This window comes from Microbacterium sp. F01 (genome assembly GCF_056156365.1).
In genome coordinates this window covers 630,041-687,711 of the sequence record NZ_CM149592.1, presented here as the reverse complement: position 1 = coordinate 687,711, position 57,671 = coordinate 630,041, and the positions used below count along the sequence as shown (strand labels likewise).

Below are 57,671 nucleotides of genomic sequence, written 5' to 3'. Positions count from 1 at the left end.
CGAGCTCGAGGTCGTACTCGAACGCCTCCCACGCGCCCTCCGCGGTCCAGGTGTGCTGGCCGAGCTCCACCGGCTCGCTCTCCGGGTCGGTGAGGTCGTCGAGCACTGTGATCGTCTTGTCGTTGACGTCGGTGATCTCGGCGTCGGCGAAGTCGAAGTCCTTCGAGCCCGATGCCGACCCGCTCGTGCCGAGCAGCTCCTCCTCGTCCCAGGTCACGCTGGCCACGTTGGTTCCGGTGGTGGTCGGCGTCGCGTGCGGCAGGGCGCACGTGTACGACACCTCGATTTCTCCACCCGCCGGAACCTCGAGGTCGGCCGGCAGCTGCAGCGTGCAGGTCGTGTCGCCGATCTTGTCGGTCAGGGTGCCGAGCGGCACATCCACGCTGTTCGGGTTCGTCACCGTGATGACGCCCGACACCGTGAAGTCGCTGTCGGTGGCGGCCTCGTCCGTCACGGTGACGGTGTAGCTCGCCGTGGCCGTGCCGGTCTCCGGGTCGACGATGAGACTCGTCTCTTCGGCGTCCTTCTCGATGCTGAAGGCGTACTCGCGGTCGAAGGCGGGCTCGGCGGTCTTCGTCACCGTGAGGTCGGCGTAGTCGCAGACCGTCACGGTGACTGTGTCGTCCTGACCCGTCTCCTTGATCCATGCCGTGTTCGTGTAGTCGACGCACTCACCCGGCGTGCCGTCGAACGTCACCTCGTAGGTGAACTCCGTCGGCGTGCCGTCCGCGTTCCACGTGGCGGTACCGAGAGTCACCGGGTTGGCCGGGTCGGTCTTGTCGTCGATCACCGTGATGGTCTCGTTGACGAGAGTCTTGTCCCACGAGAGCTCGGTGATCTGCGCGGTGTACTCGGCGCTCGAGTTCGCGCTGTACGCCTCGTCGGCGTCCCACGTGACCGTCGCCTTGTTGGAACCCGTGAGGAAGGGGCCGTCCTCCGAGAAGCTGCAGGTGTACTCGAACGTCTTGATCGAGTTGGCGGGGATCGTCGCGTCGACGCCGCCTGTCACGACGCACGAGACTCCGTCGAACGAGGGCACATCGGTCACCGTCGCCGTCACGTCCCAGTCGTTCGGATTGGCGACGTCGATCTCACCCTCCATCGCCCAATCGGAGTCGGTTGCGGCGCCCGGAGTCACCTCGACGGTGTACTCGAAGGTCGCCTCGCCGTTCTCATCGACGGTCCGGACCGTCTGGTCGACGCTCTTGTCGATGTCCCACGCGTATGTGCGCGTCAGGCTCACCACGACGTTCTTCTCGATCGTCAGGTTCTCACCGGTGCAGACCTCGACTGTCGCACTGTCGGAGAGCTCCGGCTGCGTCCTCGTCGCGGCGATCGTCGCGGTGTTGTCGTACTCCTTGCACGCGCCGGCGGCGACGTCGTCGCCGAGGTCACGCGAGTACTCGAAGACCGTGGGCTTGGTGACGTCGGTGACGGTCTTCGGCCCGTCGAACTCAGCGGCCGTGTCGGACACGGTCACCGAGGCATCCGTCGTCGAACTGGGCGCGACTCCCGCGAACGTGAAGTCCGCGGTCGCGTTCGTCGAACCGGCCGGGATCGCCGACGAGTCCCAGGTGACGGTCGCCGTGTTCGTTCCGGCCGTTCCCGAGGGGAGCGTGCAGCTGTACTCGACCTGCGCGGTGCCGCCGTTCTTCGGCACGGTCGGCAGCTGCTGGGTCGTGATCGTGCACTGCGCACCGGGAATCGAGTCCGTGACGCCGGTGATCGGCACGTCGATCGGGTTGGTGTTGGTGACCGTGATCACGCCCTTGACGGAGTAGCCCGAATCGATCGGCGCCGAGGGTGTGACCGTCACGGTGTAGTCGAACGTCGCGTTCTCACCGGGGCGCACCGTGGCGCTCGCGGGATCGACCGTCTTCTCGATCTGCCAGTTGTAGTCGCGGACGAACGACGGAACCGCGGTCTTGGTCGCCGTCAGCGGCACACAGGTCGACGGCGGGGTGATCGTCAGGGGCTCGATGTAACCCTTGAGGTTCTTCGACGGGTCGGCGAGCTGCCCGGTGAAGCTGCGCATGTAGGCGGTCGCCGCCGACGGTGCGGGGCAACCGGGCTTGACGACGCCGTCCGTGAGGTCGGTGACGTTGATGCCGATCTCGAAGAACTGGCCTGCAGGAAGGACCTCGCCGTGGGGGTTGGTGACGGGTGCGTCGTTCACCACGCTGATGAAGCCGCTGCCGTCGTAGGGCACGCACACACCGGGGTAGTCGCCGACAGAGGTGTAGGTGCAGGTCTCGTAGAGGACGGGTGCGCCACCGCCCTGCGTCGTGATGACGAACAGGACTCCACCGTTCGACCGGTTCGGCTGCGGCGTGCCATCAGGCGCAGTCGTGGCACCGGCGTTCGTCACCTCGATGAGGTAGCCGCCAGTGCCGTTCTCCTGGCTCCGCTCCCACGCGAAGTTCAGGTAGTAGTTGTCGCCCACGGACTGCGCGTAGGAATACACACGCGCGAAGTCGCCCTTGGGAGGCGTGCTGCCCGACGACGTCCAGCCGGCCGGGTCGGAGTCGTCCTTGTTCGACGTCTGGTAGGTGCCACCCTGAGTCGCCTCATCGTGGGCGACGTTCGTCCAGTCATTGCCGCCACACGTGCCCGGCTCGTAGTTCGCGTCGATCTCGAAGGTGCCGTTGAGCGTACAGCTCACGGCGAGCGGCGCGATCACGTCCTCCGCGGGAGCAGCGAGAGCGGCCACCGGAGCATCCGCCACTTCCACGGCCGGCTCCTCGACCGTCGGTTCTTCAGCGGGGGCAGCAGGCTCTTCCGCGGCCGGCTCCTCCGCTGCGGGCTCTTCGACGGCCGGCTCCTCCGCAGGCGGCAGGGGCGCAGCATCCGTCGATGTCGACTCTGTCGGCGTCGCCTCGGTCGTGGCGGCGGGGTCTGTGGTCACCTCCTCCGCCGACGCTGGGGAGATGCCCGAGAAGACGAGCGAACTCGCGACGATCGCGGCGAGCCCTCCCACGTACCAGCGGTTCTGGAGCGCGATCCTGCGCTCTTCGTTCCGCTCCTGACGCATGCGGCGGCGCGGACCCTCAGACTTCGAGGCGCGCACAAAAGTACGACTGAACATCAACTTCACCCTTGGTCGAATCGACACAGGGTGCCCCAGTTAGAGGCCCCTCCCAGCACGTCACGACTCGCTGCGAGTTGATGAACCACAGAACGCGGAGACCCCAAATCCCCGGGTTCGACTATCTCCCCAAACACGAGCCGAAACGTGTTCCCGCTGGCAAAGGTATTGCGGGCATCCGCCCGCGTCAAGCGTCAGCACGAAATCGAGACCGCACGTCCCATGGATCCCGTTGGTGGTCCTGAGGAAACACGAAAACGGCCCGGGTCGCCCCGGGCCGCTCCTCGATGATTCCGCTACTGGTTGCCGACCGCGCCGTCGACGTTCCCGCGGAGGTCGTCGACCGTGTCGTGGTGCTCCTCCGGCACGACCTTCTTGGCGAGCCCCGAGGCGCCGTCGAGCACCTTGTCGCTGATGTCCTCGGCCTGCTCGGACTTCAAGAACTCGCCGATCTTGTCCTTGTTCTGCTCGTACAGGTCCTTGCCCTGGTTGACGAGGTCGTCGAAACCGCCCATGCTCACTCCTTCGCACGCCCCCCGGCGAGGCGCCCAGACCCATCCTGTCGGGACGGATGCTGCGGCGGAACCCCTGGCGCGCCACCCGGTGTCCGAGCCGCAGAGCGGCCCGAGACGCGGAGAAGCCCCCGGGATCACTCCCGGGGGCTTCTCGCAGCAGTTGCGCCGAAGAACCTTACTTGAGGATCTTCGTGACCGTGCCGGCGCCGACGGTGCGGCCACCCTCACGGATGGCGTAGCCGAGGCCCTCCTCCATGGCGATCGGCTGGATCAGCTCGACCGTCATGTCGGTGGTGTCGCCGGGCATGACCATCTCGGTGCCCTCGGGCAGCGTGATGACGCCGGTGACGTCGGTGGTGCGGAAGTAGAACTGCGGGCGGTAGTTCGTGAAGAACGGGTTGTGGCGGCCGCCCTCTTCCTTGGACAGGATGTACGCCGTGCCCTCGAAGTTGGTGTGCGGGGTGACCGAACCGGGCTTCACGACGACCTGGCCGCGCTCGACGTCGTCACGCTTGGTGCCGCGCAGGAGCAGACCACAGTTCTCGCCGGCCCATGCCTCGTCGAGCTGCTTGTGGAACATCTCGATACCGGTGACGATCGTCTTCTGCGTCGGGCGCAGACCCACGATCTCGACCTCGGAGTTGATGGCCAGCGTGCCACGCTCGGCGCGGCCCGTGACGACCGTGCCACGGCCGGTGATGGTGAAGACGTCCTCGATCGGCATGAGGAACGGCTTGTCCTTGTCGCGCACCGGGTCGGGGATCGACGCGTCGACCGCCTCCATGAGCTCGAGGATCTTCGCGGTCCACTCGGCGTCGCCCTCGAGAGCCTTGAGGCCCGAGACGCGAACGACCGGAGCGTTGTCGCCGTCGAAGTCCTGCGACGACAGCAGCTCGCGAACCTCGAGCTCGACGAGCTCCAGGATCTCCTCGTCGTCGACCATGTCCGACTTGTTCAGCGCGACGAGCAGGTAGGGCACGCCGACCTGCTTGGCGAGCAGCACGTGCTCACGCGTCTGAGCCATCGGGCCGTCGGTAGCGGCGACCACGAGGATCGCGCCGTCCATCTGAGCGGCACCGGTGATCATGTTCTTGATGTAGTCGGCGTGACCCGGGGCGTCGACGTGCGCGTAGTGACGCTTCGGGGTCTCGTACTCGACGTGCGAGATGTTGATCGTGATGCCGCGCTGACGCTCCTCGGGAGCCGAGTCGATCGACGCGAAGTCGCGCTGCACGTTGGTGGCCGACGGGTACGTGTCGGCGAGCACCTTCGAGATTGCGGCGGTGAGCGTGGTCTTGCCGTGGTCGACGTGACCGATCGTTCCGATGTTCACGTGCGGCTTGGTGCGCTCGAACTTGGCCTTAGCCACTGGGTCCTCCTCAGGACGTTCGTGTAGAGGTTCCGGGCGCTGGTGTGCGCCGGTCGTCTACGGGGATATCTCCACCTTAGTAGAGACGGTTCTGTTGATTCTGTGTGAAGTTGTGCCGTCGGGATGCCTCGTCACCGAGGCATCCCGACGGAAAAGGGTTACTCGCCCTTGACCTTCTGGACGATCTCGTCGGCCACGTTGCGAGGAACCTCGGCGTAGCTGTCGAACTCCATCGAGTAGACGGCGCGGCCCGAGGTCTTCGAGCGCAGGTCGCCGATGTAGCCGAACATCTCGGAGAGCGGGACCAGCGCGCGGACGACCTTGACGCCCTGGGCGTCCTCCATCGACTGGATCTGGCCACGACGCGAGTTCAGGTCGCCGATGACGTCGCCCATGTACTCCTCGGGAGTACGCACCTCGACCGCCATGAGCGGCTCGAGGATGACGGGGTTCGCCTTGCGGACGGCCTCCTTGAAGCCCATGGAGCCCGCGATCTTGAACGCCATCTCGGACGAGTCGACGTCGTGCGACGCACCGTCCATGAGGATGGCCTTCACGCCCACCATGGGGTAGCCGGCGAGCACGCCGACGTTCATGGCGTCCTGGAAGCCCTGGTTGGTCGGCTCGATGTACTCGCGCGGGATGCGGCCACCGGTGACCTTGTTCTCGAACTCGTACGTCTTGTCGGCCGTGACCTCGAGCGGCTCCAGCGCGAACTGGATCTTCGCGAACTGGCCCGACCCACCGGTCTGCTTCTTGTGGGTGTAGTCGTGACGCTCGACGGACTTCTTGATCGTCTCGCGGTACGCGACCTGCGGCTTTCCGACGTTGGCCTCGACCTTGAACTCGCGCTTCATGCGGTCCACGAGGATGTCGAGGTGCAGCTCGCCCATGCCCTTGATGACCGTCTGGCCGGTCTCGGCGTTCTGCTCGACGCGGAACGTCGGGTCCTCTTCGGCGAGCTTCTGGATCGCGAGACCCAGCTTCTCCTGGTCGGCCTTGGTCTTTGGCTCGATGGCTACCTCGATGACCGGCTCCGGGAACGTCATCGACTCGAGGACGACCTGGTTCTGGCTGTCGGCGAGGGTGTCACCGGTGGTGGTGTCCTTGAGGCCGATGACCGCGTAGATGTGACCGGCGGTGACCGAGTCGACCGGCATCTCCTTGTTGGCGTGCATCTGGAAGATCTTCCCGATGCGCTCCTTCTTGCCCTTGGTCGCGTTGACGACCTGGGCGCCCGAGTCGAGGTGACCCGAGTAGACGCGGATGTAGGTCAGTCGACCGAAGAAGGGGTGCGTCACGATCTTGAACGCGAGCGCCGCGAAGGGCTCGTCGCGGTCTGCGTGACGCTCGATGATGATCTCTTCGTCCTTCGGGTCCTTCGCCTCGATGGCGGGGACGTCGAGGGGCGACGGGAGGTAGTCCACGACGGCGTCGAGCATCGGCTGCACGCCGCGGTTCTTGAACGCCGAGCCGCAGAGCACGGGGTAGAGCTCCGAGGCGATGGTGAGCTTGCGGATCGCGGCCTTGATCTCGGCGACCGTGAGCTCCTCGCCGCCGAAGTGCTTCTCGAGAAGCTCCTCGTCGGACTCGGCGACCGTCTCGAGAAGGATCTCGCGGTACTCCGCGGCCTTGTCGGCGAGGTCGGCCGGGATCTCCTGGATCTCGTACTTGGCGCCCATGGTCACGTCGCCCTTGGCGTCGCCGGGCCACACCAGCGCGCGCATCTCGACGAGGTCGATGACGCCCACGAAGTCGCTCTCCGAGCCGATGGGCAGCTGGAGCACGAGCGGCTTGGCCTTCAGGCGGTTGATGATGGTGTCGACCGTGAAGTAGAAGTCGGCGCCCAGCTTGTCCATCTTGTTGACGAAGCAGATGCGGGGGACGTCGTACTTGTCGGCCTGACGCCAGACGGTCTCGGACTGGGGCTCGACGCCCTCCTTGCCGTCGAAGACGGCGACCGCGCCATCGAGGACGCGCAGCGACCGCTCGACCTCGACCGTGAAGTCGACGTGGCCGGGCGTGTCGATGATGTTGATCTGGTTCTTGTTCCAGAAGCACGTGACGGCGGCCGACGTGATCGTGATGCCGCGCTCCTGCTCCTGCTCCATCCAGTCGGTGGTCGCAGCGCCGTCGTGCGTCTCACCGATCTTGTGGTTGACGCCCGTGTAGAACAGGATGCGCTCGGTCGTCGTCGTCTTGCCGGCATCGATGTGCGCCATGATGCCGATGTTGCGGACCTTGTTGAGGTCGGTGAGCACTTCTTGTGCCACGGGGTGTCCTTAGCTGTTGAAGGTGGTAGCGGGCCCGCCGCTCCCGCGGGTCGCGGGAGCGGCGGGGATGCTGATTACCAGCGGTAGTGCGCGAAGGCGCGGTTCGACTCGGCCATCTTGTGGGTGTCTTCGCGGCGCTTGACCGCGGCACCGAGGCCGTTCGAGGCGTCCAGGATCTCGTTCTGGAGGCGCTCGGTCATCGTCTTCTCACGACGACCCTTCGCGTAGCTCACGAGCCAGCGGAGGGCGAGCGTGTTGGCGCGGTGAGGCTTGACCTCGACCGGCACCTGGTAGGTCGAGCCACCGACGCGGCGCGACTTGACCTCGAGGGTCGGGCGCACGTTGTCGAGCGCCTTCTTGAGCGTGGCGACGGCGTCCTGGCCGTTCTTCGCCTCGACACCCTTGAGGGCGTTGTACACGATCGACTCGGCGAGCGACTTCTTGCCGTCGACGAGGATCTTGTTCACGAGCTGGCTGACGATCGGAGCGCCGTAGACCGGGTCGTTGACGACGGGGCGCTTCGGGGCGGGTCCCTTACGAGGCATCTTTCTCAGCCCTTCTTCGCGCCGTAGCGGCTGCGAGCCTGCTTACGGTTCTTGACTGCCTGGGTGTCGAGCGCACCGCGGACGATCTTGTAGCGGACACCGGGGAGGTCCTTCACACGACCGCCGCGGACCAGCACGAGCGAGTGCTCCTGCAGGTTGTGGCCCTCGCCGGGGATGTACGCGGTGACCTCGGTGCCGTTGCGGAGCTTGACACGGGCGACCTTGCGCATCGCCGAGTTCGGCTTCTTCGGGGTGGTCGTGTACACGCGGGTGCAGACACCCGCCTGCTGCGGGTTCGCCTTGAGCGCCGGCGCCTTGGTCTTCGAGACCTTGGGCGAGCGACCCTTGCGAACCAACTGCTGAATGGTTGGCACGTTCTCTCCTTGTTGTGCTGCACGGTGCCTGTCGGCTCCGCACAGGTGCTGCACGGTGACAGCGTCGTGGTCTCCCCCGCGGCATCCGGATCTTTCGATTCGTGACGCTGCGGGCTCACGCTGACCCACCGACGCGCCAGAATGACTGTCGCGCTCTTGTTGGTGGGTATGCCGTGGGGGTGGCCTGTTCGCAGGCCGTTCCCTGAGATGCGGCGCTCGCACCGGTTCCCGCACCGAGGCACGGTCGACGGCGCGCGTGAGCGCACACCCGATCCATGATACGTGGGTTTCGGGGGCCGGGCAAACGCGGAAGCACGTCGCACGCCCAACCGGGCGACGACACGCCGCAGCACAGCCGAGATCGCCCTCGCCGTACCCGTCAGCCGGTCGTCAGCAGGGCGACGAGTGCCAGCGCGGCGACGATGACGAGGACGGATGCCGCGACCGCGACGGCGATCGTCCGCCGTCGTCGGCGGCGCCTGCGGGCGGCCTCGGCGGCCGCCGTGTCGACGTGGTCCTGAGGGGCCCGACGCGCCGGCTCGGCGCGCACCGCCGTGACCGGCGGGACGGAGCGCGCACGGTAGGCGGCGGCAGCCGATGCGGGCGCGGAGGCGACCCTGCCGGGCGTCGCCGAGCTCGGCGTGGCCGGCTCCGGGGCGGGGCGCGCCGGGGACGCAGCACGCGTCGCGCCCGCACGGGTGTTCGGCGGTTCGGGTGCCGGAGCATGCGCGGTGCGTCGCGGGCCGGCCGGTGCCGACGCGGTCGCCGCCTGCGTGGCCAATTCGGAGTCGGAGGGCGCGGCCGACCTCGCAGAGATCACCGTGTCGTCGACCGCTTCCACCCCCGCCGAGGAACGCCGCGACGGCAGGGTCCTGTCGTCGAGCGCGTCGTCGGCCGGAGCCGCCGCCGGCGCGTTCCGTCGCGAGACGGCGGTGCGCTCGTCGTCGGGATCGATCACCCGTCGCTCCGCCGCAGCCGGACCTCGGCGTCACCCAGCAGGAACCGGTCGCCGGCCTCGACCTCTTCGCCCGGGGGTGCCTCGACCTCGGTGCCCATCACCGTGGCGAACAGCACGCCGTTGGTGGAGTCGAGGTCGGTCACGTACCACTTGTCATCGCGCAGGTTCAGGCGCGCGTGCGTCTTCGACACCGTGCCGTCCTGGATCGAGACCAGCTGCGCGCTCGGGTGGTCCGGATCGGCCGCCGGCCGGCGTCCCAGGATGACGACCTCCGCCGAGAGAGCGACGGGCTCCCCGGTGGGCGGCACGAGCGCCCAGTCGGTGCGCTTGCGGCGGGCGATGATCGTCTCTTCGAAGAGGTCCTGCTCGTCGGGGATCTCGGGCTTGCCGTGGAACGCCGACACCGACGACCGAGCCGAGCGCGGGGAGCCGGCGTCGGGTGCACCGGAGATCGCCGACACCGGACCGGAGGTCTCGGGGAAGGCGTCGGCCTCGCTCATCGGCGAGCGCGCGGGCGCCCACGGCTCGCCTTCGTCGCCCGACGGGGGCGCGGCCGGCACACGCGTGACCGGCGGCCGCGTGATGCCCTCCTCGCTCGTCGTCGCGGCGTCCGGCGCCACGAACGGCTCCGCGGTGCGGCGGGCCGGCCCCGCGGGCGCCGGAGTCGCGGGAGCGGTGGGCGGGACGGGCGCGAGCGGAGTGGCGGGCACCGCGGAGATCGGCGCGGGAGCACCGGGCACGGCGCCGGTGACCTCGGCGCTCAGGTCGACGCCGTCGAGCGCGAATCCCTGCCAGGGATCTGCGTCGCCGGAGCCGTTCCCGCCCACCTCGGCCGGCGTCGCGGAGACGGGGCGAGAGGGCAGGGGCGGTGGCGTCCAGCCCGTCGCGGGCGGCGCGACGTCGTCGCCGGAGGACAAGACGGATGCCTCGGCCCCGGGTGCGGCGGAAGCAACGGGCGCGGCAGGGGCAGGTGGCGCGGCGGGCACGGGCACCGGCACGTGCGTCACGGGCGCGGCAGCGGCCGGCGAGGCGGCGGGTGCAGGGGGAGCAGACGCGGGCGGCGGCGCGAACCCCGCGCCCGCGCTCGTCGGCGCAGGGGGGAAGGCCGTCGGCGCCGGCGGATATGCCGCCGGAGCACCGGTGTGCGCACCCGGAGTGGGGAACGGCGGCAGCGGAGGAAGCTCCGGATCACTCGAGGTACGGCGCACGCCGGCGCCGAAGGAGGCGCGGGCCGCAGCATCCGTCTCCCGTCCGACCCAGCGCGCACTTCCCCAGCCGACGACCGACGCCCAGACCGGGAACACGAGAAAGCCGAGGACTGTCATGCCGGCGCCGAAGCCGAAGGCCACGTTGACGCGGAAGAGCGCGATCGCCCAGACCACGAGGAACGCGATGTTGACGAACGGGATGAACGCGAGGATCACGAGCCACGGCGAGAGCCCGGCGAGGCGGAGCAGCACGATGATGTTGAGGACCGGCACCCAGGCCTGCCACGCCTCGACCCCGGACTTGCGGAACACCGCCGACAGGGCGAGCGCGGTCCAGACGTAGAAACCGGCGAACAGGAGCAGGCTGATCAGGGTGCCGACGACGGCTGCGGTGGCATCTGTGGCGTTCATGGCATGGGACGCACGGGCTCGGCCCGTCGTCTCCCCCTCTCGGCGAATCGCGTGCGGCCGCCCGGTTCGGGCGCCATCGGTCGGAACAACGATCTCAACGATACGGTCGCGAGCGCCCCGCGCCAGAACCCGCGTTCGCGTCGCAGGGCGCGTCGCTCCGCGTCGACGGCCGCCCAGTAGCGCTTCGCCTCGTCGGAGGAGAGGTCCGCGTGCGAGAAGACGGCGCGGTCGGCGTCCCGCGCGAGCGCGGACCCCGCGGGCGTCGCGAAAGCGGCGGCGAGCTCTGAGCGCGTGGCGGTGCGGGATGCCGCGCGGCCGCTGTCGATCGCCGCATCGACGTACTCGTCCCAGCCGCCGGCGATGCGGGTCGAAGGGGTTCCGTTGCGGCGACGGCCCCGCCGGCGCGCGGCCTTCGTCCCGATCACGATGAGGAACGGCCCGAGGGCGAGCACGAGCACCAGGAGGACGATGCCGCCGATCCGCAGCACCGGCCAGAGCCAGGCGAGATCGACTCCAGAGTCTTCGTCGGCGGGGCGGTCGGTGGCCGAGTCCTCCTGCGTGGGGTCGGGCGGCACGACCTCCTCGACCGACTCGGGGCGCACCTCGGTGACGTTCTCGGGGTCGCGCTGCTCGGTCGTGTCGAGGCTCGGCGACTGCGCGTGCTGGGGCGTCACGTCGACGGCGACCCAGTCGCCGGATGCCGACTGCACCTCGGTCCACGCGGCGAGGTCCTGCGCGCGGCAGGCGCCCTCGTCGCACGTCGCGAGGCCCGGCTCCGCCGACGTCAGGCGCGCCCCCAGCACCACCCGGGATGGGAACCCGAGCTCGCGGGCCATGAGCGCCACCGCGACGGCGAACTGCTCGTCGTCGCCGATCGCGGCGACGTAGTTGCCGGATGCGACGGCCTTCAGGTCGGTCTCACGCTCGAGCAGGCGCGCGAACATCGTGTCGACCCGGGCGAGCGAGTGGCCCGAGGCGCTCGGCTGGAACGCGTAGTCGGGCAGGGCGGCGACCCACGCCGGCTCCTGCTCGCCCTCGGCGAGGCCGTGGCTGAGATAGCCGCGCTCGCGCAGCAGCGCTACCGCGCTCTCGAGGGCCGGGCCGCCGGAGCCGACCGCGTGCTCGTCCAGCCACGTGCGGAGGCTGTCGGGCGCGGCGACCCCGCCCGGGCTTCCGGGAGCGTCCAGGTCCGCGAGCGCCGGGGCTCGGGGCTCGACGCCGCGCACGACGAACGCATCGCCCGACTCGAAGCCTCCCCCGGCCGTCTGCACCGCGGCGGACGCCGCGGCGTTGTAGTAGAACTTGTCGGCGAGCGACGCGGCCCGGTCGCCGTCGAACGCGACAGCCTCGAGCCGGCCGGCGGTCGGCATCCAGATGCCGTCCCAGGCGTCGATCTCGATCCGCGCCGCCACCGGCGTACCCTCGCCGCCGTCGAGGGCCGACGGCACGCGGACGAACCGGCCGGCGTCGACGGCACCTTCGCCGCCCGAGCGGAACACTTCGCCGTCGTAGGCGTCGAGGGTCGCGAGCCGCACGCGCTCGGGGAGCGCGTCCACCACGCCGTCGCTCACGACGGGCTCGACCGTGAACAGCACGTCGTCGGCGCGCGCGTCGGCGAACAGCGCGCGGTACTGCGACAGCGGGCTCACCTCGGCCGACAGGTCGATGTCGGGGCCGACGGCCGAACGCAGCACCTCGCGCTCCGCCCCGCGGGCGGCGAAGGGCACGACCGCGACCGCGAGGGCGAGGGCGACGGCAACCATTCCCGCGCCGAGCGCGGTGCGTCGGCGGTCGGCCGCGGAGGGGCGGCGCGAGATGCGGACACCGCTGGATGCTGCGGCCCGCTGGAGCGCGCGGACGCGCTCGTCGTGGGTTCGCCAGGCCAGCCACAGCAGGCACGCCACGAGTCCGGCGACGCCGACCGTGGTCTCGACGGGCGCGTAGAGGAACACCGGGCCGACCTCGAGCGGGGCGCTCACCGTGGTGCGGCCGAAGAAGAGCCCGAACGTCACCATGCCGAGCGCCACCGGCACCGCGGCGTACGCCGCGCGATCCTCCCGCCACGCGAGGAGCAGCACCGCACAGGTGCCGACGAGGAATACGACCAGCGCCGGCACGAGCAGGTTGCGGTACGAGCCGACCGGCAGCTCGACGGTGACGAGGTCCTTCCAGCCGAGCACCAGCCCGCTCGCCAGTTCGCCGAGCCCGCGCAGCAGGTCGTCGGGCGTGCCGAGGCGCGAGGGTACGGCGAGCGGCACGCCGAGGACGAGGATCGCGAGGGCCAGCGCCGCAGCGACGGCCCACCCGCTCCAGCGCCGCCACCATCCCAGGGCCGCGATCCCGCCACCCACCAGCGTGCCGACGCCCACCAGGAGCGCGAAGGTGCCCGACCGATAGATGGGCCAGGCGGCGACGGCCGCGACGAGCGCGATGACCGCGGCGAAGCCCGCCCCGACCCACACGCGGGCGACGAACCGCGGCGCGCGCAGCGCCGGCGTCTCGGCCGCGCCCCGGGGCGCAGCATCCATCCGCTCCCTCACCGGGATCGGCCCGCTCACGATGCCGCTCCCCGCAGCAGCAGGCCCGAGAGGTCTTCGAGGGTTCCGACGGTGAGCACCGTCATGCCCGACAGCGGCTGCATGCGCGGGTGCGCGCGCTCGTCGCAGATGACGCCCACCACCGCGGTGTCTGCCGGGAACGCGAGGGCAGCCTGCTGCAGCCGCGCGAGCGGCACGCGGGAGCCCACCACGACGAACGCGATCGACAGCCGCTCGCCCGACTCGGCCGCGAGCCGGCACACCTCGCCCACGGGCATCGTGCTCTCGAGCAGGTCGACGCCGCTGAAGCCGTCCAGCATGGGGCGCGGCGCCGCCGAGGGGATATGGCGGATCGCGCGCAGGCGCCCGCGCACCACGCGCGGGATCTCGGATCCGGTCACGATCTGCACGTCGCGGGCATCGTGGACGGCGCGCAGCCCCAGCGACGCCGCGCACGACACGGCGAGCTCGAACTCGTCGGCGTCGGAGTACTCGGCCTCCCAGACCCCGAGCACGACGGCCATGCGCGAGCGCCGGGACTCCTCGTACTGGCGCACCATGAGCCGTCCGGTCTTGGCCGTCGACCGCCAGTGGATCTGCCGCCGCGAGTCGCCCGGAGCGTACTCGCGGATCGCGTGGAACGACATGTCGGCGTCGACGAGGCGACGCGTCGGCGCGCCCTCGAGATCGCGGATAAGTCCGGCGCTCGTCGACGGCAGCGCCACCGTGCGCGGGTGGACGTACAGATCGTGCACGTCGTGGAACGAGTGCTCACGGCGCAGCATGCCGATCGGGTCGCTGCGCACCGTCGTCGCGGGCCCGACCGTCACGATGCCCCGTTTGAGGCCCGGGATGTCGATCGGCTGCTCGACCGCGTGGCCCGGACGCAGCAGCGGCACGCCGTACTCGACGAGGCCCGCCCCGACCGGGATGTCGATCCGGCCTGGCAACGCCGTGCGATGGCCGTCGTTGCGCACGTCGATGCGCCCGGTGACGCCCTCGCCCGCCACGATCCGTTCGTGCGTCAGCGACAGGTCGACGTCGTACGCGCGGGCGCCGAACAGGAACGGCACGGCGGCGAGGAGGAGGACGACGGATGCTGCGCCCGCGACCATGAACTCCACCCAGCCGAACACGATCCCGAGCACGAGCCCGACGGTCGCCGCGACGGCGACCAGGGCCCCGGCCGGCCGGATCGTCTGGGCGGCCCACTCCGCCGCGGTGGTGATGCCCGAGCCCGCCGCCCGCCACACGCGCGTCCACCACACGGCCGCGCGCACGAACGCGCGACCGCGGCGCGACTCGCCGACGCTCGTGGCCGTGGCGGTCACGTGCGTGCGACCGGTCGTGCCGGTGGCCTGGACGGTGCGCGTGATGCGCGGCTCCATCGTGCTGGTGGAACCGCCGCGGCGCTCGGGGCTGCTCATACCGCTTCGCGTCTCGAGGGCGGTGCCACGTCGAGCAGCACCTGCCCGACCACGGTCTCGGGGGTGACGCCGTCGAACTCGGCCTCGGGGTGCAGGATCAGCCGGTGCGACAGCACAGGCACGGCGAGCGTCTTGACGTCGTCGGGGGTCGCGTAGGTGCGGCCCTGTGCGGCGGCGCGCGTGCGGACGGCGCGCGTGAGGGCGAGGGCGCCACGGATGCTGACGCCCAGGCGCACCTCGTCGGCCGTGCGCGTGCTGTCGACCAGGCGGGCGATGTAGTCGAGCACGAGCGCGTCGACGTACACCTCGGCCGCGAGGTCGGCCATGCCGACGAGCGCCTGCGGCGTGATGATCGGCGTGAGCTCGGCGGTCGCGACGGCGGCCCCGTCGAGGATGCGGACTGTCGCCGCGTGGTCGGGGTAGCCGAGCGACGTGCGCATCATGAACCGGTCGAGCTGCGCCTCGGGCAGGCGGTAGGTGCCGGCCTGCTCGACGGGGTTCTGCGTCGCGAGCACGAGGAACGGCACGCCGGCTTCGCGTGAGACGCCGTCGATCGTGACGCGCCCCTCCTCCATCACCTCGAGGAGGGCGGACTGCGTCTTCGGGCTCGCGCGGTTGATCTCGTCGGCGAGCACGATGTTCGCGAAGATCGGGCCGGCGTGGAACTCGAACACGCCCTCCTTCTGGTCGTAGACACTGAGCCCCGTGATGTCGCTCGGCAGCAGGTCGGGCGTGAACTGGATGCGGGTGTTCGTGCCCTGCACCGACTGCGCCATCGCGCGCGCGAGCGAGGTCTTGCCCGTTCCGGGCACGTCCTCCAGGAGCACGTGGCCGTCGCTGAGCATCGCGGTGAGCACGAGCTCGACGACGTGGCGCTTGCCGAGCACGGCGCGCTCGACGTTGTCGGCGATCTGCCCGAACGTCTGCGCGAACCAGTCGGCCTGCTCCTGCGTGATCGTCATGCGGTGTCCTTCGTCGTCTGCGGGAAATGGTGGGGAGAACGGATGCTGCCGCTCAGGGTGTGGGCTCGCTGCCGTTGTTCGGCTGGCATACCGCTTCAAAGGTCGTGTTCACGGGCGACAGACCCCAGCCCTGCGCGCTCCAGTCGACCGACACGGCGATGCCCTCCACGCGAACCGCGCCGACCGGCACATCCCACGTGTCAGCGGTGTGCGCGAGCAGCCGGTCCTGCTCGTCGTAGTAGCGCAGCCCCGTGTTGCCGAACGTGAACACGGCGGAGGAGCCGTTCGGGGCGTTCGACGACTGCCCGCGGTAGACCAGCGCGCTGCCCCCGACGCACGAGGTGACCGTCCAGTTCGCCTGCACCTGGTACGGGGCGCTGCCGGCGCGCGGTGTCACCGTCGACCACGCGGTGGCCGTTCCCCAGAAGTCGTGCACGTAGCGCACCTGGATGCCGGGATCCTGACCGAACACCGTGCTGCCGGGGCCCCAGCCCTGGAACTCGGCGTGATTGCGGTTGGGGAGCCGCTCGGTCGTGGTCGGGGTGTCGCGGATCACCCAGTCGGCGCGCTGCGCCTGCACGTTCGGCCTGCCGTCGACGACGAACGTCCAGCCCTGTGGCGACCTGCCGGACTGCTGGGCGCGGACTGTCGCCGTCGTCTCGACGCGGCCGTAGGACTCGTCATCCCACCACGACTCGACGCACATCCGGAACGTGTACTCCTCGCCGTCCTCCAGACCGGGGAAGGCTGCCGTCTCGCCGCCGTCGATCGCTCTGCAGCGATCACCGTCCTGCACGATTCCGTAGAGCAGTGCCGAGCCGTCGCCGTTGCGCTGCGCGGAGGCGCGCGCCGTGACCGTCGCGGTGCCGTCGCCGTTCGACACCGAGCTCAGTGTGAGCTGCGGCGACAGCGGACTGCCGATCCCGTTGGTCTGCACCGTCGCTGCCGCGCCGGACGCGCTGCCGCCGAGGCCAGGAGGCAGGTCGAAGCGCGAGTACGGGGTGATCGTGACGATCGTGCCGGTGTTGCTGCCGACGCGGAACGACGGCACCTCGACGCGCGTCTGGTTGCGGTTCACCGGCACCCGCACGGTCTCGCCGGCGGGACTCGCGATCTCGAGGCTGCCGGTCTCGCCGGCCTCGATCCCGTCGATGACCAGCGACACGATGCCGCCCGCCCCGTCGCCGGTGACGACGGGGGCAGCGACCACGCTCGTGGGTGCGAGCGGCGCGTCGTACGCCCACGCCACGGTGCGCACGCCGGCTCTCGACTCGCCTACGCCGTTGACGGCCCACGCGTCGTACGTCCGCTGCTCGCCGTTCGGCGCGGGGATCGCCGGGCACACGCCGTCCGCGGTGCACCGCGCGACCTCCTGCCCGCCCGTGCGGATGACGAAGCCCATGAGCGCCGGGTAGGCCAGTCTCGCCTCGCCGGGATCGATCCGCAGGGTGACGGCTCCGTCGGCATACGCCACCTGGGTCATGCTCGCGGGCGCCTTGGGGTACCCGAGCAGGTCGAGCAGCACGCGGCCGTCGCGTTCGGCGTTCGTCACGCGGCCCTGGGCGTCACGCACCGAGAACGTGGCGGTGCACGTCGCGCCCGGGGCATCCGTCGTCCAGCTGGCCGTGATCGACGTCGCCGACGCCACTTGGAAGCCCACCCCGACGCAGGCACCCGTCGGGCGCACGTCGACGACCTCGAGAGGTGTGCGCGGCAGCGGGTTGACCTCGCCGCCCGCCCCGATCACCGGGATCGTGCACGACGATCCGCCGGCCTGCGAGCACTGCTGCACCACGGAACCGCCCTGCGGAAGGGTCGATGGTGCGGCGCCGACGCGGAGGATGAGTCGTGCGGGGGTCACCGACGGATGACTCGTGACGGAGACGAGCACAGCCTCCTCGGAGCCGGGGAGGGCACGGTCCGCCCCGGTCACCGTCACGACGGAGCCCTCCTGGGTGACCTCGAACGCGCCGCCGGAGTGCTCGGTCGCGTAGACGATGCCGTCCCAGTCCGGCCGCAGCTGCCACGTCGTCATGTTCTGGAGGTCGAAGGTCGCGGTCTCGCCCGGCCCGACAGTGATCGATCCCGGCCGCAGCTCGGGCTGCGGATCGCGCGGGTGCACCACGATCGGCACCGACAGGTAGGTCCAGTCCTCCTGACCGCTGAGCCGCACTGGCACCTGGCAGGCATCGACCCAGGGCGCGCCGGAGCCCGCGTCGTAGCGCACGACGGTGCCCGACTCGACAGTGCACGCCGCCTCGGCGCGTGCGCCCGACACCCGCACCTCGTCGCCGAGCTCGACCACCGCGCCACGCGGGCGCGCCACGAGGCCCGCCATGTCGAAGGTCGTCGACTCGAGCTCGGTGACCTCGGGGGACGCGGCATTCGCACGCAGCGTCAGCGCGAGGTCGTCGTCGCCGGGTACGCGGAGGAAGCCGTAGGAGACGACCTCGCCCGCGGCGCCCTCGCCGGTGACCGCGAACGGGATGAGCCGCGTGGTCTCGGGCAGCGCACCGCGCAGCTCGGACCCCTGCACAGAGACGCCGTCGGGATCGCCCCACAGCGACAGCTCGAGGTCGTCGACATCGCCGCCCGACCATGCGACCTTGCCGGCCAGGACGTCGACGCCCCGCGGGAAGTCCTCGCGGGTCTCGACCGTGAGGTTGGTGTCGGCGACGACGGGGAAGTCGGGCACGCTCTCGCGCACCACCCGCACGACGATGAGGCCCCGGCCGGTGTTGCCCGACGAGGACTCGACGTCGTAGAGGAACGACATCGTCGCGGGGTCGTCGCCCGCCGCGATCCGGACCGTGGTGTCGTCCGCGCCGATGATCTGCGCGTTCAGCCGCGCGTACTCGGGATTGTCGCTGCCGTCGACGAGCGTGGCCGGCACATCGGGGCGGATGTCGGTGACCTTCAGCTCGCCGAGGGTGGGGTCGACGTCGTTGGAGAGCGGGCTGACCCGGATCGTGTTGCCCTCGCCCGCCTGCACCTGCACGTAGTCGGTGAAGGTGACCGGGCTCGGGTTCGCCTGGCTGTCGAGCACCCCGACGCGCACGGTGCCGTCGGCCGTGGCGCCGAACGCGTCGACCACGCGATAGCGCAACGACACCTGCCCGCTGTCGCCGGGCACGCTCGTGTACATGATCGATCCGCCGTCGGCGGTGATGGTGGCCGCGCCCCGCTCGGGCTGCTCGACGATGCGGTCGAGGGTCACGACGTCGCCGTCGGGATCGGTGCCGAAGTCGTCGAACTCGATGAGCGCAGACTGTCCGCTGAGCACGCGCCCTTCGAGCGTGTCGGCCGTGGGGGCGCGGTTGGCCTCGGCGTCGATCACGGTCACGCGCACCGTCGCGGTGTCGGCGAGCGCCGGAGCGCCGGTCGTGAACACGGAGTACTCGATCGCGTACTCCCCCGGTTCGCCGGGCGCGAGGTACCGCAGCAGGTCGCCCGATGCGAACGCGAGCGCGGCCTCGGACGAGGAGCGCACCGATGCCGGATTCAGGGTCGGCCGCCCGCCGGCCGGCGAGATGTCGTTGCCCGTCACCGGGATGTCGATCTGGGCCCCGGCGCGCACCATCACGGAGTCGTCCACGGCGATCGGGGCGAGCTCGGGCGCCGGCGGCAGCAGGTACACCGTCGCCTCGCCCTCGACGCTCGCGCCGGCGTCCTCGGTGCCGTCGCTCACCACGTACGAGACGGTGCCGAGTCGGCCGGCGGCGCCGTCCGCCGTCGTGCCCGAGACGCGGAGGTGGTTCTGTCCGACCGCGTCGACCGACAGCGTCGCACCGTCATCCGCTCGCGCCACGACGTCGCTCAGCAGCAGCACGCGGCGCGTCGGGTTCGAGACGGCGTCGAAGATCTCGAGGGTCGCGTCCTGCTGCGGGTGCACGAACGCCACCACCGGCGAGGTCGCGAGCTGGGCCGGCGCGTCGCTGGGCAGCAGCGTGATGCGGGCGGTGCCGGTCGCCTCGCCGACCCCGTCGGTCACCGTGAAGTCGACGCGGAACGTGCCCGGGCTCTTGGCCGCGAAGTCGAAGGACGTGGACCCGCTGACGGCTGTCGCTGTGGCGGCGGCGTCGTCGAGCACGCGCACCGATTCGAGCGACAGCGTGCCGGCGGTGCCCGTGACGTGATCCGCGACGTCGACGGTGAGGGCGGACGCCACAGTGTCGGTCACGGCGAACGACTGCACCGCGAGCTGGGGCTGCGGCGACACGGTGACCATCAGGGGCTTCACCGTCGTCCGGCCCTGGGTGTCGGCGACCGTGACCTCGAGCTCGACGAGCTGCTCCCCGCCGTCGCCCGCGTCGTCGTGCTGGTAGACGACGTCGCCGCCGGGCGTCGCGGCGACGCTGCCGATCCCGCTCGTGTTCGCGACCGAAAGGAGCAGCAGTGGGTCGCCCTCCGGGTCGACCCAGCCCGGCAGCACCGGCACTGTCACCGTGCCGCCGCGGGCGACCTCGGGCTCCGGCCACTCGACGAGGCACCGCTCGACACCGCACCATTCCGGCGGCGCGTCGGCGGCGGCATCCGCCACGGTGACCGTGACCGTCGTGGGCTCCGACCTCAGCCCGCTCTCGGAGGTGCCGTCGGTGACCGCGTACGAGAACGTCGCCGATCCGGTCGCGCCGGGTTGCACGCGGATGGCCAGGCGCTGGTCGTCGTCGGTCACCGACACGGAGCCGAACCCGGGGTCGAGCCCGGCGACCGAAGCCGGGTCGATCGTGAGCACGTCCTCGTTCGGGTCGTGGTCGTTCATCAGCACGGGCAGCGACGCGAGCGTGCCGGCCCGCACGCCGAACGCGTCGGGCTCGGCGATCGGGGGCTTCGGGTCGAGCACGACCTGCAGCTGCTCTTCGCTCGGCACGGCGTCGGGGTCGGTGCGGTCGTCGAGGCTCCAGTCCTGGCTCGAGGGGATCAACGCGCCATCCGGCACCGACCACGCCCACCCGGAGCGGGTGTCGTTGAGGATGACCGCGGAGGAGCTCGCGACGAACACGGGGCGCAGCTGGTCGCCGATCGCGTCCCCGCCGTAGTCGAGCTGCGTCGTGGTGCCGCTCGAGCGCCACAGCAGGCCGCCCGCGTCACCCTGGCCCAGCCATGCGGCATAGGTCTCGCCGTCGTGCGCGACCGGCTGGGCGGGCGTGCCGAGCACCGTCGCGGTGCCGCCTCCCACCGGGGTCTCCATGGCCGATCCGTCGACGGGCACCCGCACCAGCCCGGTGTCGTCGGCGAGGTAGACGTCGGTGCCGCTCGCGTCCGGTGCGCCGACGACGACGGCGCCCGTCGTCGGCGCCTGGGACGCAGCATCCTGCCCCCGCAGCCACACGTCGCCGTCCTCGGTGTCGACCACGGCCCACGTGTCGCCCGCCGCGGTGATCGCGGGCGCCTCGAGCCCCTCCGGGTCGAACGCGTCGCGGCTCCGCACCTCGCCGCCCTGGATGTCGTAGCGCAGCACCGAGTCGTCGGCGTCCGAGTAGGCGAACAGCATGCCGCGGTCGTCGACGGCGATCGCCTCGGCGGTGTACTGCGGGGCGTCCTCGTCGTCGGCTCCGAAGGGGTCGAGCTGCGACGACGTGCCGCTGGAGAGGCGCCCCGCATACACCGCACCCGAGTCGGTGACGTAGGCGACCCAGTCCCCGGCGGTCACGACCTCGGTCGTGCCGGACGGGGTCTTCTGCGAGGACTGCAGCGCCTCCTCGTCGAGATCCGTGGGCATCGCGGCGTCGATGCGGGTGAGCGTCGAGTAGCTGTCGCTGAAGAGGTACGCGGCGTCCCCGGTCTGCACCACCTGGTCGGGGTTGCTGATGCTGCGGACGGTGTCGAGCTCGCCGACCGACGTGTTCACGCGGGCGTAGCGGCGGCCGTCGCCGGTCTGCAGCGCCCAGACGGCGGTGTCGACCTCGGGGGTCTCCTGCGCGTCGAGCCCCGGCCACGCGATGCTGATGCCGATGACGGTGGCCACCACCGCCCCGGCGGCGACGAAGCCGGCGATGGTGCCGCGTCGCATCAGAGCACCCCCGCGGCCATCAGCGCCACGACGACGGCACCGGCCCCGGCGACGACCCCCGCTCCGATGCCGATGGCCCAGGGCAGCACGGCGCGCCCGCGCCCGCGCCGGCGGGCGGGCGCCGAGATCTCGGTGTCCTCGTCGCGGGCGAGCTGAGCGACGCCGGTGCCGGCGCGCGCCTTGCGCGTGAGGTCGCGCTCGACGTGCGACCGTGCGGGCCCGCGGAGTGCCGAGTCGGCGAAATCGACGGGGGCGGATGCCGGGGACCACTCCGCGTCCGGGATCTCGAGCGGCGTCGGCGACAGGCCGAGCCCCGACTGCACCTCGCGCAGCGCCTCGCCGAAGGCACGGGCGGAGTCGTGGCGACGGCCCGGGTCGCGGCTCATCGCGGTCGCGAGGACGGCCTGCAGCGACGCCGGGACGTCGGTCCGGGGGATCTCGATGTAGGTGGCGCGCGCGATGCGCTTGCGCAGCAGGTCCTTGGTGTTCTGGCCGCGCTCGCGGCGCTCGAACGGGCTGTGGCCGGCCAGCAGCGAGTACACCGTGGCGCCCAGGCTCCACACCTCGCTGGTCACCGTGCCGCTCGTCTGCTCGGCGACGACCTCGGGGGCACTCCACGGGATCGACATCGCGAGCACCTCGCCGCCGCTCTTGCGCTGCAGCGAGGCCGAGATGCCGAAGTCCGCGAGCACCGGGGTGCCGAAGGTCGTGATGAGGATGTTGCTGGGCTTCACGTCGCGGTGGATGAGGCCGGCGCGGTGCGCGGACTCGAGCGCGCTCGCCATGCGCACGCCGATCGCGAGGACCTCCTCCACCGGGATGCGCTCGACCCGGTACCGCTGTGCGAGCGAACCCGGGCAGTACTCCATGACGATGTACGGGCGCCCGTCGGCCGAGATGCTCGCCTGGTAGACCGTCACGATCGAGGGGTGGGCCGACAGGTGCGCGAGCACGTCGGCCTCGGCGTTGAACATGCGCCGCAGCTCAGGGTCGCGTACGTCGCTCGGCATGACCTTCACTGCCACATTGCGGCGGGGCATGTCCTGTTCGTACAGGAAGACGTCGGCGAAACCGCCCGAGCCGAGCGGGCGGATGTAGGCGAGCCCCGGAAGGATCGGAGGCGCCGAGGGAAGCCGTGCAGCCACCTCACACCTCCCCACAGTCCGCGACGTCGCACCCATGCCAGGCGGCAACAAACCCGGTCATGCTAACAAAATCCACCTCCCGAGTACCCGCATGGCGGGCAGGGGTGTGGAGAGTGGGAGCGCGTGCGGCAGGCGGGCAATTACCGTGCCGCAGTGACGGGGCCGGCGTCAGTCTAGCCGCGGAGCGTCCCCGGGATCGTGGGGGTCGAACGGTGCGTCGAGCGACTTCGTGAGATCGGCGAGCATCGCCTCGATCTGGGGCTCGACGTACTCGGTCACCGCGGCCTGGATGCGCAGGCGGTGGTGCAGCAGGATCGTGCACACCTCGCGGCCCACCATGTTCGCGTAATCGTCGGCGAGCCCGACCTCCTGGCGGAGCGCGGCCTTCGCCTCCTCGCTCAGCGGGGGGAGCGCGGGCACGTGCGCGTCGGCCTCTTCGGCGAGCCCCGCGATCGTGAAGAGGAACGGCGCGCCCGGCACCGGATCGGGGTCCATCGGCAGCCCCTCGAACTCGGGGTCGAGCCCCTCCCCCGGGCGGTAGCTGCGCGCGCGGTTGCGGGCGGCCTGCTGGTCGAGCTCTGCCTGCAGCATCGGCAGGTTCAGCGCCGTGTACTCGGCGACGGAGCGGTCGACGATCGTCTTGATGCGGGTCGAGAGGCCGTGCTGCACGCCGTGCGGCACGTCGGCGCCGAGGCCGGCGGCCGAGAGCACCGGCGACCCGAAGCACCGGCGACAGGGGGCGGTCCGGCCGTGGTGCGTCGCGGGCTCCCAGCGGGGCACCCACGCGAGCCAGGCGTCCACCGCCTGGCTGACCTGGGTCTCGAGCGACCGCTCCACGCGTTCCACGCTAGTGCGCAGCATCCGTTCCCGCGCGGATTTCCGCGGTTCGCGGCCCTGTCGGCACCCGGATCACTCGTCGAACTCGTCCTCCCACGGCCATCGGGGGCGGCGGGCGTGGGTCCGTACGAGCGCGATACCGGACCACGCCGCCACGAACGCGGCCGCCGCCACGACGAGCCCGAACCACGTGGTCGCGAGCCGGCCCACCACCGCCGTCGCGATGCCGAGGTCGGCGCCGGTGAACACGGCACCGAACCACACTCCCCCGAGGTACGCGAGGAAGGTCGCGGCGGTCGTCCACGCGGCACCCCAGTACGACGGATGCCGCGTCCCGGCACGTGCGATCGCGGCCCACAGGCCTCCCGCGAACGCGAGTGTCGCGCACACGACCCCCGTGATCCCGGGGACCTGCCCGAGCCCGGGGGTCGCGATCACGTCCTGCGACGTCGCCAGGCTGGTCATGCCGAGCCCGAAGATGAGGAGCGCGACGAAGCCCATCGTCGCGAAGGCGAGGGCGACGGGCGGTCGCACGGGTCCTTGCGACGGCCCTGGCGAACCGTCAGTGGCCATGCCGCCAGCCTACGTCGGCGGGCACGGACGCGAGCGGGGCTTACTGCTGGACGAGCTGCGGGCCCGCCTCGAGCGTGCGCTCGTACTCGCGCTGCGCCTCGATGTTGAGCTCGGTGACGCGCTTCGCGCGCGCGGCCGCCCACGCGCCGAACCAGATCGTCAGTTCGCGGCCGATGACGAACGCGGCGATCGCCAACGGGGTCAGCAGCTCGGCCTCGACGAGCGTGGCGCCCTCGCTGGCGGTGAGGTTCCAGAACGGGGCCTGGAACAGGGCGCCCAGGATGTGTCCGCCGTATGCGGCGACGCCCACGAGGATGCCGAAGACCACCCAGTGGCCCCAGCGGCCGCGGTTGATGATGGCGCCGAGCAGCCAGAAGCCGATGAAGAACACGACGACCGGCACCCAGAGCGACCAGGTCGCGAGGGCCTCGAGGGCGGTCGTGCCGACGTTCGCGCCGGTGACGTCGCCCTTGATCGCGTCCACGCCGAGCCACACCGCGAGATAGAGCACGGCGAACGCGACCGCGGCGAGCAGGCCGATGGCTCCGGCGGCCGCGCGGTTGCCCCGCGGACGCGGCGCCTCGGGCGCCTGCACGAAGATCGGCTGCGGGGCGGCGGTCGCCGCGACCACCGCGGGCTCGGCGACGACGGGCTCGCTCGGGGTCACGACAGGCGGCACCACGACGGTCGGCGAGTCGTCGGCGGCGGGAGCGGGCGTCGGGGTCGACGTGTAGTTCAGGGAGGCGGCCTCGGGCGAGTCCCACGGGTCGGGCTCGGGGGCTGTCGGCGCTTCGCCGGTGGCGGGAGCATCGGCGGCGTCGGCGTCGGAGCGCGCGTCGGACGAAGCTTCGGCGGGAGTCTCTGCGGCGGGAGTCTCGGTGGCGGGAGTCTCGGTGGCGCCGGTGTCACGGCGGGCGGCCTCGGCGTCAGCGAGACCTTCGTTCGCACGGCCGACGACGTCGTCGACGCCGTGCGGCTCCTCGACGGGCTCGCCGTAGCTCGACTTGGGGTCACTCATCGCAGGCACTCCTCACGCAGGGCTCATCCCCGCAGAGGCAGAGTAGCCCGCAGTTCCTCGCACACGACGGAGGCGTGCCGGAGGAATCCGCGCCCGCGCCACTACCCTGAGCCCATGGCACCACGGGCGTTCCGGCTCGCCGCGGCCGCGGCATCCGCTCTCCTCGCACTCGCCGTGCTGACGGCGTGCGCACCCGACGCGCCCTCGGGAGGGGGACTCACCTTCACGCCGACGCCGTCGACCTCGTCGTCGGGCTCCGCGACTCCCACCCCGACGCCGTCGCCCACGGCGGACGCCGAGATCCCCGACGACTGCCGCGCGATCCTCACCGCCGGCGTGCTCGCACAGCTCGAGGGCGTGCCGCTCAATGACCCCGCCTTCGGCGCGTCCGGACCGCAGCCCGACGGCAGCCTGGTGTGCGTGTGGCGCGACCCGGCCGCCGACACGACGGGTCTCGTCACCACCATCTTGTACATGTCGCGCGGGCCGGCGCTCGACATGCTCAACACGCTCGTCACGGACGAGGGCTACACCTGCTACACCCCCGACGGCGGCACTCGCTGCGAGAAGACGTGGCAGAACGAGACGTACCCCGTCACCGACGGGCGCACGCTGTTCTGGCGCGACGACATCCTCATCGACACGCAGTACTCGAACCTCGCGCCCGCGGGGTACACGACCGCGGTGGTCGCGAGCATCTTCGGCTGATCGCCGGCGGGGTTCAGCCCCAGACGGTCCGGTCGAGTCGCGGGCCGTAGTCCTCGGGGTGCCAGTCCGTCTCGACGCTGACGAGCCACAGCCCGTCGCGGAGGGTGTGCTCCTCGCGGACCGGGCCCCGCGTGCGATCGCACACCGTCGCCCCGTCTGCCGTGCGGCACGAGAACCCGTCGCCCGACAGCGCGGCCTCGGCGATCGTGGCGGCGTCCGCGTCGACCTTCGACAGCGTCGTGACGATCCCACCCGAGTCGAACCGCCACGTGCAGGTCACCAGCACGGCGGGCGAGGCGGCGTCGGCGAACGCCGTCGCCTCCGTCGCCGGGGCCGCCATCGACTGGTTGAGGAGCGACCCCTCCCGCCACATCAGCTCGTTCCACAAGTCGTCGGAGTACAGCGTTCGGCAGTCGACCGCGCCGCCCTCCGCCGCGGTCTGCGCGGGCGTCCGCTCGGGCGTCGCCTCGGGTCGCGGCGCCGTGGCGCTGCGCAGCGTGTCGCCGATCCACGCAACGGCCACGGGCACCATCGGCAGCGCCAGCCACACGAGCGAGGCGACCACCGCCGCGCACAGCAGCCCGGCGGGCACGGCGATCCACGAGTTGCGTCCGCCGGTTCTCGCCATGGGGCCCCCACCTCCGCCTCCACGGTAAGCCGGGATGACGGATGCTGCGGCTCGGCGCGCGCGGGGCGTCCGAGGATGCCGCGGGGCCGCGGCATCCGTTTTCGCCCGCGTACGGGGCGCGTGAGCATACTCCCCCGCGGCGCAGAACTCGACCCCCTCTTCGCTTCTCCTGTTCGTCACGGAAGGTGTTCGCCACGGTGGATTCCCCCGGCCGGCACATCGCCGGCCGACGCCGCCCGTGAGATGGAGGAGGAGCATGTCGACGTACGAGACCGGATCGCCCGCGGACCAGAGCGCGGGTGCAGGAGACATGAAGGAGCGCGCCGTCGACACGGTCGCCGAAGTCGACGCGGGCGCGATGTACGTCGCCGGTGTCGCGGGCGATGAGATCGGCAGCGTCGCCCACGACGTGAAAGAAGCCGCGCGCGGCTTCTTCGACGAGACACGCGTGCAGCTGGCGGACCAGGCGTCCACCCAGCAACGCCGGGCGGCCGACGCCCTGCGCGGCACGGGCGACGAACTCGAGGCGCTGGCGTCGGGCACCGCGACAGGCTCCGGCGGCATGGCCACGAGTGCGGTGCGTGCCCTCGGCGACCAGACCCGGCGCGCGGCCGACTGGCTCGAGCAGCGTGAACCGGCGGACGTCGTCCGCGAGGTCCGCGGATTCGCACGCCGCCACACCGGCGCCTTCCTCGTGATCGCGCTGGGCGTGGGCATCGTCGCCGGGCGGCTGACTCGCGCGCTCATGGCGGACTCCCACAACGGCAGCTCCTCGCCCGGCGGCACGTCGGGCGCGCAGCGCCCTGCGCTCGCCGCCGGCTCCACCGGCGCGACCGGCGGCACCGTGGCGGGACCGAGCGGTGCGACAGCCGGAGCAGGGCTCGGCGCGACCGGCGGCGCCTCGGACGAGGGCACGCCCATCGCCGACGCGCTCGCCGACCAGGCGCCGGGCGACCCCTTGTCAGCCGGAGCCGGACGTACGCCGGCGAACGGGCAGGACGCCTCGTCCGGCGAGGCGGCGCAGGACGAGTGGTCGCCGAGCGGAGAGGCACGCCGATGACCGACATGCCCACGCCGTCGCAGCAGAAGGCGGCGGAGACGTCGCTGGGCGACCTCGTGGGCGAGGTCTCCCGCGACCTGTCGAATCTGATGCGCAAGGAGCTCGAACTGGCGAAGGCGGAGCTCTCGGAGTCCGCCAAGCGCGCGGGGATGGGCGCAGGGCTGCTCGGAGGCGCCGGCTACGCGGCCTTGATGGCCGTGTTCTTCCTGAGCGTCGCCCTGTGGTGGGGCCTCGGCGACCTGATCGACAACCTCGGATGGTCGGCGGTGATCGTCGCCGTCATCTGGGCCATCGTCGCCGGGATCCTCTACGCCGTCGGACGGAGCCGGCTGAAGACCGTGCAGGGCGCGCCGCAGACGGTGGAGACCGTCAAAGAGATCCCCGAAGCACTGAAGAGAAATGAGGAGAACCGATGATGAGCACCCCAGACCAGATCCGCGCCGACATCGAGGTGACGCGCGATGAGCTCGGCCGGGACGTGGACGCGCTCGCTGACAAGGTATCGCCGCCGAAGATCATGGAGCGGCAGAAGACGCGGGCCCGGCAGATGATGGGCGGCGTCAAGGAGCACGTGATGGGCGTCGCCGACGACGTGGGCGACACCGCATCCTCCGCGGGCCACTCGGTCGGCGACGCGATGGGCACCGCCGGCGACGCCGTGAAGGAACTGCCGCACAGGGCGAAGCAGAAGGCGCAGGGCGCGCCCATCGTCGTAGGGCTCCTCGCGGCCGGCGTCGGGTTCCTCGTAGCGAGCCTGATTCCCACGACGGACTCCGAGACGCGGCTCGCCGCCTCGCTCCGGGACAAGACCCAGCCGCTCGTCGACAAGGCGGTGAGCGAGGCGAAGGATGCTGCCGAGGAGCTCGCCCAGAACCTCAAGGGCCCGGCACAGGACGCCGTCGAACACGTGAAGGAGTCCGCGGTCGACTCTGCCGAGACGGTCAAGGAGGAGGCGCAGGCGACGGCCGAGCGGGTCAAGGAGAACGTGACCGAGAACGTCTCGGGTTCGGGCACCAGCGGGTCCGAAGCAGGGGCGACCGGCACTACGTCGGCGGACGACCGCGCGACGTCGAGACCGGACGACGCGGAGGAGTGGCATCGGCTGGGCTGAGGCATCCATCCTGTGAACGGCGAAGGGCCCCGGCGATGCCGGGGCCCTTCGTTCGAGCGTCAGGGTCGTTCAGACCCGGATCTCAGTTGTAGTCGGTGGTGAAACCGTCCGTGGAGAAGCTGTCGAAGTCGACGTAGCTCAGGTCGGCGTCGGTGTACGCGCCGTCCGAGGCGAAGATGCGGTTGGGGTACCGCTCGCTCTTGGCCTCCTCCGTCGCCTCGACCGTGACATCGCGGTACTTCGCGAGTCCGGTTCCGGCGGGGATGAGCTTTCCGATGATGACGTTCTCCTTGAGGCCCATGAGCGGGTCGCTCTTGCCCTCCATGGCCGCCTGCGTCAGGACGCGGGTGGTCTCCTGGAACGACGCGGCCGACAGCCACGACTCGGTCGCGAGCGACGCCTTCGTGATACCCATCAGCTCGGGACGACCCGACGCGGGACGCTTGCCCTCGCCGACCGCCTCGCGGTTGATGGTCTGGTACTTCTTGAAGTCGACCAGCTCACCCGGCAGCAGCGTCGTGTCGCCGTGGTCGACCACGGTGACCTTGCGCAGCATCTGACGGACGATGACCTCGATGTGCTTGTCGTGGATCGGCACACCCTGCGAGCGGTACACGCCCTGGACGCCGTTCACGAGGTACTTCTGCACCTCGCGGGCACCCATGACACGCATGACCTCCTTGGGGTCGAGCGTGCCGACCAGGATCGGCTGACCGACGGTGACGTGCTGTCCGTCCTCGACCAGGAGCGTCGCGCGCTTCAGGACCGGGTAGACGTGCGGCTCGTCGCCGTTGTCGGGCGTGAGGATGACCTTCTTGGCCTTGTCGGTCTCGTCGATCGTGATGCGGCCGTCGGCCTCGGCGATCGGCGACGCACCCTTCGGGGTGCGGGCCTCGAACAGCTCCTGCACGCGGGGAAGACCCTGCGTGATGTCGTCCGCCGACGCCGAACCACCGGTGTGGAAGGTACGCATCGTCAGCTGCGTGCCGGGCTCACCGATCGACTGGGCCGCGATGATGCCGACGGCCTCGCCGATGTCGACGATCTTGCCGGTCGCGAGCGAACGGCCGTAGCACTTCGCGCAGACGCCGACAGCCGAGTCGCAGGTGAGCACCGAGCGGACCTTGATCGACTCGACGCCCGCCGCGACGAGCTTGTCGATGAGAACGTCGCCGACGTCCTCACCGGCCGAGGCGACGACCTCACCGCTGGGGGCCACGGCGTCGGCCGCGAGCGTGCGCGCGAACACCGAGTTCTCGACGTTCGCGTCGCGCACCAGCGCGCCGTCGGCGCCGGGTGCGGCGATCGTGAACTCGAGGCCCTTGGTCGTGCCGCAGTCCTCCTCGCGGATGATGACATCCTGCGAGACGTCCACCAGGCGACGCGTGAGGTAACCCGAGTCGGCCGTACGGAGAGCCGTGTCGGCCAGACCCTTACGAGCACCGTGCGTCGCGATGAAGTACTCCGCCACCGACAGACCCTCGCGGTACGAGGAGATGATCGGGCGCGGGATGATCTCACCCTTCGGGTTGTTCACCAGGCCTCGCATACCCGCGATGTTGCGGATCTGCAGCCAGTTACCACGGGCGCCCGACGAGACCATGCGGTTGATGGTGTTGTCGGCCGGGAAGTGGTCGCGCATCGCCTTCTGGACCTCGTCGGTCGCCTCGGTCCAGATCTTGATGAGCTCCTGACGACGCTCGGCGTCGGTGGTGAGACCCTTCTCGAACTGGCCCTGGACCTTCGCGGCCTGCTTCTCGTAGCCGGCGACGATCTCGGCCTTGTTCGGCGGCGTGAGGATGTCGCTCAGCGCCACCGTGACACCCGAACGGGTGGCCCAGTAGAAGCCGGCGTCCTTGATGCGGTCGAGCGAAGCGGCGACCTCCACCTTCGGGTACTCCTCGGCGAGCTTGTTCACGATCTGCGACAGCTTGCCCTTGTCGGCCTGCTCGCGCACGAACGGGTAGCCCTTGGGGAGCGTGTCGTTGAAGATCGCCTGGCCGAGCGACGCGTCCACGAGGCCGTGGCGCTCGTAGCCCTCGGGGGCTTCGCCCTCGAGGAAAGCGAGACCCGGAATGCGGATGCGGACCTTGGCCTGCAGGTCGAGGGTGCCCTCGTCCTTGGCCAGGATCGCCTCGCCGACCGAGCCGAACACGCGACCCTCGCCGGTCGCACCCTCGATGACCGTGGTCAGGTGGTGCAGACCGATGATCATGTCCTGCGAGGGCAGGGTCACCGGGCGGCCGTCCGACGGCTTGAGGATGTTGTTCGAGGCGAGCATCAGGATGCGGGCCTCGGCCTGGGCCTCGACCGACAGCGGCAGGTGCACGGCCATCTGGTCACCGTCGAAGTCCGCGTTGAAGGCGGCGCAGACGAGCGGGTGCAGCTGGATGGCCTTGCCCTCGACGAGCTGCGGCTCGAAGGCCTGGATGCCGAGGCGGTGCAGCGTGGGCGCGCGGTTGAGCAGCACGGGGCGCTCGCGGATGATCTCCTCGAGCACGTCCCACACCTCGGGACGCGTGCGCTCGACGGCGCGCTTGGCCGCCTTGATGTTCTGCGAGTGACCGAGGTCGATCAGGCGCTTGATCACGAACGGCTTGAACAGCTCGAGCGCCATCTGCTTGGGCAGACCGCACTGGTGGAGCTTGAGCTGCGGACCCACGATGATGACCGAACGGCCCGAGTAGTCCACGCGCTTGCCGAGCAGGTTCTGGCGGAAGCGACCCTGCTTTCCCTTGAGCATGTCGCTCAGGGACTTGAGGGCGCGGTTGCCGGTACCGGTGACGGGGCGACCGCGGCGGCCGTTGTCGAACAGCGCGTCGACGGCCTCCTGCAGCATGCGCTTCTCGTTGTTCACGATGATCTCGGGGGCACCGAGGTCGATCAGGCGACGGAGGCGGTTGTTGCGGTTGATCACGCGGCGGTACAGGTCGTTGAGGTCGGAGGTCGCGAAGCGGCCACCGTCCAGCTGCACCATCGGGCGCAGCTCCGGCGGGATCACCGGAACGACGTCGAGCACCATCGAGGCCGGGCTCATGCCGGTCTGGAGGAAGGAGTTGACGACCTTGAGGCGCTTGATCGCACGGATCTTGCGCTGGCCCTTGCCCTCCGAGATCTGCAGGTGCAGGCTGTCGGCCTCGGCCGCCAGGTCGAACGCCTCGAGGCGGCGCTTGATCGACTCCGCGCCCATGTGGGCCTCGAAGTACTGACCGAAGCGGTCCTGGAGCTCGTGGAAGATCTCGTCCTCGCCCTTGAGCTGGCCGACCTCGAGCGTGCGGAAGTCCTCCCACACCTTCTCGAGACGCGTGATCTGGTCGTCCGTACCCTTGCGGATAGCGGCCATCTCCTTCTCGGCGGCGTCCTTGACCTTCTTCTTCTGGTCGGCCTTGGCACCCTCCTCCTCGAGCGCGGCGAGCTCCTCCTCCAGCTTCTGGAGGCGAGCGGCCACACGCGCGTCGCGGCGGTCGGCGAGAGTCTTGAGCTCGAGGCGGATGTTGTTCTCCTGCGTCGAGAGGTCGCGGTGACGCGCCTCCTCGTCGACCGAGATCACCATGTAGGCGGCGAAGTAGATGACCTTCTCGAGGTCCTTCGGCGCCATGTCGAGCAGGTACCCGAGGCGCGAGGGCACGCCCTTGAAGTACCAGATGTGCGTGACGGGCGCGGCGAGCTCGATGTGGCCCATGCGCTCACGACGGACCGAGGACTTGGTGACCTCGACGCCGCAGCGCTCGCAGACGATGCCCTTGAAGCGGACGCGCTTGTACTTGCCGCACGCGCACTCCCAGTCGCGCGAGGGTCCGAAGATCTGCTCGCCGAACAGACCGTCCTTCTCGGGCTTCAGGGTGCGGTAGTTGATGGTCTCGGGCTTCTTGACCTCGCCGTAGGACCAACGACGGATGTCGTCAGCGGTGGCCAGGCCGATGCGAAGCTGATCGAAAGTTGTTGATTCGAGCACTAGTTCTCAGTTCTCCTGTGTCGGAATTCTGTTTTGCCTGGCCGGGTCAGATCTCGTCGATCGACGAGGACTCGAAGCGGCTGGAGATGTTGATGCCGAGCTCTTCAGCGGCGCGGAAGGCGTCGTCGTCGGTGTCGCGGAGGTTGACCGCGGTGCCGTCGGCCGAGAGGACCTCGACGTTCAGGCAGAGCGACTGCATCTCCTTCATGAGCACCTTGAACGACTCGGGGATGCCGGGCTCCTGGATGTTCTCGCCCTTGACGATCGCCTCGTAGACCTTGACGCGGCCGAGGATGTCGTCGGACTTGATCGTGAGGAGCTCCTGGAGCGCGTACGCGGCGCCGTAGGCCTCGAGGGCCCACACCTCCATCTCACCGAAGCGCTGGCCACCGAACTGCGCCTTACCACCGAGCGGCTGCTGGGTGATCATCGAGTACGGGCCCGTCGAGCGTGCGTGGATCTTGTCGTCCACGAGGTGGTGCAGCTTCAGGATGTACATGTACCCGACCGAGATCGGAGCCGGGAACGGCTCGCCGGAGCGGCCGTCGAACAGCTGCGTCTTGCCCGACGAGTCGATCAGGCGCTCGCCGTCGCGGGTCGGGTTCGTCGAGTCGAGCAGACCCGCGATCTCGGCCTCGAACGCGCCGTCGAACACGGGCGTGGCGACCTTGGTGCCGGCCGGAGCCTCGAACGCCTGCTCGGGCAGCTGGGCGGCCCACTCGGGGGTGCCCTCGACCTTCCAGCCCTGCTTGGCGATCCAGCCGAGGTGGAGCTCGAGGACCTGGCCGAAGTTCATTCGACCGGGGATGCCGAGCGGGTTCAGGATGACCTGGACCGGCGTGCCGTCCGCGAGGAACGGCATGTCTTCGACGGGGAGGATCTTCGCGATGACGCCCTTGTTGCCGTGGCGGCCTGCGAGCTTGTCACCCTCGGTGATCTTGCGCTTCTGGGCGATGTAGACCACGACGCGGCGGTTGACGCCCGAGCCGAGCTCGTCGTCGCCGTCCTCGGCGTTGAACTCCTTGACCGCGATGATGGTGCCCTGCTCACCGTGGGGAACCTTCAGCGACGTGTCGCGCACCTCGCGGCTCTTCTCGTTGAAGATCGCGCGGAGGAGGCGCTCCTCGGCCGAGAGCTCCGTCTCGCCCTTCGGCGTGACCTTGCCGACGAGGATGTCGCCGGGGCGAACCTCGGCGCCGATGCGGATGATGCCGCGCTCGTCGAGGTCCTTGAGCAGGTCGGGGCTCACGTTGGGGAGGTCACGCGTGATCTCCTCCTTGCCGAGCTTCGTGTCGCGGGCGTCGACCTCGTACTCCTCGATGTGGATCGAGGAGAGGGTGTCGTCCTTCACCAGGTCCTGGCTGAGGATGATCGCGTCCTCGAAGTTGTGACCCTCCCACGTCATGAAGGCGACGAGGAGGTTCTTGCCGAGGGCGAGCTCGCCGTTCTCGGTCGCGGGACCGTCGGCGATGACCTCGCCGGCCTCGACGCGCTCGCCGGCCGAGACGACCACGCGCTGGTTGTACGACGTGCCCTGGTTCGAGCGGTCGAACTTGCGCAGGAAGTAGTCCTGCGTGCCGCCCTCGTCGAGCTGCACGGTCACGACGTCGGCCGAGACCTCGACGACGACACCGGGCTTGTCGGCGGTGACGACGTCACCGGCGTCGATCGCGGCGAAGCCCTCCATACCCGTACCGACCACCGGCGACTCCGAGCGGAGGAGCGGGACGGCCTGGCGCTGCATGTTCGCGCCCATGAGGGCGCGGTTCGCGTCGTCGTGCTCGAGGAAGGGGATGAGCGAGGTCGCGACCGACACCATCTGGCGCGGCGAGACGTCCATGTAGCCGATCTCCTCCGAGTGGAAGAGGTCGACCTCGCCGCCGTTGCCGCGACGGGCGAGGACGCGGTCCTGCGCGAAGCTGCCGTCGGCCTTCAGCTCCACACCGGCCTGCGCGACGATGTAGTCGCTCTCTTCCGAGGCGGTCAGGTAGTCGATCTGGTCGGTGACCTTGCCCTCGACGACGCGACGGTACGGCGTCTCGATGAAGCCGAACGCGTTGATGCGCGCGAACGAGGCCAGCGAGCCGATCAGACCGATGTTCGGGCCTTCCGGCGTCTCGATGGGGCACATGCGGCCGTAGTGCGACGGGTGGACGTCACGGACCTCGACGCCTGCGCGCTCACGCGACAGACCGCCGGGGCCGAGGGCCGAGAGGCGGCGCTTGTGGGTCAGACCCGCGAGCGGGTTGTTCTGGTCCATGAACTGCGACAGCTGCGACGTCCCGAAGAACTCCTTGATCGCGGCGACGACGGGGCGGACGTTGATCAGGGTCTGCGGCGTGATCGCCTCGATGTCCTGCGTGGTCATGCGCTCGCGGACGACGCGCTCCATGCGCGAGAGACCCGTGCGGACCTGGTTCTGGATGAGCTCGCCGACCGCACGGATGCGGCGGTTGCCGAAGTTGTCGATGTCGTCGACGTCGAGACGGATCTCGGCCGGCTTGCCGCCGCGCACGCCGTCGAACGTGACGTCGCCGCGGTGGAGGCGGACGAGGTACTTGATCGTCGCGACGATGTCGTCGACCGTCAGCACCGAGTCGGTGAGCGGCTTGTCGAGACCGAGCTTGTGGTTGATCTTGTACCGGCCGACCTTGGCGAGGTCGTAGCGCTTCGGGTTGAAGTAGAAGTTGTCCAGGAGCGCGCGGGCGGCCTCGGCGGCGACCTGCTCGCCCGGACGGAGCTTGCGGTAGATGTCGCGGAGCGCGTCCTCCTTGGTGAGGATCGTGTCCTTCGAGAGCGTCTCCTCGATCGAGTCGAAGCCGGCGAACTCGGCGAGGATGTCCTCGCTGGTGAGGCCGAGGGCCTTCAGGAAGACGGTGACCGACTGCTTGCGCTTGCGGTCGATGCGGACGCCGACCTGGTCGCGCTTGTCGATCTCGAACTCGAGCCAGGCACCGCGCGAGGGGATGACACGCGCCGACACGATGTCCTTGTCGGAGGTCTTGTCGGGGGTCTTGTCGAAGTAGACGCCGGGCGAACGGACGAGCTGCGACACGACGACGCGCTCGGTGCCGTTGATGATGAACGTGCCCTTGTCGGTCTGGAGCGGGAAGTCGCCCATGAAGACCGTCTGGGTCTTGATCTCACCGGTCTGGTGGTTCATGAACTCGGCCTCGACGTAGAGCGGGGCCGCGTACGTCTTGCCGCGCTCCTTGCACTCCTCGATGGAGTACTTCTCGGGCTCGAGGTACGGGTTCGTGAACGAGAGCTGCATCGTCTCGCTCAGGTCCTCGATCGGCGAGATCTCTTCGAAGATCTCCTCGAGGCCGCTGACCTCGGGCACGTCGGTGCGGCCGGCGGCCTTCGCGTCGGCGACGCGGGCCTTCCAGGCCTCGTTGCCGACGAGCCAGTCGAACGACTCGGTCTGCAGCGCGAGAAGGTCGGGGACCGTCAGCGTGTCGGAGATCTTGGCGAACGAGAGGCGGGAAGCTCCGCGTCCGTTCTTAGGGGTGGTGGTGGGGTTGGATGCGTTGCTCGCAGCAGCCAAGGGGATTACCTCCGTGGGCCCGTAGGGCTCGTTTCCTTGTCGTCAGGTGGAGTGCTCGTCATCCCCGAAACCCGCGCGGCACTCCTCACGTGAACGTGAGGGGGCGCAGGCACAGCCGACCACCATATGAGGGCAGGGGGAATCCAAGAGCGCAAAGACCTACTATATGTCGGACGACGCGCCGTGTCCAGTCCGATTCTTGAAAAGTTCCGGATGCTGCGGTATAAGCCCGAAATCGACCGCACCCGTGCGCCCGGCGCAGGGCCGGAGCGCACGGGTGCGGCTCGTGATCGGGACTACTTCTTGCCGAGGTTGCCCCTGCACGCCATGCCGGGGTTCACGCCCACGTCGATGCCCGCGCTCACGAACATCCCGTAGCTCTGGATGCCCTTGTACCCGTGCTTCTGGTTGCCTCGCATCGCAAGGGCGTCGTCATCGAAGCCCTCGGGGTTCCCCTCGACGCTGTCGACGGTGTCCTGGCCCGAGAACGCGCACTCCGATGCGGAGTTGTTCGCGCCCTGCGCCTCACCGCCGTTCCCGTTGACCTCGCCCGCCATCGCGGCCCCGCCGCTGCCGAGCACCAGCCCGATCGCGACCACCGCGCACGCCAAAACCTTCTTCATTGCTTTTCCTCCCCTTGAATGACGCCCGGAGCCCCGATCCGGACGACGGTGTCCACTTCGACGCCGTCACCGCCGCAACATACTCCTGCGCACGCCCGCGCGGAAGGGAGGCGCTGGACGCGAAGCGGGATGCGCCCCGGCCGAGTCGGCGCGGGGGCATCCGATACATCAATGCACTGAAACCATGGCGGAATCGCCCGGATCGCGCCAATATATGCACATGACTGGGGTGGAACACCCCGTGATCCGTACGCCCGACCAGCGGATCCGGGTGTTCGTGAGCTCGACCCTGCGCGAGCTCGCGGAAGAACGCGAAGCAGTGCGGTCGGCCATCGAGCGACTCCGGCTCGCCCCCGTGATGTTCGAACTCGGCGCCCGCCCCCACCCACCCCGAGACCTCTACCGCTCCTACCTCGCCCAATCCGACATCTTCATCGGCATCTACGGCCAGAGCTACGGCTGGGTCGCCCCCGACGAGAACGTCTCCGGCCTCGAAGACGAATACAACCTCGCCCCCGCCGGCATGCCCAAACTCATCTACGTCAAAGACACCGACACCCGCGACGAACGACTCACCGGACTCATCGCCCGCATCCAAGCCGACGACACCGCCGCCTACCTCCACTTCCACAACGCCCACGACCTCGAAGACCAGGTCGCCGGCGACCTCGCCATGCTCCTCGCCGAACGCTTCGACCAGTCACGGCGCACGGAGCCTGCGACGGCCGCCGAGATCTCGCTCGCCGCACGCGTGCCCGAGCCGTACACCGAGACGATCGGGCGCGAGGGGGAGCTCGCCGAGATCCGGGCGCTCCTGGCCGGAGGCCTGCACCGCGTCGTGAGCCTCATCGGGCCGGGTGGCATCGGCAAGAGCCGGCTCGCGATCGAGGCAGCCCACGCGAACACCGACCTGTTCCCCGACGGGGTCTACTTCGTGCCGCTCGAGGGCGTGCTCGAACCGGGGCTCCTGCTGCCGACGATCGCCTACATCCTCGGCGTACGCGACACCGGTGCGGCCACGCTCGAGGAGCGCATCGCGCAGGCGATCGGCGACCGGCACGTGCTGATCGTGCTCGACAACTTCGAGCAGATCATCGACGAGGCGCCGGTCCTCGTGCGCCTGTACTCGCTGGCGCCGCGCGCATGCTTCCTGGTGACGAGCCGCGTCGTGCTGCGCATCCGCGGGGAGCGTGTCTTCGAGGTCGAGTCTCTCGCGACCCCCGCGCCGGACGTGCCTGCGACGCTCGGGCAGGCGCAGGCGTCCTCGGCGTGCGTGCTGTTCGCCGAACGTGCCGCGTCCGCGCTCCCCGGCTTCCGGCTGACCGTCGAGAACGCGGCCGATGTCGTCGCCATCTGCCGCCGGCTCGACGGGCTGCCGCTCGCGATCGAGCTCGCCGCCGCGAAGATCCGGCTCCTCTCGCCGCACGACGTCGCCGAGCGGCTCGGGCACAGCCTGCCGCTGCTGTCCACCTCGGTGCGGGATCTCCCCGACCGTCATCGCACCATGCGCGCGACGATCGACTGGAGCGTGGGCCTCTTGGCCGACGAGCAGCGCGCGATGCTCGAGGACCTCGGCGTCTTCGCCGCCCGGTTCAGCCTCGAGTCGGTCGAGGCGGTGGGCGAGACCCGCTCGTGGGGCCCCCAGACGATCGAGACGCTCGCCGCATTGATCGACGCATCGCTGGTGCAGCGCATCGACTCCGGCGGCCGCTCGGTGTTCTCGCTCCTGGCGATCGTGCGCGAGTACGCCCTCGAGAGGCTCGTGGCCCGCAAGGCCGCCGACGAGATGCGGATCGCCCACGCCGACTATTACCTCGACCTGGTGCACCGGGTCGCGCCGCGGCTGCGCGGCGCCGAGCAGATCGACGCCGTCGCCGAGCTGGGGCTCGAGGTGCCGAACCTGCGCGCTGCGGCCCGCCACCTCGTCTACACGAACCGGCTCGACGACGCTGGCGACTTCGCATGGACGATGCTCGCCTATTGGTGGATCTGCGGGTATTTCGCCGACGTGCGGCTGTGGATGCTGGAACTGCTGGACAAACGGATGCCGCTGACCCCGCGCACGCGCGCGATCGCGACGTTCTTCCCGCTGTGGGCCGAGCTGTGGCAGCGGCCGAGCGGGCAGGCGGTGGAGGTCCTCGGCGAGGTCGTGCGGCTGTTCACCGAGGCCGGCGACGAGCAGGCCGCCGCGATGGCGCTCGCGGCGAAGGCGTCGACACGGCTGCAGTTCCCCGACCTCGACGAGGCGGTGTTCCTGGCCGAGATCGGCGAGGCGATCGCAACGCTCCACGACCTCGGCGACAGCTGGGCGGAGTCCCTCGCCGAGACGGTGCTCGGCCAATTCGGCATGCTGCGACGCGACATCCCGGCGGCCCTCGAGCACCTCGGTCGCGCCGTCGACATCGCCGACGCCGCCGATGACGCCTTCACGCGTGTCGTCGCGGGCAACAACCGCGCGCGTCTGCGCTTCGTGCTGGGCGAGCGCGACGAGGCGGAGTCCGAGTTCCTGCTGACGCTCCTGCTGTCGATCCGGCTGCACTTCGTCGACGGCGCCACCTACGGGCTGGAGGGCATGTGCGCGATCGCCGCCTCGCACGGCGACGCGTGGCGCGCCGGCGCCCTGGCCGCGGTGGCGGCCACGATCCGCGAGACGACGGGCATCTACGACATCGAAGGGTTCGCCGTGCACCTCGCACCGCTGGAGGCGCTGCGGGCCGTCGACCCCGAGAGCGTCGAGGCCGGCGAGCGCGCAGGGAGGGAGATGGGCCTCGCGGAGGCCATCGCGATCGCGCTGCCCGACGCCGACGCGGACGTCCGCGAGAAGGTCCCTTCGTGGTGACGGGCCTCGAGCGGACTCCCGTGATCCGTACGCCCGACCAGCGGATCCGGGTGTTCGTGAGCTCGACCCTGCGCGAGCTCGCGGAAGAACGCGAAGCAGTGCGGTCGGCCATCGAGCGACTCCGGCTCGCCCCCGTGATGTTCGAACTCGGCGCCCGCCCCCACCCACCCCGAGACCTCTACCGCTCCTACCTCGCCCAATCCGACATCTTCATCGGCATCTACGGCCAGAGCTACGGCTGGGTCGCCCCCGACGAGAACGTCTCCGGCCTCGAAGACGAATACAACCTCGCCCCCGCCGGCATGCCCAAACTCATCTACGTCAAAGACACCGACACCCGCGACGAACGACTCACCGGACTCATCGCCCGCATCCAAGCCGACGACACCGCCGCCTACCTCCACTTCCACAACGCCCAAGACCTCGAAGACCAGGTCGCCGGCGACCTCGCCATGCTCCTCGCCGAACGCTTCGACGAATCCCGTACGGCAGGGGAGCCCGGCGCCGATGTCGCACCCGTGAACCTGGTCGGCCGCATCCCGGTGCCCTACACGACGACCATCGGCCGCGAGGCCGACATCGATGCCGTGCGCACGCTCCTGGCGCGGGGCACCGACCGCGTGGTGAGCCTCATCGGTCCCGGCGGCATCGGCAAGAGCCGGCTCGCGATCGAGTCCGCCCGGGCGTGTACCGACCTGTTCCCGGACGGCGTGTACTTCGTGCTCCTCGAGGGGGTGCTCGAGCCGGGACTGCTGCTGCCGACGATCGCCTACTATCTCGGCATCCGCGACAACGGCGAAGCCGCGCTCGAGGAGCGCATCGCCCATGCCCTCGCGGATCGCCGCGCGCTGATCGTGCTCGACAACTTCGAGCAGATCGTCGATGCCGCACCCGTCTTGGTGCGGCTGTACACGGTCGCGCCCACGGCGACGTTCCTGGTGACGAGCCGCATCGTGCTGCGCATCCGCGGCGAGCGGGTCTACGACGTGCCGCCTCTCACGACGCCCGCCGGAGAGGGCCCGGCGAGCCTCGACCGCACCACGCGCTCGGCGGCCGTGTCGCTGTTCGTCGACCGGGCGCGGGCGATCGATCCGCACTTCGACGTCACGCCCGACAACGCGCGGGACCTCGCCGACATCTGCCGCCGGCTGGAGGGGCTGCCCCTGGCGATCGAACTCGCCGCGGCGAAGGTGCGCCTGCTCACCCCGGCGCAGATCGCCGCGCGTCTCGAGCAGAGCCTGCCGCTGCTGACGGCCGCCGTGCGCGACCTGCCCGAGCGACACCGCACGATGCGGGCGACGATCGACTGGAGCGTGGGCCTGCTGCCGCCCGAGCAGCGCGACCTGCTCGAAGACCTCGGGGTGTTCGCCACACGGTTCACGCTCGACGCCGTCGAGGCGCTGGGCGAGTGGCGCTCGTGGGGCGGCCACGCGATCGACGCGCTCGCTGCCCTCGCCGACGGCTCGCTCGTGAAGCAGAGCGAACTCGGGGGTCGGCGGGTGTTCTCCCTGCTCGCGATCGTGCGCGAGTACGCGCTCGGGCGCCTCAAGGAGCGCGGCGACGCGCAGCGCGTGCGGCGCGCCCACGCCGACTACTACCGGGGGCTCGTCCAGCGGATCGCCCCCGACCTCGGCGGGCGCGGGCAGGCCGACGCGGTCGTCCGGCTCGGCCTCGATCTGCCGAACCTCCGCGCGGCCGTGCGCCACCTCGTCTACACGAACCGGCTCGACGACGCCGGCGACTTCGCGTGGAGCCTGCTCATCTACTGGTGGATCTCCGGCTTCTTCGCCGAGGTGCGGGTGTGGATGCTGGAGCTCCTCGAGAAGCAGCACGAGCAGCCGATCACGGCTCACACCCGCGCGATCGCGTGGTTCTTCGCGCTGTGGGGCGAGATGTGGCAGCGGCCCAGCGAGCAGGTGGTGGCAGGCCTCGGCGAGTGCGTCCGCCTCTTCCGCGAGAGCGGGGACGAGGATGCCGCGGCGATGGCGCTCGCCGCCCGCGCGACGGCGCGCGTGCAGTTCTCTCATCTCGACACCGACAAGGCCGACGCCGAGCTGCGCGAGGCGGTCGTCACGCTGCGGGATCGCGGCAACACGTGGGCCGAGGCGATCACCGAGGTCTCGCTCGGCCGGCTCGCATGGGTGCGCGGTTCCACCGACGACGCCCTCGCGCACTTCGACCGCGCCACCTCGGTCGCCGAGGCCCGCGGCGACCTGTTCACGACGTCCGTCGCCGGAAACCTCCGGTCGCGGCTCAACTTCCAGCTCGGCCGCATCGACGAGGCGGAGCGGGAGTTCGTCCACACCCTTCTGCTGTCGATCGGGCTGCATTACGAGGAGGGTGTCGCGTACGGGCTCGAGGGCGTGTGCGCGGTGGCGGCCGCGCACGGCGAGGCGTGGCGGGCGGCGGCCCTGGCCGTGGCGGCCGGCGAGATCCGCCGGCGCATCGGCATCTTCGACGTGGGGGCCTTCACCGTCCACACCCCGTACCTCGAGATCCTCCGCGGCCGCGATCCGCAGAGCGTCGACGCGGGCGAGATCGCCGGAGCCGAGCTGACGGTCGCCGAGGCGGTGCAGCTGGCGCTCGCGGAGCACGAGTTCGCGACCGTCGCCGAGGCGCTCAAAGCCTGGTAGCCGGACGGATGCTGCGGGCCGCAGCATCCGTGAATCCGAGGTATCAGGACCCGGCGCGCAGCGCTCTGGTGCGGTGAGGTATGCGCTCGTATGCTGTGCACCGGACTGCACTCCTCGGATTCATCAGGTGGCGGTGCCCGTGGGGAACGGGCAGCGGAGCGAGGGGGTCGGGATGGCTCTGGTTCCGGATGTGCCGCGCGTCGACATCGACGCCGACGCCGATGCCCTCGACGTGCGTCTGGATCCTGCCCCGCCCGGCACCGGCCCGGATCAGACGGGCATCATGCTGCTGGCCGACGCCGTGCTGGAGGCGCGCGCGGACACCGTGGCGACGGTGCGCGTGCATGGATCCGACGACTTCCACTACGCCGTGATCGTCGCGCGCGACTCCGGGGTGGAGCTGGTCCACCTCGAGCCCGACGGCGACGGCTACTCGGCGCGGATCGCGGTCGCCGACGGCGAGAGGGTGCACCTCAGCATCGTCGCGAGCGACTTCGAGACCGGGATGGCCGCGCTCGCGGAGAAGGTCGCGCAGGGCGGCATGGGCGCCGGCGGCGAAGAGGCCGCGATGGCCGAACCTCCGCCCGACCTCGGAGACGTCTTCGGCGGGGGCTTCGGCACAAGTGGCCGATCTCCTGGACTCGCGCCCCCGTCCATGGCCGCTCCCGCACCGCCACCACCAGCACCGGCTCCCGCACCTGCCCCTGCGCCCGGTCCTGCGGCGCGGCCGGCGGCGCCGTCGACCGGTGTCTCGGGTGCCGCGCCCGTGCCGGCGTTCGTCGACGCGGCGATCCCGTCGCGGCTCGTGCAGGAGGTCGAGTTCGAGGCGGTGATCCGGGTGTCGCTGCAGGACCTCGTCCCGACCGCGGGCACCGCGCACATCAAGGCTCCGGCGACCTTCGACCCGACGCGTGAGATCGAGGTGGCGGTCCAGCTCCGCGGGCTCTCGTTCGCCGACGGGCAGACGGCGTCTCTGACCACCACCCTGCCCGACTCCGCCGACGAACCCCGGCGGCTCGTCTTCCGGCTCGTGCCTCGGGATCCCGGGCGCGGCCACATCACGGTGAAGTTCACGCAGCCGCCCGTGATGGCGACACTCGCCACGCTCGCGCTGAGCGCCCCGATCCTCCCCGCCGATGCGGACGAGGGCGGCACGGGCGATGCGCACGTGGTCGAGGCATCCGTCGCCGTCCCGCCGCGGAGCATCGCCGACCTGCCCACGCTCGCGATCGACGAGTCCATCGCGAGCGGCGAGAGCGAGCTCGTCATCACCGCGAAGGTCGGGGAGACCGTGGCGCGCCACACGGCGCATCTCCCCGACAAGGCGGGCTACGTCGAGCAGATCTACGCCGACCTCGCCGCCATCCGCTCCGCGTACGAGGAGGAGGCGAAGGATGACGCCGAGGCCGCCGCCGCGACCGCCCGACGCGAGGTGCGCTCGCTCGGTGCGCGGATCGCGCGCGAGCTCCTCGGCGACGACGTGAACTCCCTGCTGTGGAACCGGCGGCGGCGCATATCTCAGCTGGTGCTCCAGACGTCGGGCGAGCTCGACATCCCGTGGGAGATCGTGCACCTGGTGCCGGTGGGCAACCAGCGGCCGGACGCGGATCGGTTCTTCCTCGGCGACCTGGGACTCATGCGGTGGATGTACGGAACGCCCCGGCCCACCGTCATCCCGATCGATCCCCGCCGCGTCGTCGCCATCGCGCCGAGCTACGTCAACCGGCGTCTGCGCCTGCCTCGCGCCCGCGAGGAGGTCACCGTGCTCAAGAAGCTCCTCAAGCGGGCACCCCGGACGGCATCGGACTCCGCCCAGCTGCGCGACGCGATCAGCGACGGCGACTTCGACCTCCTGCACTTCGCCGGGCACGGCCGCTGGCGCGATGTGGCTCCGCTCGGCCAGGAGATCGCGTTCGCGCGCTTCTCGCTGCGGCGCAACGACGATTCCGCCTCGTACACCGACTCCGATGCCCGACGCGACATGCCCGAGGCCGGCAGCGATCGGGCGCGGGAGTCGACGCCGTTCGTCTTCCTGAGCGCGTGCGATGTGGGGCGCTTGCGCTCCGGAGCCACCGGCCTCGGCGGGTTCGCCGAGGTGTTCCTGCGGGGAGGCGTCGGGGTGTTCATCGGGTGCTCCTGGGCCGTGCGCGACGACGTCACATCGGTGTTCGTCCGCACGTTCTACGAGCAGGCGCTGCGCGACGGGGCCACCCTCGGCGAGGCCGTTCTCGCCGCGCGCCGCGCCGCGCGCGAAGCGGGCGATCTCACCTCGCTCGCGTTCACCGTGTTCGCCGATCCCCGTGCGAGGTTCGAGCCCCGATGACCGCCCGACAGTCCGGGCCGCCCGCACCACCGCCCACCGCCATCCACCAGCAGACAGGACGTGACATCATGCCCACCACCACAGCCTCCCGCGGGGCGACCCTGAGCGCGGCGGAGCTCGCCGCGCTGCGCAAGCACGTCGTCCACACCGCCGACGGCAAGCTCGCCAAGACGGCGCCGGCGAAGCCCCGCACCGTCGAGGACTTCGCGACCACGGCCGACGACGTGCGGCGAATCGTCACGACCGACCTCGCGGCCTTCGTCGAGCAGCAGGCGAAGAAGGCGCCGAAGGGCGACGTGCCGCCGCCCGTCCCGGTGCTGATCTGGGCGCACGGCGGGCTCACCGACAAAGGCGCGGGGCTGCTGACCGCCCACCACCAGGTCGCGTGGTGGAAGAAGAACGGGGTGTACCCGATCCACCTGGTGTGGGAGAGCGGACTCATGACGACGCTGGCCGACGTCATCTCGGGCAAGGCCACGGGCAAGAGGGGGTTCACCGACATCACCGATCTCGCCGTCGAGGCCGCCGCCCGCGTGCTCGGCGGACGCAAGTTCTGGGACGACATGAAGCTCGACTCTGCGGCCGCCTGCCTCCCCGCGATGAAGGACGGCACCCGCGGCGGCGCGGACGTGCTCGCCGGAGCCCTGCGCGAGTACATGGCCGCCAACCAGGGGGCGATCGAGATCCACGTCGCCGGGCACAGCGCGGGATCGATCTACCACTCGCACTTCGTCCCGCGGCTGTTCGACGGCGCCGATGCCGTCGATCACGTCGCGAGCGTCACCTTCCTCGCGCCGGCCGTGCGGCTCGACACGTTCGAGGCGACGCTGCTGCCCCTCGCCGAGTCCGGGAAGATCCACGACGTCGCGATCTTCACGATGGACGAGACGCACGAGAAGCGGGACAACACCGCGGGGGTCTACCGCAAGTCGCTGCTGTACCTCGTCTCGCGGGCATTCGAGGCCGACAAGGGTGCCAAGATCCTCGGGCTCGACGAGCACCTCCGCAATGCCGGGCGCACCATGGCGTACCTCGGCGACGACCCCGGCCGCCTCGTGAAGGGTCCGGTCTCGAAGGGCCGTCGCAGCAGCACGCAGGCGACCTCCCACGGCGACTTCGACAACGACGTCGAGACGATGATGAGCCTCGCGCGCCGTGTCGTCGGCGTGCCCGACAGCGACGAGCCCGACGGTGTCGCGGACTTCCCGAAGCGGGCGCGAGAGGTCGTGCTCGAAGGCGGGAGCTCGCGCACGCCGCGCCCCGAGCCGACGGGCGTACGGGGTGCCGTGCCCCGCAAGCTCGCGCTGTGCGTCGGCATCGACAAGTACCCGAAGGATCCGCTGGGCGGCTGCGTGGCCGACGCCGATGCCTGGGGCGCCGCCCTCGAGGCCGCGAAGTTCGATGTCGAGTACATCCGCGACGGCGACGCGACGCGCGACGAGATCCTCCGTGCGATGCTCGACAAGGTCTCGACGGCGCGGGACGGCGACATCGTCGCGATCCAGTTCGCCGGGCACGGCACGTTCGTCCCCGACCTCGACGGCGACGAGACCGACACGTTCGGCGCGAGCGACGAGGCACTCTGCCCCGTCGACTTCCGCGGGGGCGAGCTCATCGTCGACGACGACCTCGGCGCGATCTGGGACGCGATCCCGGACGGCGTCGCGGCGACGCTCTTCTTCGACTCGTGCCACTCGGGCACCGTCAACCGCGGCCTCACGCGCTCGGAGTTCGACGCGATCCAGTACCCCGCCGGCACGACGCCCCGCATGACGGTGCTGGACGGCGACGAGGAGGAGGCCTTCCGCAGCAAGCGGGCCGCCGCGCTCGGTGACGAGTTCCGCAGAGCCGCCTGGGAACGCGTCGTCGCCGTCGAGACCGACCGCGCCGCCGAGGCTCCCGCGCCCCGCGGCGACCAGCGAGAGGTGCTCGTCAGCGCGTGCCAGCCCAATCAGGTGGCGCTCGAGACCAACGGGCACGGCGTGTTCACGACCGCGGCGCTCGCCGTGCTGGCGAAGAGCCCCGGCCTCACGAACAGCGAGTTCGTCGCCGCCGTGGTCGACAGCATCGACGACGACTACGAGCAGCGGCCGATGCTCTCGGCGGCCGGCTCGCTCGGCTCTCGGGTGCTGCTCACGTCGCTGCACGACACCGTCGAGAAGCAGAAGCTCGTCGCCGAGACGGACGGCCAGCGCTCGGCGGCCGACGTGCGCACCGCCGCGATCGTCGCGATCCTGCGGGCGACGGCGGACCTGCTGGAGTCCGGCCCGCAGTAGCCGCTCCGCTGCGGGGTGCCACGACCCGCGGGATCCCGTTGCGGATCCCGCGGGTCGCGGCACGCGAGGCGCGGGATCAGCCCGCCGGGCGGGCGTGCCGGAAGCGGATGCGGGTGCCCGGACGCGCCTGCGCGACGAGGTCGAGGCTCGCGTCGGTCACGACCGCGATGACGGGGTAGCCGCCCGTCACGGGGCCGTCGGCGAGCAGGATCGTGGGCCGGCCGCTCGGCGGCACCTGCAGCGCGCCCGGCACCATGCCCTCGCTCGCGAGCTCGCCGGTGCGCACGCGCGCCAGCGCGGGCCCGTCCAGGCGCGCGCCGACGCGGTCGGCGTGGTTCGACACGGTCCACACCGTGTCGAACAGGGTCGCGAGCGCCGCCGGCGCGAACCAGTCGGCCCGCGGACCGGGCGCGAGCTCGAGTTCGAACTCGCGGTCGTCCGGCGCCCCCCAGCCGGCGGGAGGAGCGACAGGAATCGGTGCCGCCACGTCGTCGCGCGCGCCCAGGATGTCGCCCCCGCGCAGCGCCGCGGGTCCGAGTCCCGCGAGCAGATCGGTCGCCCGCGAGCCGAGCGCGACGCGCGCGTCGAGTCCCCCGCGGACCGCGACGTAGCCGCGCGCACCGTGCGCGAACCACTCGAGATGCAGTTCGGCGCCGGCACGCCATTCGTGGGCCTCGTACGGATCGACCTCCCGCCCGTCGAGACGCACCGTGCCCCACGCCCCCGTCACCGCGACCCAGAGGTCTGTCTCGGCCACGGCGCGCAGCCCGCCCATCGTCACCTCGAGCCCGGCGGCGCCCTCGGGGTTGCCGACCAGTCGGTTCGCCGTACGCAGCGCCCCGCGGTCGAGTGCCCCTGACACCGCGACGCCGACGGATCCTGCCCCTTCCCGCCCGAGATCCTGCACCGTCGTCAGAAGACCCGGTTCGACGACACGGATGCCGCGTCCCGTCGCCCCCGGCCGCCCTCCCTGCGCCGCGAGATCAGGAGATCCGGCGAGAGCAGGTGGATTCGGCGCGAAACGTCCTGTTCCCGCCGGATCCCCTGATTCCACCGACGCGCGATGGGCGGCGGGCACCGGGCGGAACCGCACGCGCCCACCCGGGGACAGGAGCGCGGGGGACGCGGCATCCGGGTCGAACAGGCGTGCCGCGGTCGTGCCGATGAGCCGCCAGCCACCGGGTGTGTCGCGCGGGTAGGCGCCGCTGAAGACGCCCGCGAGCCCGACGGAGCCCGCCGGCACGCGGGTGCGCGGGGTCTCGAGCCGAGGCACGTCGAACGGCCAGTCGTCGCTCACGAGGTATCCGAAACCGGGCGCGAAGCCGGTGAAGGCCACCCGCCACTCCGCCTCGGTGTGACGCCGCACGAGCTCGTCGGTGTCGACGCCCAAGAGGCGCGCGGTGTCGGCAAGATCTGCCCCGTCGTACGCGATGTCGAGCTCGACGGTCGGGGCCGCAGCATCCGTCTCCCGCACCGCCGTCGTGGCCGCGGCGAGCGCCCACGAGCGGGCCGTGGGCACGGGAAGCACCCGGGCGTCGACCCGCACGAGCACGGTGCGTGCCGCGGGCACGAGGTCGACGACGCCATCCGGACGCGAGGCGGCGAGCGCGGCGTGCAGCGGGAGCACCTCGTCGAGCGCGCCGACCTCGAGGAGGAACGCGCGCTCCCCCATCGGGCGCAGGCGCGGGGTCACCACGGCGCCCGCACCTCGACGCCCGCGGCGTCGAGCGCCGCGCGCACGGCGCGGGCCATGTCGACGGCCGACGGCGAGTCGCCGTGGACGCAGAGGGACGCGGCATCCGCGTGCACGAGAGAGCCCTCGAGCGCCTCCACGACGCCCTCGCGCGCGAGGCGCACGGCACGCTCGGCCACCCACTCCGGGTCGTCGAGCAGGGCGCCGGGCTGCGTGCGCGGCACGAGCGAGCCGTCCGGCAGATAGCCGCGATCGAGGAACGCCTCGCGGACGAACGGCAGACCGACGGATGCTGCGGCCCGCGCGATCTCGCCGGGCAGGCCCAGCACGGGCAGAGGCCGGCCGAGCATGGCCGAGCGGTCGGCGATGGCGCGGGCGACGGCGTGCGCCTGCTCGCGGTCGGAGATGACCGCGTGGTACAGCGCCCCATGCGGCTTGACGTAGCGGAGGTCGGCGCCTGAGTCGGCGAGCGCGGCCAGCTGCTGCGCGACAGCGGCGGTGAGCTCGGCGGGGTCGATGACGACGGCGATCCGGCCGAAGTTCGCGCGATCGGGGTAGGACGGGTGCGCCCCGACGGCGACGCCGAACCGCTCGGCCCGCACCACCGCCTCGCGCATCGACGCTGCATCGCCCGCGTGTCCGCCGCAGGCCACATTCGCGCTCGAGATCACGGCGAACATCGCCTCGTCGTCGGCCGTGGGCACGCCGTCGACGGTCTCGCCGAGGTCCGCGTTGAGGTCGATCGCCGCCATTCTTCAACGGTACTGCGGAGCCTTGCGGTCGGCCCCGTGCCCCGGAACTTCGACGCCGGGCGCGGTGCATCATGCTCACACCGCGACCCGCCTCGTTACGGATCCGTAAAGGCTGGCGGCCGACAGGTGCGCATTGCGACACCGCGGGGCAGGATGGAGCGCATGGCCCGAACCACCCCCCGCCTCGCGGCCGGAGCGCCGTTGCTCCAGGTGCGCGACGTCGCCGTCCAGTTCCAGACCATCGACGGCCCGGTGCACGCCGTCGAGGGCGTCGACCTCGACATCGCCGCCGGCGAGACGCTCGCGATCGTCGGCGAGTCCGGCTCGGGCAAGTCCACGACCGCGATGGCGACGATCGGACTGCTGCCGGGCAACGGCAAGGTCACCCAGGGCAGCATCCTCTTCGAGGGCGAAGACCTGGTGGGCGCCCCCGAGAGCAGGATGCGCACCATCCGCGGCCGCTCGATCGGTCTGGTGCCGCAGGACCCGATGTCGAACCTCAACCCGGTGGCGAAGATCGGCACGCAGATCGCCGAGACCCTGCTCGCCCACGACCTCGCCACCCGCAAGGACGTGGACCGCAAGGTCGTCGAGACCCTCGCGGCGGCGGGCCTGCCGAACGCGGCAGAACGGGCCAAGCAGTACCCCCACGAGTTCTCCGGCGGCATGCGCCAGCGCGCGCTCATCGCGATCGGCCTCGCCTGCGACCCGAAGCTGCTCATCGCCGACGAGCCCACGAGCGCGCTCGACGTCACGGTGCAGAAGACCATCCTCGACCAGCTCGGGCGGATGACGAGCGAGCGCGGCACGTCGGTCATGCTCATCACGCACGACCTCGGCCTCGCCGCCGAACGGGCCTCGAGGGTCGTCGTGATGAACCGCGGTCGCATCGTCGAGCAGGGTCCCGCGCGGCAGATCCTCGAGGATCCGCAGCACCCTTATACCCAGGCCCTCGTGAAGGCGGCCCCTTCGGTCGCCGCCGTGCGGCTCCGGCCCGAGGTGTTCCGCACGAGCGTGCCGGGGATTCCGGCGCCCGACATCTCCCCGGCCGACGAGAAGGACGCCGCACCCGTCGCCGTGAATGAGCCCGCCGCCGAGCTCGCTCCCGCCGAGCCCGCGATCGACCAGGCCGGCACGGGAGCGGACGCCGCGGCCGAGGCATCCGCTCCCGACAACATCGTCGAGGTGGAGGGGCTCACGAAGATCTACCAGGTGCGCGGCAGCAAGGAGGACTTCGCCGCCGTCAAGGACGTGTCCTTCGCGATTCCGCGCGGCGAGACTGTCGCGATCGTGGGCGAGTCGGGGTCGGGCAAGACGACGACCGCGCGCATGCTGCTGAAGGTGATCGAGCCGACCGAGGGATCGATCCGGTTCGACGGCGTCGACGTCGCAACGCTCAAGGGGCGCCAGCTCCGCGACTTCCGCCAGCGGGTGCAGCCGATCTTCCAGGACCCGTACTCCTCACTCAACCCCATGTTCTCGATCGAGCGCATCATCACCGAGCCGCTCGACTTCTACAAGCGCGGCTCCTCCAAGGACCGCGCGAAGCGGGTCCGGCAGCTGCTGGACGACGTGGCGCTTCCGCAGACCATGCTGAGCCGCTATCCGTCGGAGCTCTCGGGCGGCCAGCGCCAGCGCGTCGCCATCGCGCGGTCGCTCGCGCTCGCGCCCGATCTCATCGTGTGCGACGAGCCCGTGTCGGCGCTCGACGTTCTGGTGCAGGACCAGATCCTCCGGCTGCTCGGCGACCTGCAGCGGGAGTACGGCCTCAGCTACCTCTTCATCTCGCACGATCTCGCCGTGGTGCGACTCATCAGCGACTACGTCTGTGTGATGAAGGACGGCGAGCTGGTCGAGGCGGCCTCCTCCGAGGAGATCTTCACCAACCCGCGCGACCCGTACACGCGGCGCCTCCTCGCGTCGATCCCGGGCAACGAGCTCGACATCGCCGTCTGACCGGCCCGTCTCCGCGACCGCGAAAGGGTGGCTCTCCGCACGCCGGGCGTGCGCAGATCCACCCTTTCGCGGTTCTAGCGGGCGCGCGTGCGCGGGTCCATGGCCTCGCGGAGCGATTCGCCGAGGAGGGTGAAGCCCAGCGCCGTCACGGTGATGCAGATGCCGGGGAGGATCGCGATCCACGGGTTCACGGCGAGCTCGAGCTGCGCATAGGTGAGCATGCGCCCCCACTCGGCGGTCTGCGGCACGCCGCCGCCGAGGCCGAGGTACGACAGACCTGCGGCCTCGATGACCGCGGTCGCGAGCGTCAGCGTGGCCTGCACGATGACCGGCCCGATCGCGTTCGGCAGCACGTGGCTCATCGTGATGCGGCCGCGGCCGAGGCCGAGGGTCGCCGCCGACAGCACGTAATCGCTGGATCTCTGCTGGAGCATCGACGCGCGCAGCAGGCGGGCGAAGATCGGCACCTGCGCCGCGCCGATCGCGATCATGATCGCCAGCGGCGTCTGCCCCATCAGTGCGGCGATCGACACGGCGAGCAGGAGCGACGGCACCGAGAGCAGGATGTCGACGAACCGCATGACCAAGGTGTCGACCCACCCGCCGAAGGTCGCGGCGAGCAGACCCAGCAGCATGCCGCCGACGAGGCCGACGAGCGTCGAGACGACGCCGATCACCAGCGAGGCCCGCGCGCCCCAGATGAGCTTCGACAGCATGTCGCCGCCGAATCGGTCGAGACCCAGCGGGAACCCGGGGATCTCGCCAGGACCCGGGATGTGACCGGGGGTGATGTACTTCTGCCCCGGCAGCTCCTCAGGACCGTAAGGAGCGAGCCACGGGGCGAAGATCGCGACGAGCACGAAGATCGTGATGATGACGGCGCCGACCCACGCGCTCGGGTTGCGGCGCAGCCGCCGGAACACGTCGCGCCAGAACCCGCCGCCGCGGGTGCGGGCCGCCAGCAGCTCCTTGTCGTCGACGGACGTGTCGTCGACAGGTCCGCCGCTCGGGGCGGGGGGAAGCATCGCGGAAGTCATGAGACCCTCACTCTCGGGTCGATGAAGCTGTACGAGACGTCGACGGCCAGGTTGATGATGGCGTAGATGACCGCGATGAAGAGGATGAACCCCTGCAGCACGGGGTAGTCGCGCGTGAAGATCGCCCGGGCGAGGAAGGATCCGATGCCCGGGTAGGCGAAGACCGACTCGGTGAGGATCGCGCCCGACAGCAGCAGGCCGAACTGCAGACCGATCGTGGTCACGACCGGCAGCAGCGAGTTGCGCATGATGAACCGGCCGCGGATCGTCCCGCGCGAGATGCCCTTCGCCATGCCCGTGCGCACGAAGTCCGAGTTCTGCACCTCGAGCACGGAGGCCCGGGTGATGCGGGTGATGATCGCGAGCGGGATCGTCGCCAGCGCGATGCCGGGCAGGATGAGGTGCAGGAACGCATCCCACGCGGCATCCCACTCCCCGGTGATGATGCCGTCGAGAACGTAGAAGTTCGTGTAGTGCGTGGCGTCGAGCCTCGGATCCTGGCGGCCGTCCGACGGGAGCCAGCCGAGCTGGATCGCGAAGATCCACTTGAGGATGACGCCGAGGAAGAACACCGGGATCGTGATGCCGATGAGGCTGCCGAAGACGGCCAGGTGGTCCGCGGCCTTGCCGTGACGGCGCGCGGCCCAGTAGCCGACGGCGATGCCCACGCCGACCGCCAGGACGATGGCGAACAGGGTGAGCTCGAGGGTAGCCGGGAACCGGCGGAGGAACTCCTCGGTCACGGGGCGCTGCGTCTGGATCGAGACGCCGAAGTTGCCCTGCAGCAGCTGGCCGAGCCAGGTGAAGTACTGGACGATCAGCGGCTCGTTGAAGCCGTACTGCTCGTTGATCTCGGCGACGGCCTCGGGCGTCGCGCGTTCGCCGAGGAGCGCGACGGCGGGTCCTCCCGGGAGTGCGCGCACCCAGAAGAAGAGCAGCAGGGTCAGTCCGAACAGGGTGGGGATGAGCAGCAGGATGCGCCTGCCGACGGTGCGTAGCAGCACGGGGGAACTCTCCGGGTGGGGCGACGGTCGGTCGCGGACAAGCGGACGGAGGTGACGGATGCCGCCCCCGGCGCGCGAGCGTCGGCAGCGGCATCCGTCCTACAGCGTCACTCGCTGAGTTCCACCATGTTGTACACCTCGTCCTGCACCGGGCTCGCCGGGTACGACGTCACGCGCGCGTCGAACGCGAGCGTCGGCACGGGGTGGGCCAGCGGCACACCGGGCAGGAACTCCATGATCTGCTCGTTGATCGCCTGGTAGGCCGACTCCTGCTCCTCCTCGGTCGCGAGGCCGCGGGCGTCGGTCAGCGCCTGGAAGAGCTCCGGGTTGTCGAAGCCCCACTCGTTCGTCGGCAGGCCGAAGAACGTGCCCACGAAGTTGTCGGGATCGTTGTAGTCGCCGGTCCAGCCGAGCAGGTGGATGCCGTGCTCGGTACCGCCCTGGATGAGGTCGAGGTACTCGACCCACTCGTTCGTCACCGGGTTGAGCACGATGCCGACAGCCTCGAGCTGGCTCTGCAGGTTCGTGAAGATCTGCTCGGGGTTGGGCATGTACGGCCGCGAGATGTTCACGGGGTAGTTGAACGTGATCGTCAGCGGGTTCGCCTCGGTGTAGCCGGCCTCGGCCAGGAGCGCCTTGGCGGCCTCCGGGTCGTACGGGTACTCGGTGACGCCCTCGTTCCAGCCGATGACCGCATCGGGCATGAACTGCGACGCCGCGACCGTGCCCTCGGGCAGCACCTGGGTGATGAGCGCGTCCTTGTCGATCGCCTGCGCGATCGCCTGGCGCACCTTCACGTCGCCGAGCCCCGGAGCCGCCTGGTTCATGCCGAGGTACAGCACGTTGAACGGGTCGCGGTTGACGAGGCTGAAGCCCGCGTCCTCGAGCGCCTGCAGGTCGGCGGGCGCGACGAGGTCGTACCCGTCGATGCTGCCCGCCTCGAGGGCCTGGCGGCGCGCGGTGGTGTCGCCGATGACGCGGAAGATGACCTCTTCCACGACGCCCTGCTCGCCCCAGTAGTCCGGGTTGGCCTTCAGCACGACCTGCTCGCCCGGCGACGACGAGTCGAACACGAACGGCCCGGTGCCGGTCGGGTGGCTCTGGCCGTACTCGCTCTGCACCGGCGCCTCTTCGGTGCCGCCGACGTCGTCAGCGCCGTACTCCTCGAGAGCTGCGGGGCTCTGGATCGAGAACGACGGCAGCGAAAGCGCCGGGATGAAGCCGGCGAAGGGCTGCTTCAGCGTGATGGTCGCCTGCGTCTCGCTGTCGGCCGTGCAGCCGCCGTAGATCGACTCGTCGCCGAAGCCGCGCATGATGACGCCCCAGTAGTACGCCATGCTCTGCGAGGCGGCGACACCGGTGAAGGCGTTCTGGCGGTCGAAGTTGAAGCAGACGGCCTCGGCGTTGAAGTCGGTGCCGTCGTGGAACGTGACACCCTCTTCGAGCGTGAACACGTACGTGGTGTCGTCGGGCTGCTCCCAGCTCTTCGCGAGGAGCGGTGCGGGATCGGCGGTGCCGGGAACCGTGCCGACGAGGCCCTCGAACATCTGACGAGCGACGCGGAACGTCTCGCCGTCGCTGGCGAAGGCCGGGTCGAGGCTGGCCGGGTCGCCGGACGCACCGAAGACGAACGTCGTGTCGACGTCGCTCGCCTGTTCGTCCCCGCCGCCGTCGTCGCGCTGGCTCGCGCAGGCGGTGAGGACGATCGCACCGATGGCGACCGTCGCGGCGCCGGTGAGCCAGCGCCTTCTCGCAGTGTGGAACATGTGCTGTGCACCTTCCATGTCGTGTGGGCTCCGCTGCACATCGTCGTGGAGCAGAGGTGCGCGCAGCCCTCAGCGGGGAGTGATGCTCCGACGCTACCCGTGAAGGAGCGCATCGAGGATTACACCTGTGTCTCGATTGTGTTTCGACAAGGACGGATGCCGCGAACCGGGCGAACTGCGTCATACCCACCCCGGCTCGCGAGCAGATGTGTCAGCCCCGGCATGGCCGGCAGGCGGGGACGGCTAACGTGGAGCGCATGGCACGCGCGCGGGAGGAAGCATCCGTCCCCTCCGTCCGCCTCTCGGACGGCACCCTCGCCCGCGTGGTGCGCTCGCCGTTCGGCGGCGGGTGGGAGCTCGACGTCGACGGCACACCGCAGTCGCACGTCGACCTCGACGATCCGACGCACCTGCACTTCGAGTACGTCGCGCGCATGGGGGCGGTGATCGACCGGCTGCGGATGCCCGGGCAGCCGCTCACCGCGATCCACCTGGGCGCCGGCGCGCTCACCATCCCGCGCTACATCGAGCAGACGCGGCCGGGCTCGCGCCAGCAGGTCGTCGAGCTCGAGCCGGCACTGTGGGACCTCGTGCGCGAGAACCTTCCCCTCCCCCGCGGCGCCTCGATCCGGGTGCGCATCGGCGACGCGCGCGAAGCACTCGGCCGCCTGCCCGCGGGGCTCGTGGGCGCGGCCGACCTCGTCGTCTCCGACGTCTATTCCGGGGCGCAGACACCGGCCCACCTCACCACCGTCGAGTTCTTCACCGAGGCCGCGCGGTTCCTCGCTCCCGACGGCGTGCTGCTGGTCAACGTCGCCGACGGCGCGGGCCTCGCGTTCGCCCGCCGCGAGGTCGCGACGGTGCAGGCCGTGCTCGAGCACGTGATCGTCCTCGCCGAGGTGCAGACCCTCAAGGGCCGCCGCTTCGGCAACCTCGTGATCGCCGCATCCCGCGCGCCCCTGCCGACCGAGTGGCTCCCTCGCCTCATGGCCGCCGGGCCGCACCCCGCGAAGGTCGCCGAAGGCCGTGAGCTGGATGAGTTCGTGCGCAGCGCGCGGGTGGCGACGGACGCCGACGCGACGCCTTCGCCGAAGCCCTCGGCATCCGTCTTCACCCGCTGACCGTTCACGGATGCCGCGACCCGGCGTGGCACGACAGCGTCCGGGGAGGCGGCAAGGCACACTGGTTAGGCCACCGGCGCGGCGAAGGGAGTCAGACGTGAGCTACATCAGCGGGTACGACCCCGACACTCTCCGCGAGAAGGTGAACGCGAGCCAGTGCAAGGAGCGGCTGGAGGAGATCGGCGACCAGCGGAGCCTTCCGGCGCTGCTCGAGCGGGTGTGGCTGCTCAAGGTCCTGGATCGCCCCGACGAGGCGCTCGTCATCTCGGAGCAGTCGGTGCGCGTCGCGCGCATGGCCGGCACCCGCAAAGACCTCCTGCGGGCACGCATCCTCCACGCCACCGTGCTGCAGGCGCGCGGCGCGTACGGCGCCGCCGACCAGGAGCTCACCACGTGCGCCGAGGAGGCCGACGGGCAGGGCTGGGCCGGCATCGGCGCCTTCGCGTACCAGCACCGCGGCAAGGTCAACTACGACGCCGGCGACTTCGAGTCGGCCCGCAAGGACTTCAAGCGCGCGCTGTTCCTGCGCCAGGAGTCCGGCGCCACCGAAGACCAGCTCGAGTCGACCCTCCTCGCCATCGACGCCGCCGACCGGCGCCGGGCCGCAGCATCCGTCGCCAGCTGAGGTGGGCGCCGTCAGCCTGAGTGTCGGAGATACGTTCTAGTCTCGCGCACATGTCGGATCTGCATCGCGTGCGGCACTGGGCCGAGGCCCTCATCGCCCTCCACCTCGACGACTCGTGGAGCTTCGCGTTCGACAACGCGAAGCGCCGGGCCGGGCTGTGCGACTACACGCACAAGCGCATCAGCGTGTCGCGCTACCTCGCGGCGCGGTACGACGACGACACCAACCACCAGACGCTGCTGCACGAGGTCGCGCACGCCCTCGCCGGGCCGCGCGCCGGCCACGGCGCGCGCTGGAAGGCCGTCGCGCGCGACCTCGGCTACGTCGGCGGCACCACGCACAACGGCGAGACCGCGACGGAGCTCGCCCCGTGGATCGGCGTCTGCCCCGCGGGTCACGTCGCCTACCGCCACCGCAAGGCGACACGGCCGACCTCGTGCGCGAAGTGCGCCCCGCACTTCGACGAGCGCCACGCCTTCACCTGGACGCGCCGCGAGATCACCCGGGCGACGCGGCTCGCCGCGATGACCCCGCGCGACTGACCCGGGTCAGTACGCGACGAACGTCCCGTCGCGCAGGATCGGGACGACGGATGCCGCATCCACCGCCGCCGCGGTCAGCACCTCGTCGCGGGCGTCGCGGTCGAGAAGCTCCTGCCCCGAGCCGCTGGCGGTCAGAAGGTGGCGCACAGCGCCGCGCAGGCCACGGAACGCCTCGCACGCTGCCGCTGCTTCGGGCGAGGTGTGGTCGACGCCGAGGTCGCC

38 protein-coding genes (2 of these 38 running past the window's edge) are annotated in these 57,671 nt (G+C 70.7%); 12 read left to right on the top strand and 26 right to left on the bottom strand.

What is annotated here, in order from left to right; genetic code table 11:
* From ACVN90_RS02950 to ACVN90_RS02875, 16 genes are all read right to left on the bottom strand, one after another.
* A protein-coding gene (locus ACVN90_RS02950; RefSeq protein WP_475100706.1) for an LPXTG cell wall anchor domain-containing protein crosses the window boundary here: on the bottom strand, positions 1–3,031 show its 5' portion. 905 nt of this gene lie to the left of the window's left edge; only the first 3,031 of its 3,936 coding nucleotides appear in the window; the start codon lies at positions 3,029–3,031; the stop codon falls past the left edge of the window.
* A 350-nt stretch (positions 3,032–3,381) separates the two neighbouring features.
* Positions 3,382–3,600, bottom strand: a complete 219-nt coding sequence (locus tag ACVN90_RS02945; protein ID WP_475100705.1) for a hypothetical protein — start codon at positions 3,598–3,600, stop codon at positions 3,382–3,384.
* A 175-nt stretch (positions 3,601–3,775) separates the two neighbouring features.
* On the bottom strand, positions 3,776–4,969 hold the full coding sequence (gene tuf / locus ACVN90_RS02940; RefSeq protein WP_387144693.1) for an elongation factor Tu: 1,194 nt from the start codon (positions 4,967–4,969) through the stop codon (positions 3,776–3,778).
* A 158-nt stretch (positions 4,970–5,127) separates the two neighbouring features.
* Positions 5,128–7,242 (bottom strand): elongation factor G, encoded by a 2,115-nt coding sequence (gene fusA / locus ACVN90_RS02935; RefSeq protein ID WP_475100704.1) that lies wholly within the window; start codon positions 7,240–7,242, stop codon positions 5,128–5,130.
* 74 nt (positions 7,243–7,316) lie between these two features.
* Positions 7,317–7,787 (bottom strand): 30S ribosomal protein S7, encoded by a 471-nt coding sequence (gene rpsG, locus ACVN90_RS02930; RefSeq protein ID WP_042538706.1) that lies wholly within the window; start codon positions 7,785–7,787, stop codon positions 7,317–7,319.
* 5 nt (positions 7,788–7,792) lie between these two features.
* Positions 7,793–8,161, bottom strand: a complete 369-nt coding sequence (gene rpsL / locus ACVN90_RS02925; protein ID WP_018171438.1) for a 30S ribosomal protein S12 — start codon at positions 8,159–8,161, stop codon at positions 7,793–7,795.
* 379 nt (positions 8,162–8,540) lie between these two features.
* Positions 8,541–9,119, bottom strand: coding sequence for a hypothetical protein (locus ACVN90_RS02920; protein ID WP_475100703.1), 579 nt, complete (start codon positions 9,117–9,119; stop codon positions 8,541–8,543).
* Positions 9,116–10,738, bottom strand: coding sequence for a DUF5684 domain-containing protein (locus ACVN90_RS02915; protein WP_475100702.1), 1,623 nt, complete (start codon positions 10,736–10,738; stop codon positions 9,116–9,118). The genes ACVN90_RS02920 and ACVN90_RS02915 overlap by 4 nt, the downstream gene beginning before the upstream one ends.
* Positions 10,735–13,296: a transglutaminaseTgpA domain-containing protein gene (locus ACVN90_RS02910; protein WP_475100701.1), complete on the bottom strand. Its 2,562-nt coding sequence runs from the start codon at positions 13,294–13,296 to the stop codon at positions 10,735–10,737. The genes ACVN90_RS02915 and ACVN90_RS02910 overlap by 4 nt, the downstream gene beginning before the upstream one ends.
* Positions 13,293–14,702 (bottom strand): DUF58 domain-containing protein, encoded by a 1,410-nt coding sequence (locus ACVN90_RS02905; RefSeq protein ID WP_475100700.1) that lies wholly within the window; start codon positions 14,700–14,702, stop codon positions 13,293–13,295. The genes ACVN90_RS02910 and ACVN90_RS02905 overlap by 4 nt, the downstream gene beginning before the upstream one ends.
* Entirely contained in the window at positions 14,699–15,664 is a 966-nt protein-coding gene (locus ACVN90_RS02900) for an AAA family ATPase (RefSeq protein ID WP_475100699.1), read from the bottom strand. The genes ACVN90_RS02905 and ACVN90_RS02900 overlap by 4 nt, the downstream gene beginning before the upstream one ends.
* Positions 15,665–15,716: 52 nt before the next feature.
* A complete protein-coding gene (locus tag ACVN90_RS02895) occupies positions 15,717–21,677 on the bottom strand; it encodes an Ig-like domain-containing protein (protein WP_475100698.1) in 5,961 nt (1,986 codons plus the stop codon).
* Positions 21,677–22,822 carry a serine/threonine-protein kinase gene (locus ACVN90_RS02890; RefSeq protein ID WP_475100697.1) on the bottom strand — a complete coding sequence of 382 codons (1,146 nt, stop codon included), beginning with the start codon at positions 22,820–22,822 and terminating at the stop codon, positions 21,677–21,679. The genes ACVN90_RS02895 and ACVN90_RS02890 overlap by 1 nt, the downstream gene beginning before the upstream one ends.
* A 168-nt stretch (positions 22,823–22,990) precedes the next feature.
* The gene (locus tag ACVN90_RS02885) at positions 22,991–23,659 is read right to left on the bottom strand and encodes a spermidine/putrescine ABC transporter substrate-binding protein (RefSeq protein ID WP_475100696.1); all 669 of its coding nucleotides are present in this window, start codon (positions 23,657–23,659) and stop codon (positions 22,991–22,993) included.
* Positions 23,660–23,731: 72 nt separating this feature from the next.
* Positions 23,732–24,232: a hypothetical protein gene (locus tag ACVN90_RS02880; RefSeq protein WP_475100695.1), complete on the bottom strand. Its 501-nt coding sequence runs from the start codon at positions 24,230–24,232 to the stop codon at positions 23,732–23,734.
* Between the two features lie 40 nt (positions 24,233–24,272).
* Positions 24,273–25,250 carry an ABC transporter gene (locus ACVN90_RS02875; RefSeq protein ID WP_475100694.1) on the bottom strand — a complete coding sequence of 326 codons (978 nt, stop codon included), beginning with the start codon at positions 25,248–25,250 and terminating at the stop codon, positions 24,273–24,275.
* A 114-nt stretch (positions 25,251–25,364) separates the two neighbouring features.
* Here ACVN90_RS02875 and ACVN90_RS02870 point away from each other — a divergent pair, with 114 nt between their 5' ends.
* On the top strand, positions 25,365–25,958 hold the full coding sequence (locus tag ACVN90_RS02870) for a hypothetical protein (RefSeq protein ID WP_475100693.1): 594 nt from the start codon (positions 25,365–25,367) through the stop codon (positions 25,956–25,958).
* 13 nt (positions 25,959–25,971) lie between these two features.
* On the opposite strand, the gene ACVN90_RS02865 is transcribed toward ACVN90_RS02870, so the two are convergent.
* Positions 25,972–26,586: a hypothetical protein gene (locus tag ACVN90_RS02865; protein ID WP_475100692.1), complete on the bottom strand. Its 615-nt coding sequence runs from the start codon at positions 26,584–26,586 to the stop codon at positions 25,972–25,974.
* A 256-nt stretch (positions 26,587–26,842) separates the two neighbouring features.
* Here ACVN90_RS02865 and ACVN90_RS02860 point away from each other — a divergent pair, with 256 nt between their 5' ends.
* Genes ACVN90_RS02860 through ACVN90_RS02850 form a run of 3 tightly spaced genes read left to right on the top strand, consistent with a single transcriptional unit; the run spans position 26,843 to position 28,757 of the window.
* Positions 26,843–27,646, top strand: a complete 804-nt coding sequence (locus ACVN90_RS02860; protein WP_475100691.1) for a hypothetical protein — start codon at positions 26,843–26,845, stop codon at positions 27,644–27,646.
* Positions 27,643–28,062: a phage holin family protein gene (locus ACVN90_RS02855; RefSeq protein WP_475100690.1), complete on the top strand. Its 420-nt coding sequence runs from the start codon at positions 27,643–27,645 to the stop codon at positions 28,060–28,062. Before ACVN90_RS02860 ends, ACVN90_RS02855 begins: the two co-directional genes overlap by 4 nt.
* Entirely contained in the window at positions 28,062–28,757 is a 696-nt protein-coding gene (locus tag ACVN90_RS02850) for a DUF3618 domain-containing protein (protein ID WP_475100689.1), read from the top strand. Before ACVN90_RS02855 ends, ACVN90_RS02850 begins: the two co-directional genes overlap by 1 nt.
* 82 nt (positions 28,758–28,839) lie before the next feature.
* Here ACVN90_RS02850 and rpoC read toward each other — a convergent pair whose 3' ends face one another.
* The 3 genes from rpoC to ACVN90_RS02835 form a co-directional block, all read right to left on the bottom strand.
* Positions 28,840–32,712, bottom strand: a complete 3,873-nt coding sequence (gene rpoC / locus ACVN90_RS02845; protein WP_475100688.1) for a DNA-directed RNA polymerase subunit beta' — start codon at positions 32,710–32,712, stop codon at positions 28,840–28,842.
* Positions 32,713–32,758: 46 nt separating this feature from the next.
* Positions 32,759–36,259, bottom strand: coding sequence for a DNA-directed RNA polymerase subunit beta (gene rpoB, locus ACVN90_RS02840; protein WP_475100687.1), 3,501 nt, complete (start codon positions 36,257–36,259; stop codon positions 32,759–32,761).
* 296 nt (positions 36,260–36,555) lie between these two features.
* The gene (locus tag ACVN90_RS02835; RefSeq protein WP_475100686.1) at positions 36,556–36,882 is read right to left on the bottom strand and encodes a hypothetical protein; all 327 of its coding nucleotides are present in this window, start codon (positions 36,880–36,882) and stop codon (positions 36,556–36,558) included.
* A gap of 220 nt (positions 36,883–37,102) precedes the next feature.
* On the opposite strand from ACVN90_RS02835, the gene ACVN90_RS02830 reads away from it, so the two are divergent.
* The 4 genes from ACVN90_RS02830 to ACVN90_RS02815 all read left to right on the top strand — a co-directional run bounded on the left by ACVN90_RS02830 (position 37,103) and on the right by ACVN90_RS02815 (position 46,953).
* Positions 37,103–39,721 carry a DUF4062 domain-containing protein gene (locus ACVN90_RS02830; protein WP_475100685.1) on the top strand — a complete coding sequence of 873 codons (2,619 nt, stop codon included), beginning with the start codon at positions 37,103–37,105 and terminating at the stop codon, positions 39,719–39,721.
* Positions 39,715–42,354, top strand: a complete 2,640-nt coding sequence (locus tag ACVN90_RS02825) for a DUF4062 domain-containing protein (RefSeq protein WP_475100684.1) — start codon at positions 39,715–39,717, stop codon at positions 42,352–42,354. Before ACVN90_RS02830 ends, ACVN90_RS02825 begins: the two co-directional genes overlap by 7 nt.
* A 172-nt stretch (positions 42,355–42,526) precedes the next feature.
* Positions 42,527–44,677, top strand: coding sequence for a CHAT domain-containing protein (locus tag ACVN90_RS02820; protein ID WP_475100683.1), 2,151 nt, complete (start codon positions 42,527–42,529; stop codon positions 44,675–44,677).
* 68 nt (positions 44,678–44,745) lie between these two features.
* Entirely contained in the window at positions 44,746–46,953 is a 2,208-nt protein-coding gene (locus tag ACVN90_RS02815) for a caspase family protein (protein ID WP_475100682.1), read from the top strand.
* Between the two features lie 76 nt (positions 46,954–47,029).
* Here ACVN90_RS02815 and ACVN90_RS02810 read toward each other — a convergent pair whose 3' ends face one another.
* Both ACVN90_RS02810 and ACVN90_RS02805 read right to left on the bottom strand, forming a co-directional pair.
* The gene (locus ACVN90_RS02810; RefSeq protein ID WP_475100681.1) at positions 47,030–48,649 is read right to left on the bottom strand and encodes a 5-oxoprolinase subunit B/C family protein; all 1,620 of its coding nucleotides are present in this window, start codon (positions 48,647–48,649) and stop codon (positions 47,030–47,032) included.
* Positions 48,643–49,398, bottom strand: coding sequence for a LamB/YcsF family protein (locus ACVN90_RS02805; RefSeq protein WP_475100680.1), 756 nt, complete (start codon positions 49,396–49,398; stop codon positions 48,643–48,645). Before ACVN90_RS02805 ends, ACVN90_RS02810 begins: the two co-directional genes overlap by 7 nt.
* A 162-nt stretch (positions 49,399–49,560) precedes the next feature.
* On the opposite strand from ACVN90_RS02805, the gene ACVN90_RS02800 reads away from it, so the two are divergent.
* On the top strand, positions 49,561–51,354 hold the full coding sequence (locus ACVN90_RS02800) for a dipeptide ABC transporter ATP-binding protein (protein ID WP_475100679.1): 1,794 nt from the start codon (positions 49,561–49,563) through the stop codon (positions 51,352–51,354).
* A 74-nt stretch (positions 51,355–51,428) separates the two neighbouring features.
* Here ACVN90_RS02800 and ACVN90_RS02795 read toward each other — a convergent pair whose 3' ends face one another.
* From ACVN90_RS02795 to ACVN90_RS02785, 3 genes are all read right to left on the bottom strand, one after another.
* Positions 51,429–52,391, bottom strand: coding sequence for an ABC transporter permease (locus tag ACVN90_RS02795; RefSeq protein ID WP_475100678.1), 963 nt, complete (start codon positions 52,389–52,391; stop codon positions 51,429–51,431).
* The gene (locus ACVN90_RS02790) at positions 52,388–53,392 is read right to left on the bottom strand and encodes an ABC transporter permease (protein WP_475102049.1); all 1,005 of its coding nucleotides are present in this window, start codon (positions 53,390–53,392) and stop codon (positions 52,388–52,390) included. Before ACVN90_RS02790 ends, ACVN90_RS02795 begins: the two co-directional genes overlap by 4 nt.
* Positions 53,393–53,502: 110 nt before the next feature.
* Positions 53,503–55,161: an ABC transporter substrate-binding protein gene (locus ACVN90_RS02785; protein ID WP_475100677.1), complete on the bottom strand. Its 1,659-nt coding sequence runs from the start codon at positions 55,159–55,161 to the stop codon at positions 53,503–53,505.
* A 257-nt stretch (positions 55,162–55,418) separates the two neighbouring features.
* On the opposite strand from ACVN90_RS02785, the gene ACVN90_RS02780 reads away from it, so the two are divergent.
* The 3 genes from ACVN90_RS02780 to ACVN90_RS02770 all read left to right on the top strand — a co-directional run bounded on the left by ACVN90_RS02780 (position 55,419) and on the right by ACVN90_RS02770 (position 57,449).
* Complete coding sequence (locus ACVN90_RS02780) at positions 55,419–56,282, top strand: spermidine synthase (protein ID WP_475100676.1); 864 nt, start codon at positions 55,419–55,421, stop codon at positions 56,280–56,282.
* A 97-nt stretch (positions 56,283–56,379) separates the two neighbouring features.
* On the top strand, positions 56,380–56,907 hold the full coding sequence (locus ACVN90_RS02775; protein WP_475100675.1) for a hypothetical protein: 528 nt from the start codon (positions 56,380–56,382) through the stop codon (positions 56,905–56,907).
* A 50-nt stretch (positions 56,908–56,957) separates the two neighbouring features.
* The gene (locus ACVN90_RS02770; protein ID WP_056372354.1) at positions 56,958–57,449 is read left to right on the top strand and encodes a SprT-like domain-containing protein; all 492 of its coding nucleotides are present in this window, start codon (positions 56,958–56,960) and stop codon (positions 57,447–57,449) included.
* A gap of 6 nt (positions 57,450–57,455) precedes the next feature.
* Here the strand turns inward: ACVN90_RS02770 and ACVN90_RS02765 are convergent, their stop codons facing one another.
* Positions 57,456–57,671, bottom strand: the final stretch of a protein-coding gene (locus ACVN90_RS02765; protein ID WP_475100674.1) for a 2-phosphosulfolactate phosphatase. It continues 426 nt past the right edge of the window; the window shows 216 of its 642 coding nt (coding positions 427–642); its start codon lies beyond the right edge, outside the window — the gene reads right to left on this strand; its stop codon occupies positions 57,456–57,458.

Bases quoted from the DNA above. Each gene is read 5' to 3' on its own strand.
- ACVN90_RS02945 (WP_475100705.1), bottom strand. From the start codon at position 3,600: ATGGGCGGTTTCGACGACCTCGTCAACCAGGGCAAGGACCTGTACGAG.
- rpsG (WP_042538706.1), bottom strand. From the start codon at position 7,787: ATGCCTCGTAAGGGACCCGCCCCGAAGCGCCCCGTCGTCAACGACCCG.
- ACVN90_RS02915 (WP_475100702.1), bottom strand. From the start codon at position 10,738: ATGAACGCCACAGATGCCACCGCAGCCGTCGTCGGCACCCTGATCAGC.
- ACVN90_RS02905 (WP_475100700.1), bottom strand. From the start codon at position 14,702: ATGAGCAGCCCCGAGCGCCGCGGCGGTTCCACCAGCACGATGGAGCCG.
- ACVN90_RS02900 (WP_475100699.1), bottom strand. From the start codon at position 15,664: ATGACGATCACGCAGGAGCAGGCCGACTGGTTCGCGCAGACGTTCGGG.
- ACVN90_RS02895 (WP_475100698.1), bottom strand. From the start codon at position 21,677: ATGCGACGCGGCACCATCGCCGGCTTCGTCGCCGCCGGGGCGGTGGTG.
- ACVN90_RS02880 (WP_475100695.1), bottom strand. From the start codon at position 24,232: ATGGCCACTGACGGTTCGCCAGGGCCGTCGCAAGGACCCGTGCGACCG.
- ACVN90_RS02875 (WP_475100694.1), bottom strand. From the start codon at position 25,250: ATGAGTGACCCCAAGTCGAGCTACGGCGAGCCCGTCGAGGAGCCGCAC.
- ACVN90_RS02870 (WP_475100693.1), top strand. From the start codon at position 25,365: ATGGCACCACGGGCGTTCCGGCTCGCCGCGGCCGCGGCATCCGCTCTC.
- ACVN90_RS02865 (WP_475100692.1), bottom strand. From the start codon at position 26,586: ATGGCGAGAACCGGCGGACGCAACTCGTGGATCGCCGTGCCCGCCGGG.
- ACVN90_RS02860 (WP_475100691.1), top strand. From the start codon at position 26,843: ATGTCGACGTACGAGACCGGATCGCCCGCGGACCAGAGCGCGGGTGCA.
- ACVN90_RS02855 (WP_475100690.1), top strand. From the start codon at position 27,643: ATGACCGACATGCCCACGCCGTCGCAGCAGAAGGCGGCGGAGACGTCG.
- ACVN90_RS02850 (WP_475100689.1), top strand. From the start codon at position 28,062: ATGAGCACCCCAGACCAGATCCGCGCCGACATCGAGGTGACGCGCGAT.
- ACVN90_RS02835 (WP_475100686.1), bottom strand. From the start codon at position 36,882: ATGAAGAAGGTTTTGGCGTGCGCGGTGGTCGCGATCGGGCTGGTGCTC.
- ACVN90_RS02830 (WP_475100685.1), top strand. From the start codon at position 37,103: ATGACTGGGGTGGAACACCCCGTGATCCGTACGCCCGACCAGCGGATC.
- ACVN90_RS02820 (WP_475100683.1), top strand. From the start codon at position 42,527: ATGGCTCTGGTTCCGGATGTGCCGCGCGTCGACATCGACGCCGACGCC.
- ACVN90_RS02815 (WP_475100682.1), top strand. From the start codon at position 44,746: ATGCCCACCACCACAGCCTCCCGCGGGGCGACCCTGAGCGCGGCGGAG.
- ACVN90_RS02805 (WP_475100680.1), bottom strand. From the start codon at position 49,398: ATGGCGGCGATCGACCTCAACGCGGACCTCGGCGAGACCGTCGACGGC.
- ACVN90_RS02800 (WP_475100679.1), top strand. From the start codon at position 49,561: ATGGCCCGAACCACCCCCCGCCTCGCGGCCGGAGCGCCGTTGCTCCAG.
- ACVN90_RS02795 (WP_475100678.1), bottom strand. From the start codon at position 52,391: ATGACTTCCGCGATGCTTCCCCCCGCCCCGAGCGGCGGACCTGTCGAC.
- ACVN90_RS02785 (WP_475100677.1), bottom strand. From the start codon at position 55,161: ATGTTCCACACTGCGAGAAGGCGCTGGCTCACCGGCGCCGCGACGGTC.
- ACVN90_RS02780 (WP_475100676.1), top strand. From the start codon at position 55,419: ATGGCACGCGCGCGGGAGGAAGCATCCGTCCCCTCCGTCCGCCTCTCG.
- ACVN90_RS02770 (WP_056372354.1), top strand. From the start codon at position 56,958: ATGTCGGATCTGCATCGCGTGCGGCACTGGGCCGAGGCCCTCATCGCC.